The 43,169-nt window shown below is 50.0% G+C and carries 34 protein-coding genes and 5 pseudogenes; 12 read left to right on the forward strand and 27 right to left on the reverse strand.

The window, feature by feature from the left end; all coding sequences use genetic code 11:
- From FEK46_RS17055 to FEK46_RS17075, 4 genes and pseudogenes are all read left to right on the forward strand, one after another.
- Positions 1 to 415 (forward strand): annotated as a pseudogene (locus tag FEK46_RS17055) (type IV secretion protein Rhs); the annotation flags it as partial.
- On the forward strand, positions 412 to 897 hold the full coding sequence (locus FEK46_RS17060; RefSeq protein WP_135559586.1) for a hypothetical protein: 486 nt from the start codon (positions 412 to 414) through the stop codon (positions 895 to 897). The pseudogene FEK46_RS17055 and the gene FEK46_RS17060, both read left to right, overlap by 4 nt.
- 49 nt (positions 898 to 946) lie before the next feature.
- A pseudogene (locus tag FEK46_RS17065) lies at positions 947 to 1,141 on the forward strand (RHS repeat-associated core domain-containing protein); the annotation flags it as partial.
- A 321-nt stretch (positions 1,142 to 1,462) separates the two neighbouring features.
- On the forward strand, positions 1,463 to 1,816 hold the full coding sequence (locus FEK46_RS17075; protein WP_135559585.1) for a hypothetical protein: 354 nt from the start codon (positions 1,463 to 1,465) through the stop codon (positions 1,814 to 1,816).
- Between the two features lie 212 nt (positions 1,817 to 2,028).
- Here FEK46_RS17075 and FEK46_RS17080 read toward each other — a convergent pair whose 3' ends face one another.
- Together FEK46_RS17080 and FEK46_RS17085 are read right to left on the reverse strand one after the other, a co-directional pair.
- Positions 2,029 to 3,078: a GGDEF domain-containing protein gene (locus FEK46_RS17080; protein ID WP_135559591.1), complete on the reverse strand. Its 1,050-nt coding sequence runs from the start codon at positions 3,076 to 3,078 to the stop codon at positions 2,029 to 2,031.
- A 102-nt stretch (positions 3,079 to 3,180) separates the two neighbouring features.
- Positions 3,181 to 5,157, reverse strand: a complete 1,977-nt coding sequence (locus tag FEK46_RS17085) for an alkyl sulfatase dimerization domain-containing protein (protein ID WP_130210865.1) — start codon at positions 5,155 to 5,157, stop codon at positions 3,181 to 3,183.
- Between the two features lie 305 nt (positions 5,158 to 5,462).
- Here FEK46_RS17085 and pptA point away from each other — a divergent pair, with 305 nt between their 5' ends.
- Positions 5,463 to 5,690 carry a tautomerase PptA gene (gene pptA, locus FEK46_RS17090; RefSeq protein WP_130210863.1) on the forward strand — a complete coding sequence of 76 codons (228 nt, stop codon included), beginning with the start codon at positions 5,463 to 5,465 and terminating at the stop codon, positions 5,688 to 5,690.
- Positions 5,691 to 5,693: 3 nt separating this feature from the next.
- Here the strand turns inward: pptA and FEK46_RS17095 are convergent, their stop codons facing one another.
- Both FEK46_RS17095 and FEK46_RS17100 read right to left on the reverse strand, forming a co-directional pair.
- Positions 5,694 to 6,263: a flavin reductase family protein gene (locus FEK46_RS17095; protein ID WP_130210861.1), complete on the reverse strand. Its 570-nt coding sequence runs from the start codon at positions 6,261 to 6,263 to the stop codon at positions 5,694 to 5,696.
- A 184-nt stretch (positions 6,264 to 6,447) separates the two neighbouring features.
- Positions 6,448 to 7,418 (reverse strand): annotated as a pseudogene (locus FEK46_RS17100) (transposase).
- Positions 7,419 to 7,440: 22 nt separating this feature from the next.
- Between FEK46_RS17100 and tnpA the strand changes: the two are divergent.
- Both tnpA and nhoA read left to right on the forward strand, forming a co-directional pair.
- Positions 7,441 to 7,859: pseudogene (gene tnpA / locus FEK46_RS17105) on the forward strand (IS200/IS605 family transposase).
- Positions 7,860 to 7,941: 82 nt separating this feature from the next.
- On the forward strand, positions 7,942 to 8,787 hold the full coding sequence (gene nhoA / locus FEK46_RS17110; protein WP_130210519.1) for an N-hydroxyarylamine O-acetyltransferase: 846 nt from the start codon (positions 7,942 to 7,944) through the stop codon (positions 8,785 to 8,787).
- Between the two features lie 108 nt (positions 8,788 to 8,895).
- On the opposite strand, the gene FEK46_RS17115 is transcribed toward nhoA, so the two are convergent.
- The 7 genes from FEK46_RS17115 to yddG form a co-directional block, all read right to left on the reverse strand.
- Complete coding sequence (locus tag FEK46_RS17115) at positions 8,896 to 9,789, reverse strand: PhzF family isomerase (protein ID WP_135559584.1); 894 nt, start codon at positions 9,787 to 9,789, stop codon at positions 8,896 to 8,898.
- Positions 9,790 to 9,868: 79 nt separating this feature from the next.
- On the reverse strand, positions 9,869 to 10,549 hold the full coding sequence (narI, locus tag FEK46_RS17120; RefSeq protein WP_135559583.1) for a respiratory nitrate reductase subunit gamma: 681 nt from the start codon (positions 10,547 to 10,549) through the stop codon (positions 9,869 to 9,871).
- Complete coding sequence (narW, locus tag FEK46_RS17125; RefSeq protein ID WP_135559582.1) at positions 10,546 to 11,241, reverse strand: nitrate reductase molybdenum cofactor assembly chaperone; 696 nt, start codon at positions 11,239 to 11,241, stop codon at positions 10,546 to 10,548. The genes narI and narW overlap by 4 nt, the downstream gene beginning before the upstream one ends.
- Positions 11,241 to 12,785, reverse strand: coding sequence for a nitrate reductase subunit beta (gene narH / locus FEK46_RS17130; RefSeq protein ID WP_130210513.1), 1,545 nt, complete (start codon positions 12,783 to 12,785; stop codon positions 11,241 to 11,243). The genes narW and narH overlap by 1 nt, the downstream gene beginning before the upstream one ends.
- Entirely contained in the window at positions 12,782 to 16,522 is a 3,741-nt protein-coding gene (narZ, locus tag FEK46_RS17135) for a nitrate reductase Z subunit alpha (protein ID WP_135559581.1), read from the reverse strand. The genes narH and narZ overlap by 4 nt, the downstream gene beginning before the upstream one ends.
- Before the next feature lie 81 nt (positions 16,523 to 16,603).
- Positions 16,604 to 17,992, reverse strand: a complete 1,389-nt coding sequence (gene narU / locus FEK46_RS17140) for a nitrate/nitrite transporter NarU (protein ID WP_130210509.1) — start codon at positions 17,990 to 17,992, stop codon at positions 16,604 to 16,606.
- A gap of 278 nt (positions 17,993 to 18,270) precedes the next feature.
- Complete coding sequence (yddG, locus tag FEK46_RS17145; RefSeq protein WP_130210507.1) at positions 18,271 to 19,152, reverse strand: aromatic amino acid efflux DMT transporter YddG; 882 nt, start codon at positions 19,150 to 19,152, stop codon at positions 18,271 to 18,273.
- A gap of 231 nt (positions 19,153 to 19,383) precedes the next feature.
- On the opposite strand from yddG, the gene fdnG reads away from it, so the two are divergent.
- The 4 genes from fdnG to FEK46_RS17165 all read left to right on the forward strand — a co-directional run bounded on the left by fdnG (position 19,384) and on the right by FEK46_RS17165 (position 24,522).
- On the forward strand, positions 19,384 to 22,431 hold the full coding sequence (gene fdnG, locus FEK46_RS17150) for a formate dehydrogenase-N subunit alpha (protein WP_135559580.1): 3,048 nt from the start codon (positions 19,384 to 19,386) through the stop codon (positions 22,429 to 22,431).
- Between the two features lie 12 nt (positions 22,432 to 22,443).
- Entirely contained in the window at positions 22,444 to 23,328 is an 885-nt protein-coding gene (fdnH, locus tag FEK46_RS17155) for a formate dehydrogenase N subunit beta (protein ID WP_135559579.1), read from the forward strand.
- On the forward strand, positions 23,321 to 23,974 hold the full coding sequence (gene fdnI / locus FEK46_RS17160) for a formate dehydrogenase-N subunit gamma (protein ID WP_000045638.1): 654 nt from the start codon (positions 23,321 to 23,323) through the stop codon (positions 23,972 to 23,974). Before fdnH ends, fdnI begins: the two co-directional genes overlap by 8 nt.
- 71 nt (positions 23,975 to 24,045) lie before the next feature.
- Positions 24,046 to 24,522, forward strand: a complete 477-nt coding sequence (locus tag FEK46_RS17165) for an NUDIX domain-containing protein (RefSeq protein ID WP_135406586.1) — start codon at positions 24,046 to 24,048, stop codon at positions 24,520 to 24,522.
- A 4-nt stretch (positions 24,523 to 24,526) separates the two neighbouring features.
- Here FEK46_RS17165 and FEK46_RS17170 read toward each other — a convergent pair whose 3' ends face one another.
- The 5 genes from FEK46_RS17170 to bdm all read right to left on the reverse strand — a co-directional run bounded on the left by FEK46_RS17170 (position 24,527) and on the right by bdm (position 28,409).
- Complete coding sequence (locus FEK46_RS17170; protein WP_004975840.1) at positions 24,527 to 24,811, reverse strand: HigA family addiction module antitoxin; 285 nt, start codon at positions 24,809 to 24,811, stop codon at positions 24,527 to 24,529.
- A 145-nt stretch (positions 24,812 to 24,956) separates the two neighbouring features.
- Positions 24,957 to 25,967, reverse strand: a complete 1,011-nt coding sequence (gene adhP, locus FEK46_RS17175; protein WP_000642407.1) for an alcohol dehydrogenase AdhP — start codon at positions 25,965 to 25,967, stop codon at positions 24,957 to 24,959.
- Positions 25,968 to 26,100: 133 nt separating this feature from the next.
- Positions 26,101 to 27,798, reverse strand: coding sequence for a malate dehydrogenase (gene maeA / locus FEK46_RS17180; RefSeq protein ID WP_024166593.1), 1,698 nt, complete (start codon positions 27,796 to 27,798; stop codon positions 26,101 to 26,103).
- A 156-nt stretch (positions 27,799 to 27,954) separates the two neighbouring features.
- A complete protein-coding gene (gene sra / locus FEK46_RS17185) occupies positions 27,955 to 28,092 on the reverse strand; it encodes a stationary-phase-induced ribosome-associated protein (RefSeq protein ID WP_000841557.1) in 138 nt (45 codons plus the stop codon).
- 101 nt (positions 28,093 to 28,193) lie between these two features.
- The gene (bdm, locus tag FEK46_RS17190; RefSeq protein ID WP_130261363.1) at positions 28,194 to 28,409 is read right to left on the reverse strand and encodes a biofilm-dependent modulation protein; all 216 of its coding nucleotides are present in this window, start codon (positions 28,407 to 28,409) and stop codon (positions 28,194 to 28,196) included.
- Positions 28,410 to 28,753: 344 nt separating this feature from the next.
- Between bdm and osmC the strand changes: the two genes are divergently transcribed.
- The gene (osmC, locus tag FEK46_RS17195) at positions 28,754 to 29,185 is read left to right on the forward strand and encodes a peroxiredoxin OsmC (RefSeq protein ID WP_000152305.1); all 432 of its coding nucleotides are present in this window, start codon (positions 28,754 to 28,756) and stop codon (positions 29,183 to 29,185) included.
- Positions 29,186 to 29,240: 55 nt separating this feature from the next.
- Here osmC and FEK46_RS17200 read toward each other — a convergent pair whose 3' ends face one another.
- The 11 genes and pseudogenes from FEK46_RS17200 to FEK46_RS17250 form a co-directional block, all read right to left on the reverse strand.
- The gene (locus tag FEK46_RS17200; RefSeq protein WP_131162617.1) at positions 29,241 to 30,167 is read right to left on the reverse strand and encodes an ABC transporter ATP-binding protein; all 927 of its coding nucleotides are present in this window, start codon (positions 30,165 to 30,167) and stop codon (positions 29,241 to 29,243) included.
- A complete protein-coding gene (locus FEK46_RS17205; RefSeq protein ID WP_135559578.1) occupies positions 30,160 to 31,146 on the reverse strand; it encodes an ABC transporter ATP-binding protein in 987 nt (328 codons plus the stop codon). The genes FEK46_RS17200 and FEK46_RS17205 overlap by 8 nt, the downstream gene beginning before the upstream one ends.
- Complete coding sequence (ddpC, locus tag FEK46_RS17210) at positions 31,143 to 32,039, reverse strand: D,D-dipeptide ABC transporter permease (RefSeq protein ID WP_130210485.1); 897 nt, start codon at positions 32,037 to 32,039, stop codon at positions 31,143 to 31,145. Before ddpC ends, FEK46_RS17205 begins: the two co-directional genes overlap by 4 nt.
- Positions 32,036 to 33,058: an ABC transporter permease gene (locus FEK46_RS17215; protein WP_131162619.1), complete on the reverse strand. Its 1,023-nt coding sequence runs from the start codon at positions 33,056 to 33,058 to the stop codon at positions 32,036 to 32,038. Before FEK46_RS17215 ends, ddpC begins: the two co-directional genes overlap by 4 nt.
- A 1-nt stretch (position 33,059) precedes the next feature.
- Positions 33,060 to 34,611, reverse strand: a pseudogene (locus FEK46_RS17220) (ABC transporter substrate-binding protein).
- Between the two features lie 13 nt (positions 34,612 to 34,624).
- Positions 34,625 to 35,206 carry a D-alanyl-D-alanine dipeptidase gene (ddpX, locus tag FEK46_RS17225; RefSeq protein WP_130210479.1) on the reverse strand — a complete coding sequence of 194 codons (582 nt, stop codon included), beginning with the start codon at positions 35,204 to 35,206 and terminating at the stop codon, positions 34,625 to 34,627.
- A 257-nt stretch (positions 35,207 to 35,463) separates the two neighbouring features.
- Positions 35,464 to 37,863: an oxygen-sensing cyclic-di-GMP phosphodiesterase DosP gene (dosP, locus tag FEK46_RS17230; protein ID WP_138194709.1), complete on the reverse strand. Its 2,400-nt coding sequence runs from the start codon at positions 37,861 to 37,863 to the stop codon at positions 35,464 to 35,466.
- Between the two features lie 24 nt (positions 37,864 to 37,887).
- Positions 37,888 to 39,270 (reverse strand): diguanylate cyclase DosC, encoded by a 1,383-nt coding sequence (gene dosC, locus FEK46_RS17235; protein WP_130217557.1) that lies wholly within the window; start codon positions 39,268 to 39,270, stop codon positions 37,888 to 37,890.
- Between the two features lie 349 nt (positions 39,271 to 39,619).
- Positions 39,620 to 40,939, reverse strand: a complete 1,320-nt coding sequence (locus FEK46_RS17240; protein WP_135409973.1) for a glycoside hydrolase family 10 protein — start codon at positions 40,937 to 40,939, stop codon at positions 39,620 to 39,622.
- 130 nt (positions 40,940 to 41,069) lie between these two features.
- Positions 41,070 to 42,605, reverse strand: a complete 1,536-nt coding sequence (gene gadC, locus FEK46_RS17245; RefSeq protein ID WP_135559576.1) for an acid resistance gamma-aminobutyrate antiporter GadC — start codon at positions 42,603 to 42,605, stop codon at positions 41,070 to 41,072.
- A 155-nt stretch (positions 42,606 to 42,760) separates the two neighbouring features.
- Positions 42,761 to 43,169, reverse strand: a 409-nt coding sequence (locus tag FEK46_RS17250; RefSeq protein ID WP_240731127.1) for a pyridoxal-dependent decarboxylase, incomplete at its 5' end; no start/stop codon positions are given.

Below are 43,169 nucleotides of genomic sequence, written 5' to 3' on the forward strand. Positions count from 1 at the left end.
AGGGCTGGCGGGGGGAATAAACCTCTATGCTTATGCGCCTAATCCATTAAGCTGGATCGATCCTCTTGGCTTAGAAAAAAATTGTTTTAAGCCCAATCATAAAGCAGGTATGAGTCGGAATAAATATGGTCATGCCCGCGATCGACATGGTTCTCAACGTAGTGTTCAGTCTATGAAAGATCGTGCCAGATCAAGAAATAAACCGCAGGGACATTTTAGTGATAATAGATTAATTGAAGAGGCATTTGAAAAAGCACCATCCACTCCTGGTGTTCATGATGTAACTGTCTCTCGACCTTCCAGGGTTCATTATCCGGATGGTACAGATAAATCTACGGATGTTGTAAGGGTTGTTATTGGTGCCGATGGTGAACCTACTACCGCATTTCCTTATATTCTTGGGGATCAGCCATGAAGATAGAATTGTTCATAAATGAAAAAGAACCGGAAATAGATGTAGATTTAAATGAGCAAGAGATGGAGTGTTCTCCGTTCAGTTTTGCGTTAGAACAGCTTTCTCAGTATGTAAATGGGGAGATAATTATATATTTTGATGACTTACATAAAATTAACATCGATTTGTTTTACGATTTTTCAGTATGTCTTGATGACATACTGAAATCAATAAGAAATGTAAGGGATAATCTACCTGTAGATGAAAGCATTTGGTTTTGCGAGCAAGGTTCTGATTTTTACATCGATTATAAAAATAAGAATGAATTTGTCGAGGTTTATTATAGAAAAGGTTTCGACACAGGTTTTCCGAATAGTGAGATTGAGGATTTTAGTGCAATTATTCAGGCGTCTGAATATGTTTCTGAATGGTCTTCTTTGATTGATAAAATAAATGAGGAGATTTTTAAATATACACTTAACGATATATCCAATGTGATTTAAGAGCGCAGTGGGGGGGAGTGCGTGGCGAGCGTGTGGATGATATGTAAGGATACAACAGAACCTGCGTTTTCAGGGGCAATGCCTTGACCGTGAGACGGGACTGCATTATAAGCGTTTCAGATACTACGATCCGGACTGCAGGCGGTTTACGCAGCCAGATCCGATAGGGCTGGCGGGGGGGATAAACCTTTATGCTTATGCGCCGAATCCGCTGTCCTATACAGACCCATTAGGTCTACGAAGAACGTGGTGTGGACGTCCTCAAAATAAATCAACTCGCCATTCCACAAGAAAAAGAGCGAGAGAAGCAGCGGCTCATGCACATAACGGGAGAAAACGGCCTCAACCACCTAAAAATCCGCCACCAAATGCAACTCCAGAACAGTTGAAAAAGTGGAGAGAAAAATGGAGTCGGTACAATCAACAACAAAAATATAGTCATCCTGAATCTCATCCAGACTCATCGCATCCAGAGCCTCATTATCATGAAGGTCAAAAGCCTGATATTTCACGTCAGGGTGATGGGCGAGATATAAATAATCATCATACATTTTAGGATAAGGTAATGAAAAATCTAATTTTTTTTATTAAATATTTTATTGTAAAGAACAGGCAAGCGCATTGGATATCATTAACATCTGGCAAATGGGATAAGTTTTCTTCTAAAATTGACAAAATAGAAAAGCATCTTAATGAACGATGCGTATTAATAGAGAAGAATATAAGCGAGGAGTTTTCTCATTTGATTGATAAAAAAAATATAAGACATGGATTCTATTTTGATCGATATTTATGCAATGAAAGACTCTCACCAGTTACATTTGAACAAATTCATGATGATAGTATTCTTGTATGTCCTGATGAAAAAGTTGCTTTTTATTTCCATCACGATGGATGGATGTGGTATTGCTGTGTTTGATTAATGTAAATAATAAATATTTAGGTAATCAATCCTCTTAGTTTTTCGACGTATAGATATAAATTATGATTATGGCACTACCATTTTTATGATTTATAGAGGAAATGGGTGGTACGATTATACGGGATACTTACAATAGCTCTAGACAAATATTACCACCCGTCAGCCCTTGTTGAGAGCGGAGAGACGTATTCTGGCCAGTCCCCTAATGCTTATAAAGCCCATCGATTTCGCCCACTTTCTTTCGCCCGGTATAAAGCGCTGTCGGCATCCGAAATAATTTGTTCAGCCGTTTTTGTGGGAGCAGAACAGGCAATCCCCTGACTAACCGTAACAAATGCATTAACAGCAGATGCCTGATGCAGGATAGCTGCCAGTTTCAGTTCTTGCTTCACTCTGGCTGCTACCGTCTCAGCTTCCGGCAATGTCGCATTAAAAAGTAGGATAGCAAACTCTTCGCCACCATAACGAGCGACTATATCTTCAGGTTGGCGAATTGCGCGTTGCAGGGCGTCGGCAACTTGTATCAAACATTTATCGCCCGCTGGGTGCCCGTAGGTGTCGTTGTAGCGTTTAAAAAAATCGACATCCAACATAATGAGAGCAAATGACCCGCCGTTATCTATCGCGTCGTGTAAGATACTGTTCATTGCACGTCGGTTTGCTATCCCAGTTAAAGGATCACGATGTGCTAATGCATCAAGGCGATTAATTAACTGGTTGTTGTACTTGTTTTGTTGCCATGCTTCTTCAAACCAACGTAATAAAATAAGTCGCCCACCATATAGCGCCAGTGAAAAAAGGCCCCAGATGACAGCGAAATGAACATTCACATGCTGATTGAGAACAAGACTGGCTAACGGGATGCTAAACCATAATGGAGTGATAAATGCGAGTAATGATGGCGTGTGAAAATACAGCGCAACAACGGCACTAAGCATTAATAATACACACAGAGGGTAAGCAAAAGGTAACGTCCAGTGTGCAATGAAATAAAAGCAACACCATGACCATAACAGGCTTAGAATGACCAATAGTTGCTGAATATACAGCACTTTTTTTCGGGAGATGAGCAATAAAAGGCCACTAATCAGCAGAATGCCGAAAGATGAAATATCAATAGTATGTACAAGGTTTTTCTCATTAAGCCCTGAAGTCATGTCCTCATTAAACAAAATACCACGCAGCAAAATCATCGATGAAAAACAGATGTTAATCAAGGCAAACCACGGCAGGCTAATCGACATTCCGCGAATAACCATATCCCGGCGATTTTTCCACGAATAATGAGCGTTTTTTCTTTTATCAGGAACCATTTTTTATAACCAGAAAAGGGCAGGAAACCTGCCCAATTTATACTGAATTTAAGGTGTCACTATATTGAACCAAAATTCAAAATTATCCATATAACCTAACAGCTCGTTGAGTTTTTCCGCATTGCCGGTAATTTTAACGTCTCCTTTGTCCGTGGCTTCTTTCAGCGTCTCTTCTTTCAGTACTATTTTGTTCAATACATCACGAGACAGAGTGATAGTGGCATCCGCATTCGAAGCCTCTACACCAGCGGTATGATTGAGAACACCATTTTCAAGCTCCACTTTATAGGTGCCGCCATCTTCACCAAAATCGAAATTCAACACGGCTTTGGCATCTGCCGCTTTCTCACCATTAATATGGACGGCAAGATAATCAAAGAACATCTCTGGCGTCATTGCACGCACAGTGTCAGGGCTGGCAGTATTTGGTGTTGGTAATTTTTGTACGCCGTTACGCAATTCCTGTGCGCCAGTGAGATAGAAATTACGCCACGGCCCAGATTCAGCCTGATAGCCTAACTGCTCAAGCGCATCAGCTTCCAGATTTCTCGCTGCCTGGTTGTTTGGATCCGCAAATACCACCTTACTGACAACCTGAGCAACCCAGCGGAAATTACCCTGGTCATAATCCTGTTTGGCTTTTTGTAAAATGGCATCAGCACCGCCCATATACTCGACAAATTTCTTTGCGCCTTCTTCTGGCGGCAGTTCATCAAGCGTTGCGGGGTTACCATCAAACCAGCCGAGATAAAGCACGTAAGTTGCTTTTACGTCATGACTTACCGAACCATAATAACCGCGATTCGCCCAGGTGTTAGCCAGTGAAGAGGGCAGTTTAAAGTTTGCGGCAATTTCATCACGGGTCATCCCCTGATTTGCCATACGCAGAGTTTGATCATTGATGTAACGATACAAGTCACGCTGGCTTTTAAGCAGTTTGACCACGTTATCATTGCCCCAGGTTGGCCAGTGATGTTGAGCGAGAATAATCTCGGCTTTATCACCCCATAAATTGAGCGCTTCGTTAATATATTTTGACCACGGCAGCGGTTGGCGAATTTTAGCCCCGCGCAGCGAATAGGTGTTATGAAGGGTGTGCGTGACATCTTCTGCTGTTTCGATCAGTTTCTTTTCTTCAATAAACCACAGCATTTCAGAAGGCGCTTCGGAACCTGGCGCCATCAGAAAATCATAGGTCAACCCGTCAATAGTTTCTTTTTGCCCGGTTTTGGTGATGTAGTTAGTAGGAGCAATCAACGTGACCGTTCCTGCTGAAGTGGTTGTTCCCAGTCCCGCGCCGACCTGGCCTTTAACATCAGGTTTCAATAAGTTGCCATACATATAACTGGCTCGTCGGCTCATCACATTGCCAGCCATAATATTTTCGGAAACGGCCTCCTCCAAAAATCCGGCTGGCGCATAGATTTTAACTTTGCCTGATTTAACGTCAGCTTCATCAATTACGCCGCGAACACCACCGTAGTGATCGACATGACTGTGTGTGTAGATAACCGCCACTACCGGTTTTTGGCCGCGATTTTTGTAATAGAGATCCATCCCAACTTTGGCTGTTTCTGCTGAAACAAGTGGATCAACGACGGTAATACCCTCTTTGCCTTCAATGATGGTCATATTTGATAGATCGAGGTTACGAATCTGATAGACACCTTCAGTCACTTCAAATAATCCGCTGATATTTATCAGTTGCGCCTGACGCCATAAACTTGGATTCACCGTATCAGGGGCTTTATCGCCTTCTTTGATAAAAGCGTATTGTTGTGGATCCCAGATAACATTTCCTTGTTCGCCCTTAATCACGTCCTGAGGAATAGGGGCAATAAAACCTTTATGGGCATCAGTAAAGTCAGTGTTATCGGAAAACGGCAACTGGTTATAGAGTAAATTGTTTGCTTGCTGCGTGGCTGCGGTGGCGTTTTTAGGGGCTTCCGCCGCGAGGAGAGGTAAGGAACTGGTGGTGAATAATCCCGTTATTAGCAGACTTTTAACAATATGATTAAGCTGCATCTTAAGTGTCTCCAGAATGGATTTTTATTGAGGGTAATTACGGATGAAAATTTTTAGTGAGGGCAAGAATAACTATAATGGGCGTTAACAAATTGGCAAGCCGGGAACTTGGTGTTTTCTTAATGGCATGTTGGCGAAGAATATATTCTGCAAGTTAACGTTTTCGTTGGCGCTTTATTTAAAAGGGTGTAGTACAAATATGTACAATTTCAAGTAGGCATTATTACCGTAAAAACGCATTACCGGACACACGACATTCACAACGTGTGTTAATTTTACTGACATCTTTCAAAAGGAGCACAATCATGCCGCACATAGACATTAAATGTTTTCCGCGTGAACTGGACGAACAACAAAAAGCAGCGCTTGCTGCAGATATTACCGACGTTATTATTCGCCATCTGAACAGTAAAGACAGTTCGATAAGCATTGCGCTACAGCAGATTCAACCAGAATCATGGCAAGCTATCTGGGACGCCGAAATTGCGCCCCAAATGGATGCCTTGATAAAGAAACCTGGTTACAGCATGTAATGCTTAACCAGCCGTAACACGCTTGCCGCTGGTAACAAACGTGCCAGCGCCTAAATGATGCAACGTATTGAGCTTATCATCATCAAACTGCCAGCGGCCTTCGACAAATACCTGTGCGTCTGCCGCTGCTGATACCACTTCGCCAAACAGCGTGTCGTATTTCTCTTGCGCGGAAGTCGCTGGTAGCAATCGGCACTCCATCCACGCCAGACATTTCTCTTCAACAAGTGGCAAACCAAGCACCGGACCTTTCACCACCGGAATGCCATAGCAATTAAATTTATCTTCTTCACGCCCAGATACACTTCCCACTGCCCACGTCCAGTTAGTCGCTGCAACGCCCGGGATAACGATGCCAAATTTACCGTTACGTTCAATCAACTCCCTCGTCCATGTCGATTTATCTACCACAATTGCCACGCGTGGAGGTTCAAACTCCACCGGCATTGACCAGGCTGCCGCCATAATGTTACGCCGCTGGGATTGCTCATCTAAACTGGTGATCAGGACAGTAGGGCCATGATTTAACAGACGGCTGGCATGGTGTAATTCTACGGGGATGAATCGGCTCACGGTATCGCCTCGCTAAGAAGGTTGTTTTAAAAGCGTAGCTCGTAACGCAATAAGCAACGAAATTAACGGGATCGGCGATTTGCGAACGTGATGCATGTCCGCGATCGCACAAAATAGCCTGTGCGGCGTCTATTCCAGGTTTTGACATCCTCCACGCCCTGAATGACGAGGATCCCTGCTACGTTCAGGCTGTCGCCTGAATCATTTCGGTGGGTTCCTGCTTCAACGGGCGGCCTGACTGCACCATCCCTCCACAGGCAAGAACGGCGTGTCCCGCAGCTAAAATGTTACGAGCGCCGTTTACATCGGCGTTCACTGTATATCCACATACCTGGCATCTGAATTTACTTTGTGACAGGCGGTTTTCTTTCGCTGTATGACCACAGCACGCGCAACGCTGGCTTGTGTACACTGGCGGAACAGCAAGCACCTGACCGCCACGCCAGAGCTGCTTGTACTCAAGCTGGCGGCGCATTTCATACCAGCCCTGATCCAGTATCGAACGGTTTAAACCTGATTTTGCCCGGACATTGCGCCCCGGCTGGCTGACCGTACCCGCTGCTGACTTTGACATATTGCTGACCTTCAAATTTTCAATGACTATCATTGCGTGGTTTTTGCTGACGGTCGTTGTGACTTTGTGAAGGTAGTCCCTGCGGATATTTACGATACGGTGTACCACTTACCGCAGGACTGGCTGACTGTGACATTTTTTACAACACCCGTGACCTGACGACTGTTCCGGTAGCGCATCCAGCCAAGTTTCGGCAGAAAAATACGGCTGTTTTCCTGATCGAGCTTAACGCCCTGCGGGTAGCGGAATGCGTCATTCTGTCCCCGCTTTTAGAATCGGGGAAAAGCCGCACGCTTCTGGAAGAAATTTTTGTAGGCTCGCTCAAGGTCTTTCAGTGACTGTTGCAATGGCTGTGATGGGGCATCTTTAATCCATTGTGTTTCAGTGGCATTTTTCCACTCAACCAACCAGGAAGCCATTTTCGCGTAAGGGATGTATTTATTACCGGCCTCATTATTCTCATTCTGAAGCGCCAGAGCACGATTGAAAACGAAACGACATGCGCCTGCGAAGCACCTCATTTCACGCTCCTGTTGACCACCGGGTCTTAACTGGAATTTAAATGCTTGTAGTCGCTTCACAGGGCAAAATATACTTTGGTCTATGAAAAAAGAAACCGATATCCGACGCGGAAGGCACTGTGTTTTCCTGATGCATGTTCACCTGGTCTTTGTCTAACCAAATACAGACGCCAGATTTTTGACCATGACGCGACAGAAAAACTACGCACTTACTTTTCAAATGTATGTGCTGATTTTGAGGCTGAATCGGTTGAAATGGATGGTGAACAAGATCATGTCCATTTGTTAATTAACTATCCACCCAAACTGGCGATATCCAGTCTGGTAAACAGCCTCAAAAGCGTATCGAGTAGATTGCTGCGACGAGATCGACCAGATATTGCAGTCAGGTATTACCACAAATGCGTTTTGTGGAGTCCCGGCTATTTTGCCAGTAGCTGCGGAGGTGCGCCAATATCCGTCATCCGCCAATACATTGAACAACAGCAAACACCTGGTTAGGTGGAAAACCGCGCCTTATATTCCCACCCTGAAGGACGGGGTTTTATGGCGCACTGGATAAAACCACTAACGGAAACGCCTGATGACGCCCATTCTGAATCATTATTTTGCCCGCATTAACTGGTCGGGAGCTGCTGCGGTCAATATCGATACGCTTCGTGCATTACACCTGAAACACAATTGCACCATTCCATTTGAAAATCTTGATGTTCTGCTGCCGAGGGAAATGCAGCTTGATGATCAATCTCTGGAAGAGAAATTGGTGTTTGCCCGGCGTGGCGGTTATTGCTTTGAACAGAATGGCGTGTTTGAACGGGTTTTACGCGAGCTGGGTTTTCATGTACGTAGTCTGTTAGGGCGCGTAGTGTTATCTAATCCGCCATCATTACCGCCGCGCACGCATCGTTTGCTGTTGGTAGAACTGGAAGGTGAACAATGGATTGCCGACGTTGGTTTTGGTGGTCAGACGCTGACCGCGCCAATCCGTTTAGTGCCGGATATCGCACAAACAACGCCACATGGCGAATATCGGCTGTTACAGGAAGGGGGCGACTGGGTGTTGCAGTTTAATCATCATCAGCACTGGCAGTCGATGTACCGTTTTGATCTCTGCGAGCAGCAACAAAGCGATTATGTGATGGGTAATTTCTGGTCGGCGCACTGGCCGCAATCGCATTTTCGCCATCATTTGTTAATGTGCCGCCATTTGCCGGACGGTGGCAAGCTGACGTTGACCAATTTTCATTTCACCCATTATGAAAATGGTCACGTAGCAGAGCAGCAGAATTTGCCAGATGCGGCGTCGTTGTATGCCGTGATGCAGGAGCAGTTTGGACTGGGCGTGGATGATGCGAAACATGGGTTTACTGTGGATGAGCTGGCGCAGGTGATGGCAGCGTTTGATACGCATCCGGAAGCGGGGAAATAGTTGGTGCCAGAGTGCCGGATGCGGCGTAAACGCCTAATCCGGCGGTTGTAGGCCTGATAAGCGAAGCGCATCAGGCAATTTGTTTTTCTGCCGTATATGGCAACGGTTTTAAAGATCAATTGCCCACTCGGCATGAAATAAAATCACCGCCGTACCAGAAATAGTCACTTTCTCCGGTTGGTTATCCCGAATTGTCACCGTCACATCAATTACACCATCACGCCCCAATGCGCGCCCCTGATGGCCTTTAACACGCAACACGCTGCCATCGTGGGGCAATACGTTGTGATGCACCAACCATGCACCCATAGGGCCATTGGCATTGCCAGTCACCGGATCTTCCACAATACCAATCGCAGGCGAGAACATGCGACCATCGGTTTCGTTTTTGCCAGGGCGGATCTGAAACGGGAAGAAACCATTGCAGCCAATCTGTTTGCTGATAGCGCTCAGCGCAGCAAGATCAGGCGAAAGGGCGTCGATATCCACTTCTGGTTTCAACGGGATCATCACTTTTGAGTGTCCTGTTGTTGCCACCTGAATTGGCAAGCCTGGCAGAATATCGTCTTCAGTGAGATGAAGCGCGTTGATAATCGCCGCACGTGTTTCACCTTCCAGCGGTGGCTCAAAGCCAGGAGAACCTTGTTCCAACGAAATACGATAATCATCGTTGTGCTTTTCGATAGTCACGCGGTGTTTTCCTGCCAGCGACGTTTGCCAGACCGTGCAATTTCCCAAACCTAATACCTTCGAACGTACATAATGTGCTGCCACGGTCGCGTGACCGCAAATCGGCACTTCAACCGTTGGCGTAAAGTAGCGAATGCGCACATCGCTGTCGTCACTGTGCAGCAGAAACGCAGTTTCCGAATGGCCTAACTCGCGGGCGATAAGTTGCATTTGCGCTTCACTGAGATTATCGGCAGGGAAAACAACACCGGCAGAATTGCCGCGAAACGGTTGAGAGGTAAAAGCATCGACGTGGTAAACCTGCGGTTTCATTAATGTTCTCCTGTGGCTGGAGAACTATCATAGCCTGCAACTGGCCGGAGAGCGAAGGGCTATCCGGCCAGGGTGATGATTAACGCCGCGAACGCACAATCTGATAGCGACGAGTAAAGTACTCAAACGGCGCGCTCCACACATGCACCAGTCGGGTGAACGGGAAGAGCAGGAAGATGGTCATCCCCAACACCAGATGAACGCGAAAGATATAAGCTACGCCATCAAGATGCGTCGATGCGCCGCCCTGGAAAGTAACGATGCTTTGCGCCCAGCCCACCAGCTTCATCATTTCACTGCCGTCCGGATGTTGTGCTGAAAAGGGAATGGTGGTTAACCCAAGAATGCACTGAATTAACAAAATGGCGAGGATCAGGATATCCGCACTAGAAGACGTCGCCCGGATGCGCGGATTTGTTAAACGACGCACCAGCAGCCCCGCACCGCCAATCAACGTTAATACACCGCAAATACCACCGAGCACCATCGCCATCTGTTGTTTTACCGCCACCGGCAGAAACCACGCGTACATCCAGTGCGGCGTTAACATGCCAAACAGATGACCGAAGAAGATCCCCAGAATGCCGATATGGAACAAGTTCGACCACAGCACCATCCCGCGTTTATCCAGCATCTGGCTAGAGGCGGCGCGCCAGCTATACTGCCCGTAATCGTAGCGCAGCCAGCTTCCAAGGATAAAAACCGTGCCACACAAGTACGGGTAGATATCGTAAAAAAAGACGTTCAGATACTGAATCATTTCCCACCTCCCGCACTGATGTCGACATACTGCGGTGCGACATCATGGCTAAAGCGTCGCTGATATTGATTAAGCGGCGAGCTGTCACACGCCGTGGCGTTATCTTCAATAAACTTCACCTGTTCCTCTTCCCACACCGCATCCAGCGCCTGGCGGGTGTCATCGCGCTCTTCACTGCGAATTTGTTTAGTGACACTGTCACTTGAAAGTGTACTACCCGCCAGATGCAGTAGGGCGTCAAACAACGAATACCACGGTGCCTCGCGTTGTTTTAAGCGTCCGCCAAGCAGAGCGAGGATCGGCGCAACGTTGAGTAACCCTTCTTTCGCCTGATCGTCCGGCAGTACGCTTAAATACTCCAGATACAGCGGCAGATAATCAGGCAGTTCCCGACAATCCAGTTGCAGACCGACCTTTTCATACTCCGCCAGCAGGTTCACCATTGCCTGGCCTCGATCGCGGGACTCGGCATGAACATGTTCGAACAGCAGCAGCGATGTGGTACGTCCACGGTCAAACACTTCGCACCATTCGGCCTGTTTATCCAGCAGCGGCGCGTTAAGCAGGTTGTTGGTGAAATCCGTAAGCATCGGCGCGTCGCGGCGGATCAACGCCAGCGCATCCTCCTTGCTTTCCCATAACAGCTCGTCCGGATATTCCATCAACAGGCCGATCACTTTGAGGATCTGCATTATTCGCCCTCCGCTTTATTGCGTACTTCGGTAATGTCGATGGCATCAATTCGGCTACTATTGAACAGGTTGAATTTGCTGTCCGAGCCGTGGCAACCGTCGCCAAAAGTAAAGCCGCAGCCGTTACGTTCTGCGAAAGCGTCGCCCGCCATTTCACGATGACTGGTCGGAATGACAAAACGATCTTCATAGTTGGCGATAGCGAGATAGCGATACATATCTTCGACCTGAGCGACGCTCAAACCCACTTCGTCGATGGCGCGGGTATCCGTTACGCCTTCTACGGTTTGTGAACGCATATAGTGGCGCATCGCCATCATCCTTTTTAGCGCCCGCAGTACCGGGCCGGTATCGCCGGCACTCAACATATTGGCGAGATATTGCACCGGAATACGCAGGCTTTCGATGGCGGGGAGCACGCCTTCGCTTTTCGGCAAACCGCCCGCATCAGCGTAGGACTGAATCGGCGACAACGGAGGAACGTACCAGACCATCGGCAGGGTGCGATATTCAGGGTGCAACGGTAGCGCCAGTTTCCAGTCCATCGCCATTTTGTAGACAGGTGAACGCTGGGCAGCTTCAATCACATTTTGTGGAATACCTTGTTTCAGGGCTTCCTCGATCACTGAGGGATCGTGCGGATCGAGGAACACTTCGCACTGGCGTTCATAGAGATCAACCTCGCGCTCGGTGCTCGCCGCTTCCTCAATGCGGTCGGCGTCGTAAAGCAGCACGCCCAGATACCGGATGCGCCCCACGCAGGTTTCTGAGCACACGGTGGGTTGACCTGACTCAATTCGCGGGTAACAGAAGATACATTTTTCTGACTTGCCGCTTTTCCAGTTGAAGTAGATTTTTTTGTACGGACAACCGCTAATGCACAAACGCCAGCCACGGCATTTATCCTGATCGATCAGCACAATGCCATCTTCTTCGCGTTTGTAGATAGCGCCGCTGGGGCAGGTCGCCACGCAGCTGGGGTTGAGGCAGTGTTCGCACAGACGCGGCAGATACATCATGAAGGTGTTTTCAAACTGCCCGTACATCTCCTTTTGCATGGCTTCGAAGTTGCGGTCGCGGGCGCGTTTTTCGAACTCGCCGCCCAGCAGTTCTTCCCAGTTTGGCCCCCAGATCACTTTGTCCATCCGCTTACCGTCAATCAGCGAACGCGGGCGGGCGGTGGGAATATGTTTACCTTCTGGCGCGCTATGCAAATGTTCGTAGTCGAAGGTGAAAGGTTCGTAGTAATCGTCAATCTGCGGCACCACCGGGTTGGCGAAGATTTTGGTTATTACCCCCATCTTGCTGCCCAGACGCGGACGGATCTTACCGTTGACATCGCGGACCCAGCCGCCTTGCCACTCTTCCTGATCTTCCCAGTTTTTCGGATAACCAATGCCCGGTTTGGTTTCGACGTTGTTAAACCATGCGTACTCCATGCCTTCGCGACCGGTCCAGACGTTTTTGCAGGTCACCGAACAGGTATGGCAGCCGATACATTTGTCGAGGTTAAGCACCATGCCGACTTGCGAACGGATTTTCATTTTTTCGCCTCCTGTACCTGATCGCGACCTTCATCATCCAGCCAGTTAACGTTCTTCATCTTGCGGATCATGATAAATTCGTCGCGGTTCGAGCCGACGGTGCCGTAGTAGTTGAAGCCCCAGGCCAGCTGCGCGTAACCGCCAATCATATGCGTCGGTTTCGGGCAAACGCGGGTGACCGAGTTATGAATGCCGCCGCGCATGCCGGTTACTTCCGAGCCGGGGATATTCATAATGCGTTCCTGGGCGTGATACATCATGGTCATGCCCGGCGGTACGCGCTGACTAACAACCGCACGAGCTGTCAGCGCGCCGTTGGCGTTAAACACTTCCACCCAGTCGTTATCGACAATGGTCAGTTCGCGGGCATCGGTTTCGCTGATCCAGACAATCGGTCCACCGCGAGAAAGCGTCAGCATCAGCAGGTTTTCACTGTAGGTGGAGTGAATGCCCCATTTCTGGTGCGGCGTCAGGAAGTTAAGTGCTTTTTCCGGGAAGCCGTTTGGCGGGATCTGGCGCATTTCACTGACGCTGCGGGTGTCGATAGGCGGGCGATAAGCCACCAGGCTTTCACCAAAAGCACGCATCCACGGATGATCCTGATACAGCTGCTGACGGCCCGACAGCGTGCGCCACGGAATTAACTCATGAACGTTGGTGTATCCGGCGTTGTAGGAGACGAGATCGCTTTCGAGACCGGACCATGTGGGGCTGGAGATAATTTTACGTGGCTGCGCCTGAATATCGCGAAAGCGAATCTTCTCGTCCTCTTTGTGCAGCGCCAGATGGGTATGTTCGCGTCCGGTGATTTCGCCCAGCGCCTGCCACGCTTTGACCGCCACATGGCCGTTGGTTTCCGGTGCCAGCGCCAGAATCACTTCTGACGCATCAATGGCGGTGTCAATCAACGGACGCCCCTGTGCCGGGCCATCACGCTTGGTGTAATTGAGTTTACCGAGGAAATCGATTTCATCCTGGGTATTCCACGAAATCCCTTTACCGCCGTTGCCAAGTTTGTCCATCAGTGGCCCGAGCGAGGTAAAGCGTTCATAGGTAGCAGGGTAGTCGCGTTCCACCGCCACAATATTGGGGGCAGTTTTGCCAGGGATCAGATCGCATTCGCCTTTGCGCCAGTCGAGCACTTCACACGGCTGGGAGAGCTCTGCCGGAGAGTCGTGTAACAACGGTTGCAGCACAACATCCGTTTCTTTGCCGAGATGTCCCACGCACACTTGCGAAAAGGCTTTGGCGATACCTTTGTAGATTTCCCAGTCGCTGCGTGATTCCCAGGCCGGATCGACCGCCGCAGAAAGTGGATGAATAAACGGATGCATATCCGAAGTATTCATATCGTCTTTTTCGTACCAGGTGGCGGTAGGCAGAACAATATCGGAGAAAAGACAGGTGCTGGACATACGGAAGTCGAGCGTCACCAGCAGGTCGAGCTTGCCTTCAATCGCTGCAGTTTGCCACTCAACTTCTTCCGGTTGGATTCCCTCCGTCGGTCCAAGTTCTTGCCCCTGAATGCCACTTTCCGTACCCAGCAGATACTTCTGCATATACTCGTGGCCCTTGCCGGACGAGCCAAGCAGGTTTGAACGCCAGACAAACAGGTTACGCGGATGGTTGCTGCCGTTGTCCGGCTGTTCGCAGGCCATGCGTAACTCGCCTGACTTCAGTGCCTGGGCGGTAAATTCGGCGGGTGATAATCCGGCCTTGTCGGCTTCGGCTTTCAGGGATAGCGGGTTACGCCCCAGTTGCGGCGCAGAAGGTAGCCAGCCCATGCGCTCGGCGCGAACGTTGAAATCAATCAGATGACCGCTGTATTTACTGGCGTCGGCCAGCGGTGAGAGCAATTCCTGCGCGGTGACTTTTTCATAGCGCCACTGGCTGGAGTGATTGTAGAAAAACGAGGTGCTGTTCATCTGGCGTGGTGGACGGTTCCAGTCGAGCGCAAAGGCCAGCGGCAACCAGCCGGTTTGCGGGCGCAGTTTTTCCTGACCGACATAGTGCGCCCAGCCGCCGCCGCTTTGCCCGACACAACCGCAGAAGATCAGCATATTGATCATCCCGCGGTAGTTCATGTCCATGTGATACCAGTGGTTGACGCCTGCGCCGAGGATAATCATCGAGCGCCCATGCGTTTTATGGGCGGTATCGGCAAATTCGCGGGCGATGGTTTCAATATACTGGCGCGGTACGCCGGTAATTTGCTCACCCCAGGCTGGGGTGTACGGTTTGATTTCAGCGTAATCTTTTGCGCTGCTTTCATCTTCCAGCCCGCGATCGAGGCCGTAATTCGCCAGTACCAGATCATAAACGCTGACGACCGGACAGGTGCTGCCATCGGCTAATGTCAGGTTTTTAACGGGTAATTGACGCACCAGTACAGGATCGTGTTTTACGCTGCGAAAGTGCGGATTTTCAATGCCGCCAAAGTAGGGGAAGGCCACGCCTGCAACGATGTCGTGTTGACCGAGCAGGGTTAACGACAATTCGGTTTCCGTACCGGCGGCAATGGATTCCAGATTCCATTTGCCTTTTTCTCCCCAGCGGAAACCAATCGAACCGTTCGGCACCACCAGTTCACCTGCGGTATTAACCGCCACGGTTTTCCACTGCGGATTGTTGCTTTCGCCCAGTCCATTCACCAGGTCAAACGCGCGGATCATGCGCCCGGGAACGTAGCTGCCATCTTCACGTGGTTCCAGCATTACCAGCATCGGCATGTCGCTGTAGCGGCGGCAGTAGTTGATAAAGTAGTCGCTGGGATTATCGAGATGAAACTCTTTTAAAATCACATGGCCCATCGCCATTGCCAGCGCGCTATCAGTGCCTTGCTTTGGCGCCAGCCACTGGTCGCACAGTTTTGCTACTTCCGAGTAGTCAGGGGTAATGGCGATAGTTTTGGTGCCTTTGTAACGCACTTCGGTAAAGAAGTGAGCGTCTGGCGTGCGCGTCTGCGGTACGTTAGATCCCCAGGCGATGATGTAACTGGAGTTATACCAGTCGGCAGATTCTGGCACGTCGGTTTGCTCGCCCCAGGTCATTGGCGAGGCGGGCGGCAGGTCGCAATACCAGTCGTAGAAACTTAAACAGGTGCCGCCAAGCAGCGACAGATAACGCGTTCCGGCGGCGTAAGATACCATCGACATCGCTGGAATCGGTGAGAATCCGGCAACGCGATCCGGGCCGTAAGTTTTGATGGTCCAGACGTTAGCGGCGGCAATCAGCTGGTTTAGTTCCTGCCAGTTGGAGCGGATAAAGCCGCCGCGCCCACGTACCTGCTTGTAGCTCAGGCACTTTTGCGGATCGTTCATAATCGATGCCCACGCCAGTACTGGATCGTTGTGCTGTTTAAGGGCTTCGCGCCACAGTTCAATCAGTCGTTTACGAATTAGCGGGTATTTCAGGCGGTTAGCGCTGTAAAGATACCAGGAGTAACTTGCGCCACGCGGGCAGCCGCGGGGTTCATGATTGGGCAGATCAGGGCGAGTGCGCGGGTAGTCGGTCTGCTGGATTTCCCAGGTCACCAGGCCATTTTTAACGTAGATTTTCCAGCTACAGGAGCCAGTGCAGTTAACGCCGTGGGTGGAACGCACGATTTTGTCGAATTGCCAACGCTGGCGATAGCTATCTTCCCAGTCGCGGTTGCTATGCATCACCTGTCCGTGACCATCGGCAAAGGTTTCGCCCTTTTGTTTGAAGTAGCGAAAGCGATCCAAAAGTTTACTCATGACTTGACTCCTGCTCCAGGAATGATTTGGGATCTGATGCCTTGTCGGATGCGACACGGTTGTACACCTGGCATCGATCTCTTATTTTTGGCTGAACTTCCGCCGACCATAAACCAGCCAGGTCAGCAGCACACAGATGATGTAAAAGATTAAAAACACTTTCATCGCGCCCACTGGCGATCCGGTCATATTCAGCGACATGCCAAATGCTTGTGGAATAAAGAAGCCGCCCACCGCGCCGATGGCCGAAATAAAGCCCAGCGCCGCCGCCGTTTCAGTGATTGCTTCTCGCTGGGCCTGTTCATCGCTGCCGCCTTTCATCTTGACGCGATAAACCGTTATCTGGCGAAAGATGACAGCGATCATCTGGAAAGTAGAACCACTTCCCAAACCAGCGGTAAGGAATAACCCCATAAACACAGCGTAAAATGCGATGAAATTGCCGGAACCCGTGCCAGGTAGGGTAAGGAACAGCAGGGCGCTGAAAATCGCCATAAAAATGAAGTTGATCAACGTCACCCGCACGCCGCCGAATTTATCGGAAATAGCACCACCCACCGACCGCGCGATGGCACCGATAAACGGGCCAAAGAACGCCAGGCGCAGAATATTCACATCCGGGAACTGTGTTTTTGCCAGCATGGCAAATCCGGCGGAAAAACCGATAAACGAGCCAAAGGTAGCGAGATAGAGCAGACTCAGCAGCCACAGATGCAACCGTTGCAAAACGGGCAACTGGTCAGCAATTGACGCACGTGAACTGGCAATATCATTCATCCCTGACCAGGCGGCGATAGTGGCAATCGCCAGTAGCGGTACCCAAATCCATGCGGCGTTCGCCAGCGACATCACCGAACCATCGGCCTGCGGTACGCCATTGACGCCAAGAAAAGCAAATACCGGTACAAAAATCACCAGCGGCGCAACCAGTTGCATCACGCTGACGCCTAAATTCCCCAACCCGCCATTAATCCCTAATGCACTGCCTTGTTTGGCTTTCGGGAAGAAAAAACTGATATTTCCCATACTCGAAGCAAAGTTCGCGCCAGCAAAACCACAGAGCAAAGCAATAACAATAAATATCCCAAAAGGGGTATTCGGATTTTGCACAGCAATACCGAGCCAGACGCAAGGAATAATCAGAATCGCGGTACTAAAAACTGTCCAACGGCGTCCGCCGAATATAGGCACCATAAAGGAGTAGGGAACACGCAATAATGCACCGGAAACGGAAGGTAAGGCGGTTAATAAAAAAAGCTGATCAGTAGTGAAATTAAAGCCGATTTTATTGAGATTAACGGCAACTGCGCTAAATAACATCCAGACACAGAAGGCAAGGAGTAAACAACTTACTGATATCCAGAGGTTTCTTCGGGCAATGTGTTTTCCTTTATTTTCCCAGAATGCCGGATTTTCTGGCTTCCAGTCGCGTAAAAGGTAACGATTATTTTTCTCATTTTGTAGTGCCATATTCTTCCTCACATGCACACATTGTTAATGAAAAAAAGACAAGGCAGGACATTGGACGCAATGGTCCGTTATTAGAATTAAGAGTAAATAGAGTGAAGTGCTGATTGAAAGAATAGATAACAAAGCGAATCTGCGGGGGGAGAAAGCTGATTATCTGAATGGATATGTGTTACTGAATGTAACAGTGATGCATCATATTTTTTACTTATTTTTAAACTAACATACGGCAAACGTATTTGTTGCCGTATGAATCGTGGCTTTATTGTCGTAGCCTTTGCTTATCGTTGACGCGTTGCCAGCCAGCAGAGCAGGGAACCGCCGCAGACCATCAATGCGCCTTGCCAGAAAGAGAACGATAGCGGAGCACTAAGCAGTACCGCAGCAAGCGCCGACGAAAGCACGGGCGTAAAATACGAACCTACCGCCATAATGGTGACATTGCCATGTAAAATGCCGACGTTCCACGCCGCGTAAGCAAATCCTAAAGTAAATGCCGCTGAGATAAGTTTTATAATGACGGGCGTGCTAAATACCATCTCCGGTTGCGGCGTTAAAAAATAGTAAACCCACAAACTTGCTCCCGTCAGCAGGACGAAAACGGTAATACCGTTAAATCCACGGGCATATTTATTGGTGACCGTGCAATAAGCTGCCCAGATAAAAGCACCAATAAAAGCCAGGCAATAACTCAACGGGCTGGTAGTGATATTGTTGATAATTTCATCCGGCTTGAGGCCATTTTCACCCCCTAATACCCAGCAGACGCCACCAAGGGCTAATAATAACCCTGGTACAATCAGCCAGTTGGTTTTCTGGCCATTAAACAGAATGGCAAAAAGTATCGTCAGACTGGGCCATAAATAGTTCACCATGCCCACTTCAATTGCCTGATGGCGGGTTGCTGCATACCCTAAGGAAAGTGCCAGACAGATTTCATAGCTGACGAATAAGAAACTCCCCGCAAGTAAATAACCTTTCGGGATCTGCCGAATGCGCGGAAAGCCAACCGTGAAAATTAACAGCAGCCCGCTTAATGAATAGATAGCAGCTGCGCCACCGACCGGGCCGAGCCCCTCACTGACGCCGCGAATCAATCCTACCATCGTGCTCCACAGGACGATCGCTATTAGCCCTATGAGCGTTGCTTTTTGTCGTGTCATGCTCGCTGTTTAGTCTCTCTTGCCGTTAAAAATTAAGCTGAAATTTATAGCATTTTTTTAACCAGGCTGTCAGGCAGTGGTGTGTTTTTCTACCGCCATTGAGGTAGGTCAATTTGCGCAGGCGGATTATTTTGTGGCAAACAGGTGTTCTTTTTGATTTCGCGCAAAAAGATTCAGAATTTTACTGTTAGTTTCCTCGCGCAGTAATACCCCTGAAAAAAGAGGAAAGCAATGGACGTCAGTCGCAGACAATTTTTTAAAATCTGCGCGGGCGGTATGGCGGGAACAACAGTAGCAGCATTGGGCTTTGCCCCGAAGCAAGCACTGGCTCAGGCGCGAAACTACAAATTATTACGCGCTAAAGAGATCCGTAACACCTGCACATACTGTTCCGTAGGTTGCGGGCTATTGATGTATAGCCTGGGTGATGGCGCGAAAAACGCCAGAGAAGCGATTTATCACATTGAAGGTGACCCGGATCATCCGGTAAGCCGTGGTGCGCTGTGCCCGAAAGGGGCCGGTTTGCTGGATTACGTCAACAGCGAAAACCGTCTGCGCTACCCGGAATATCGTGCGCCAGGTTCTGACAAATGGCAGCGCATTAGCTGGGATGAAGCATTCTCCCGTATTGCGAAGCTGATGAAAGCTGACCGTGACGCTAACTTTATTGAAAAGAACGAGCAGGGCGTAACGGTAAACCGTTGGCTTTCTACCGGTATGCTGTGTGCCTCCGGTGCCAGCAACGAAACCGGGATGCTGACCCAGAAATTTGCCCGCTCCCTCGGGATGCTGGCGGTAGACAACCAGGCGCGCGTCTGACACGGACCAACGGTAGCAAGTCTTGCTCCAACATTTGGTCGCGGTGCGATGACCAACCACTGGGTGGATATCAAAAACGCTAACGTCGTAATGGTGATGGGCGGTAACGCTGCTGAAGCACATCCCGTCGGTTTCCGCTGGGCGATGGAAGCGAAAAACAACAACGATGCAACCTTGATCGTTGTCGATCCCCGTTTTACGCGTACCGCTTCTGTAGCGGATATTTACGCACCTATTCGTTCCGGTACGGACATTACGTTCCTGTCTGGCGTTTTGCGCTACCTGATCGAAAATAACAAAATCAACGCCGAATACGTTAAGCATTACACCAACGCCAGCCTGCTGGTGCGTGATGATTTTGCTTTCGAAGATGGCCTGTTCAGCGGCTATGACGCTGAAAAACGCCAATACGATAAGTCGTCCTGGAACTATCAGTTCGATGAAAACGGCTATGCGAAACGCGATGAAACACTGACTCATCCGCGCTGTGTGTGGAACCTGCTGAAAGAGCACGTTTCCCGCTACACGCCGGACGTTGTTGAAAACATCTGCGGTACGCCAAAAGCCGACTTCCTGAAAGTGTGTGAAGTGCTGGCCTCCACCAGCGCGCCGGATCGCACAACCACCTTCCTGTACGCGCTGGGCTGGACGCAGCATACCGTGGGTGCGCAGAACATCCGTACCATGGCGATGATCCAGTTGCTGCTCGGTAACATGGGTATGGCCGGTGGCGGCGTGAACGCACTGCGTGGTCACTCCAACATTCAGGGCCTGACCGACTTAGGCCTGCTCTCTACCAGCCTGCCGGGTTATCTGACGCTGCCGTCAGAAAAACAGGTTGATTTGCAGTCGTATCTGGAAGCGAACACGCCGAAAGCGACGCTGGCCGATCAGGTGAACTACTGGAGCAACTATCCGAAGTTCTTCGTTAGCCTGATGAAATCTTTCTACGGCGATGCCGCGCAGAAAGAGAATAACTGGGGCTACGACTGGCTGCCGAAGTGGGATCAGACCTACGACGTCATCAAGTATTTCAACATGATGGACGAAGGCAAAGTCACCGGTTATTTCTGCCAGGGCTTTAACCCGGTTGCGTCCTTCCCGGACAAAAACAAAGTGGTTAGCTGCCTGAGCAAGCTGAAGTACATGGTGGTTATCGATCCGCTGGTGACTGAAACCTCTACCTTCTGGCAGAACCACGGCGAGTCGAACGATGTCGATCCGGCGTCTATTCAGACTGAAGTATTCCGTCTGCCTTCGACCTGCTTTGCTGAAGAAGATGGTTCTATCGCTAACTCCGGTCGCTGGTTGCAGTGGCACTGGAAAGGTCAGGACGCACCGGGCGAAGCGCGTAACGACGGCGAAATTCTGGCGGGCATCTACCATCATCTGCGCGAGCTGTACAAAGCCGAAGGTGGTAAAGGCGTAGAACCGCTGATGAAGATGAGCTGGAACTACAAGCAGCCGCACGAGCCGCAGTCTGACGAAGTGGCAAAAGAGAACAACGGCTATGCGCTGGAAGATCTCTATGACGCTAATGGGGTGCTGATTGCGAAGAAAGGTCAGTTGCTGAGTAGCTTTGCGCATCTGCGTGATGACGGTACGACCGCATCTTCTTGCTGGATCTATACCGGTAGCTGGACAGAGCAGGGCAACCAGATGGCTAACCGCGATAACTCCGACCCGTCCGGACTGGGGAATACGCTGGGATGGGCCTGGGCGTGGCCGCTCAACCGTCGCGTACTCTACAACCGTGCTTCGGCGGATATCAACGGTAAACCGTGGGATCCGAAACGGATGCTGATCCAGTGGAACGGCAGCAAGTGGACGGGTAACGATATTCCGGACTTCGGCAATGCCGCACCGGGTACGCCAACCGGGCCGTTTATCATGCAGCCGGAAGGGATGGGACGTCTGTTTGCCATTAACAAAATGGCGGAAGGCCCGTTCCCGGAACACTACGAGCCAATTGAAACGCCGCTGGGTACTAACCCGCTGCATCCGAACGTGGTGTCTAACCCGGTCGTTCGTCTGTATGAACAAGACGCGCTGCGGATGGGTAAAAAAGAGCAGTTCCCGTACGTGGGTACGACCTATCGTCTGACCGAGCACTTCCACACCTGGACCAAGCACGCATTGCTCAACGCAATTGCTCAGCCGGAACAGTTTGTGGAAATCAGCGAAACGCTGGCGGCGGCGAAAGGCATTGCCAATGGCGATCGTGTCACTGTCTCCAGCAAGCGTGGTTTTATCCGCGCGGTGGCTGTGGTAACGCGCCGTCTGAAACCGCTGAATGTAAACGGTCAGCAGGTTGAAACGGTGGGTATTCCAATCCACTGGGGCTTTGAGGGTGTCGCGCGTAAAGGTTATATCGCTAACACTCTGACGCCGAATGTCGGTGATGCAAACTCGCAAACGCCGGAATATAAAGCGTTCTTAGTAAACATCGAGAAGGCGTAAGGGGGCGAACAGATGGCTATGGAAACGCAGGACATTATCAAAAGGTCCGCAACTAACTCCATCACGCCGCCTTCGCAGGTGCGTGATTACAAAGCAGAAGTCGCGAAACTTATCGACGTTTCTACCTGTATCGGCTGTAAAGCCTGTCAGGTGGCGTGTTCGGAGTGGAACGACATCCGTGATGAAGTGGGGCACTGCGTCGGGGTTTACGATAACCCCGCCGATCTGAGCGCCAAGTCCTGGACGGTGATGCGCTTTAGCGAAACCGAACAGAACGGCAAGCTGGAGTGGCTGATCCGTAAAGACGGCTGTATGCACTGTGAAGATCCGGGCTGCCTGAAGGCGTGCCCGTCTGCTGGTGCAATCATTCAGTACGCTAACGGGATTGTCGATTTCCAGTCGGAAAACTGCATCGGCTGTGGTTACTGCATTGCCGGGTGTCCGTTTAATATTCCGCGCCTCAACAAAGAGGATAACCGGGTATATAAATGCACACTCTGCGTCGATCGCGTCAGCGTCGGCCAGGAACCAGCTTGTGTGAAAACCTGTCCGACCGGGGCTATCCACTTTGGCACCAAGAAGGAGATGCTGGAGCTGGCGGAACAGCGCGTGGCGAAACTGAAAGCGCGTGGTTACGAACATGCTGGCGTCTACAACCCGGAAGGTGTCGGTGGTACGCACGTCATGTACGTGCTGCATCACGCCGATCAGCCGGAGCTGTATCACGGTCTGCCGAAAGAACCGAAGATCGACACCTCGGTAAACCTGTGGAAAGGCGCGTTGAAACCGCTGGCAGCGGCTGGCTTTATCGCCACTTTTGCTGGGTTGATTTTCCACTACATCGGTATTGGCCCGAATAAGGAAGTGGACGATGACGAGGAGGAGCATCATGAGTAAGTCGAAAATGATTGTGCGCACCAAGTTTATTGATCGCGCCTGTCACTGGACCGTGGTGATTTGCTTCTTCCTGGTGGCGCTGTCCGGGATTTCGTTCTTCTTCCCGACGCTGCAATGGCTGACACAAACCTTCGGTACGCCGCAGATGGGGCGCATTTTGCACCCGTTCTTCGGCATTGCGATTTTCGTCGCGCTGATGTTTATGTTCTTCCGCTTTGTGCATCACAACATCCCGGATAAGAAAGATATTCCGTGGCTGTTGAACATTGTTGAAGTATTGAAAGGCAATGAGCACAAAGTGGCGGATGTTGGTAAGTACAACGCCGGACAGAAGATGATGTTCTGGTCGATCATGAGCATGATTTTTGTGCTGCTGGTGACCGGGGTGATTATCTGGCGTCCGTACTTTGCGCAGTACTTCCCGATGCAGGTTGTTCGCTACAGCCTGCTGATCCACGCGGCTGCGGGTATCATCCTGATCCACGCCATCCTGATCCATATGTATATGGCATTCTGGGTGAAAGGGTCGATTAAAGGGATGATCGAAGGGAAGGTGAGCCGTCGCTGGGCGAAGAAACACCATCCGCGCTGGTATCGTGAAATCGAGAAGGCAGAAGCGAAAAAAGAGAGTGAAGAAGGGATATAATCTCTTTTGAACTTTAAGCTGAAAATGGCGCTGTAAAAGGCGCCATTTTTTTATCTGACATGGAGGTTATTATGCGTAAACGCCCTGCAGCAAGATTATTTGTTCTCAGCGCCGATAATCGGGTGCTGTTATTTCGTTTTCAGCATACTGATGATGCCCTTACCGGAAGACAATACTGGGCTACGCCTGGTGGTGGGTTGGAACATAACGAGTCTTTCGAAGAGGCTGCGTTAAGGGAGTTGCAGGAAGAAACAGGCATTTCCCGCCAGTCAGCCGGACCACAAATAGCCAGCCAAAGATTCACCATGATGTTACCGAGCGGAGAAAGCGTTATCGCCGATGAGCGTTTCTTTATGATCCGCGTAGCGCAAAAAGAGACTGAATTTTCTGGCTGGAGTCATCATGAAAAGCTCGTTATAGGCGATCACCGCTGGTGGTCACTGGAGGAATTGCGCCAGACAAAAGATACTGTATTTCCGCTGGAGTTGCTTGTCGATTTCCTTTCGAAACAGGTGTCGCAGAGAAATCCAGCGGTCGGAAATGAGTAAATATTTACTGCGCAGCCAGACGGCGCAGTCGCGACACATCGACCGTTTTTTCTGCCTCTGCCAGACTCCAGGCGTTTTGCAGATTCAGCCACATTTGCGGCGAACTGCCGATCACCACGGAAAGTTTAATTGCCATTTCTGGCGTCAAAGCTGCTTTTCCGGTCAGCAATCGGCTTGCCGTTGAGGGCGCAATTTCCATTGCTCTGGCAAACTCGCGCAGGCTGACATTAAGTTCGTCCAGTGATTCCTGAATAATGTCCCCCGGGCGGGGATGATTGGCCATTTTCATCAGTGTCTTTACTCTCAGTAGTGTTCCTTCACTGGGAACACTATCATTATTGTTCCTTCCTACGCAACAATAATCCATTTAGCCATTTCATGTTGGAGAGTGTGCGATGCTGCGACCCGAACATGGCAGTCGCAGCAAAGGCCTCTTAGCGGCGGAAATCAATCACCATACGGCCACGGATTTTGCCTTCTTCCATCTCGGTAAAGATGGTGTTGATGTCCGCTAACGGACGCAGGGCGACTTTCGGCACCACTTTGCCTTCGGCGGCAAACTGGAAGGCTTCGGTTAGATCCTGGCGCGTGCCGACCAGCGAACCGACCACTTCAATGCCATCCAGCACAAGGCGTGGGATATCCAGGCTCATAGACTCCGGCGGCAGACCGACAGCCACAACACGACCGCCTGCTCGTACAGCATCAACCGCCGAGTTAAACGCAGCTTTAGCCACCGCTGTCACCACAGCGGCGTGAGCGCCACCGGTTTTTTCCTGCACAATTTTGGCGGCGTCTTCAGTGCGTGAGTTAATCGCTAAATCAGCGCCCATTTCGGTTGCCAGTTTTAACTGCTCATCATTGACATCAATGGCGATCACTTTGGCGTTAAAGACATTCTTCGCGTATTGCAGGGCGAGGTTACCCAGACCGCCAAGACCGTAGATAGCAATCCACTGCCCTGGACGAATTTTTGACAGCTTAACGGCTTTGTAGGTGGTGACCCCCGCACAGGTAATGCTGCTGGCCGCCGCCGAGTCCAGACCATCTGGCACTTTTACCGCGTAATCGGCGACCACGATGCACTCTTCCGCCATCCCGCCATCAACGCTGTATCCGGCATTTTTAACTGAACGGCAGAGGGTTTCGTTACCACTATTACAGTATTCGCAATGACCGCATCCTTCGTAAAACCACGCCACGCTGGCACGATCGCCTGGTTTTAATGAGGTGACACCTGGGCCAACTTCTGCCACCACACCAATACCTTCATGACCCAAAATCACACCGGTCTTATCACCAAAATCGCCATTCTTAACATGAAGATCGGTATGACATACACCACAACACTCCATTTTCAGCAGGGCTTCGCCATGTTTCAGTGAGCGCAGTGTTTTATCCGTAACGTCAACATGATGATCCTTCGTAACAACCGCAGCCTTCATAGTTCCTCCTTTTCGGATGATGTTCTGCATAGCAGGTGAGGCAAATGAGATTTATTCGCCACTACCCAGTATGGATGAGATCTAAAAAAGGGAGAGAAAAATTGCCCGGTAGCCTTCACTACCGGGCTCAGGCTTAGATGGAGGTACGGCGGTAGTCGCGGTATTCGGCTTGCCAGAAATTATCGTCAATGGCTTGTTGCAAAGCTTCGGCAGACGTTTTCACCGCCACGCCTTGCTGCTGCGCCATTTTGCCAACCGCAAACGCAATTGCGCGGGAGACTTTCTGAATATCTTTCAGTTCCGGTAGTACCAGACCTTCGCCGTTCAGCACCAGCGGCGAATACTGAGCAAGCGTTTCACTTGCCGACATCAGCATCTCATCGGTGATACGTGACGCGCCGGAAGCAATAACGCCCAGCCCGATGCCCGGGAAAATAAAGGCGTTGTTACACTGGGCGATAGGGTAGATTTTATCTTTCCATACCACTGGGTTAAACGGACTGCCAGTGGCGACCAGCGCGTTACCTTCGGTCCAGGCGATAATGTCCTGCGGTGTGGCTTCCACGCGTGAGGTCGGGTTAGACAGCGGCATCACGATCGGACGCGGACAGTGTTTGTGCATCTCACGGATGATTTCTTCGGTGAAAAGCCCGGCCTGTCCGGAGACACCAATCAGAATATCCGGTTTGACATTGCGCACCACATCCAGCAGTGACAGCACATCGCTGTCGGTATCCCAGTCACTGAGGTTTTCGCGCTTCTGCACCAGTTTGGTCTGGAAAGGCAGCAAGTTCGGCATCTTGTCGGTCAGCAGGCCAAAGCGATCGACCATAAAGACTTTCTGCCGCGCCGCTTCCTCGCTTAATCCTTCGCGCTGGGTCTGGGCGATGATCATTTCGGCAATGCCGCATCCCGCTGAACCTGCACCGAGGAAGACGATTTTTTTCTCGCTTAACTGACCGCCTGCCGCGCGACTGGCTGCGATCAGTGTGCCTACCGTTACCGCCGCGGTTCCCTGAATATCATCATTAAAGGAACAAATTTCATTGCGATAGCGGTTAAGCAGTGGCATCGCATTTTTTTGCGCGAAGTCTTCAAACTGTAACAGCACGTCCGGCCAGCGTTGTTTCACAGCCTGGATAAATTCGTCAACAAATTCATAGTATTCGTCGTCTGTAATACGCGGGTTACGCCAGCCCATATACAGCGGATCGTTAAGCAGTTGCTGGTTATTAGTGCCGACATCCAGCACCACCGGCAGCGTATACGCCGGGCTGATACCGCCACAGGCGGTATAGAGCGACAGTTTACCAATTGGAATGCCCATCCCGCCGATGCCCTGGTCACCAAGCCCCAGAATACGTTCGCCGTCGGTCACCACAATCACTTTGATATTATGGTTCGGCACGTTTTGCAGAATATCGTCCATATTGTGGCGGTTCTGGTAAGAGATAAATACGCCGCGTGAACGACGGTAGATCTCAGAAAAACGCTCACAGGCTGCGCCGACGGTTGGGGTATAAATAACAGGCATCATCTCATCAAGATGATTGTTTACCAGACGGTAGAAGAGGGTTTCGTTGGTGTCCTGGATATTACGTAGGTAGATGTGCTTGTCGATTTCGGTTTTGAATCCCTGGTACTGGATCCACGCACGTTCCGCTTGTTCTTCGATGGTTTCGACCACTTCCGGCAGTAACCCCAGCAGGTTGAAGTTACGGCGTTCTTCCATGCTGAAGGCGCTGCCTTTATTCAACAACGGAAATTCCAGCAGTACAGGGCCAGCGTAAGGAATATAAAGCGAACGCTGTTTTTTTGTTTTTGGTTCCATGTCACTCACTCTTTTTTGAATATCCATCCCTGGGGTGCTTTTATCTTCTTTGCTTTACCGCCAGGGCGTCGGCCCCAAGTATAAAGCAGATAAAAACAAAAACACCATTGCGCAGGCAATGGTGTTTAATCGTCATTGAGGACTGATGGTTATGAATTACTTTTCAGCGGGGCGTTTTCTGCCGGTTGGGGTATTTACTACGCTGGATTTGTCACCTTCGGTAACTATTTTGCGCTGGTTAGAAATTTTATGATCCAGTCCAAGAATATGACGTGCCTGACGGTTCGATTTCATTTGTACTCCTCAATCCTGTAGCTAGTTTTAAGGACAACATCGCCGTAGCGAAGAAACACGCGCTAAACCCCTAAATTAGGTTGCCGATCAAGCATAGCAGCTTAAAGCGCAGGGTGCTGGCCACTGATCACATAATTTATCGTTTGCTGGTAGATGTCACTGAGGATGTCGTTATCAGAGGCTTCGACCCATTTGGTCAACTCCATGAGAATGTCATCTTCAGTGACAACACCGTGCTCTGCCCGAAGGCCTTGCTCAATGGCATTAACCAGAGCGGGTTCTGCTGTTGAATTTTCTGCCTGATAATAAGTAAACATAGTGATTCTCCGTGTCTGTGTATTTATGGTGTCTGCTACGGATCGCAGATTTATAAAGCACATTCAGCATGACAAATATTTACCGCTTCGTTGTTAAGATTAGTCCTGATTGATGATTTTTATATTTTAACTGCATGATATTGATGGGGATTGTTATTGTAATGAGTTGATTTATATTGAGGTAATATCTCTTGGGTTATATATTTCCGGTTATCTATTGTGGGCGTTTAATTTAAGTGAAGGAGAAATATTTTCGCCTGATTTTATTCGGAATATCCTGCTTATCCTCGTGCTGATTCTCACGTAGTCTATAATTTCCTTTTTAAGCCCACAGGAGAGCAAGAATGACAATCCATAAGAAAGGTCAGGCACACTGGGAAGGCGATATTAAACGCGGGAAGGGGACAGTATCCACCGAGAGCGGCGTGCTGAACCAACAGCCGTATGGGTTTAACACGCGTTTTGAAGGCGAAAAAGGAACTAACCCTGAAGAACTGATTGGCGCAGCGCATGCCGCATGTTTCTCAATGGCGCTTTCGCTGATGCTGGGGGAAGCGGGATTCACGCCAACATCGATTGATACCACCGCCGATGTGTCGCTGGATAAAGTGGATGCTGGTTTTGCGATTACTAAAATCGCACTGAAGAGCGAAGTTGCCGTGCCGGGTATTGATGCGTCCACTTTTGACGGCATTATCCAGAAAGCAAAAGCAGGATGCCCGGTTTCACAGGTACTGAAAGCGGAAATTACGTTGGATTATCAGTTGAAATCATAAAGCGTTGCCGGATGACGCGTCAGGCGCGTGATTGCCTGATGCGTTGTTAGCATCTCTACAGCGCCCGCCAGCACCTGATCTCACGTCCGTCAGCCCGCGTCGTTAATGATTGCTGGACTTCACATCCACTGGTTGCCAGAGGGCAGCGTTCGCGGAAAAAACAGCCCTGTGGCAGCGTGCGGTTTCCTGGTAGTTCTGTTTTACGCAATGCCCATTCTTCCTCCAGCGGCTTATCAATGGCGGGGAGGGAATCCAGCAATAATCGGGTGTACGGATGTGCCGGAGTAGAGAGCACCTGCTGAGCGTCGCCCAGTTCCACAATCTGCCCGAGATACATCACCGCCACCCGATCGCTCATATGACGAATCACTGAGACATTGTGTGAAATCAGCACATAGGTCAGCCCGCGATTTTCCTGTAGCGCTACCAGCAAATTGAGGATCTGCGCCTGCACGGAGATATCCAGCGCCGAGGTGGGTTCATCAAGCACCATCACATCCGGTTGCGAAGAGAGTGCTCTGGCAATGGCGATGCGTTGTCGCTGCCCGCCGGAGAACGCATGAGGCAGGCGGTCGAGATACTCCGGTCGAATCCCCACCTGTACAGCCAGCTCCTCTGCCAGTGCCCGCCGCTGTAGCTCACTACCGCGGTTTGCAATCCATACCGGTTCCGTGATGATGCGCCACACCGGTAAGCGAGGATTGAGAGAAGAGAGCGGGTCCTGAAATACCATCTGCATTTTGCGCTGTGATCCTGAACGAGTGCACTGCCCGTGACTCGGTTGCAGCATACCCATCAGCAACTGCGCAAGGGTACTTTTGCCACAGCCGGATTCTCCGACGATCCCTAAGGTTTCACCACGGCGGATCTGCAAGTCTATGCCATTAATGGCATGAACAAACTCGGTAGTTCTGCCAAGCCAGTTTTTGCGGGCAGGGAAATCGATATGGACGTCGCGTAACGTTAATAACGTGTCAGACACTGATGACCTCCTGCTGCGGATACCAACAGGCGCAGCGGTGGTTGTTGTCACCACACGCTGTCAGCGCCGGGACGTTTTCACACATTGCTCCTGCCGCATAGCAACGATCGCGAAAAGCACAGCCGTCAGGCAAACGGGTGAGATTTGGCACTGTCCCTGGGATGGCGGGTAAGGGCTGACGCGGTATTCCATGTTCCGGTGCGCATTGCAGCAAACCAATGGCGTACGGATGCCGGGGAAGATGGATAACGTCTGCCGTCACGCCGCTTTCAATTACGCTTCCGGCATACATCACATAGACGCTATCGCACAGTTGCGACACCACGGCCATATCATGGCTAATGAACAGCACCGCAGTTCCGCTGGCGCGGGCTTTATGTTTAAGCAGGCGCAATACCTGCAACTGTACAGTGACGTCCAGCGCCGTGGTCGGTTCGTCGGCAATAATCAATTGCGGCTCGCAGGAGAATGCCAGCGCAATCATTACCCGCTGGCGCATACCACCTGAAAGTTCAAACGGATAGCGCGACATCACTTCTGCCGCATCCGGGATTTGCATCTCTTCCAGCAAAGCAATCGCTTTAGTTCTGGCTTCCCGACGACTTAATGGTTGATGATGACGGATCACGTCCATCATCTGAAGACCTATTCGACGTGTCGGATTGAGGGCGGTCATCGGTTCCTGAAAAATCATCGCTACCCGAGAACCACGCCACTGACGAAGCTGTTTTTCCCCAGCGTTAAGAACATCTTCTCCCAGCAGTAAAATCTGGCCTTGATGCACGCGATAACTGCCTACCGGCAGTAGTCGCATAATCAACATTGCGGTGACTGATTTACCTGAGCCGGATTCTCCCACCAGACCGACAATCTCCCCGCGGTTGATTTGCAATGACACATTGTTGAGCGCGTGAACGTCGCCGTTAAAACCGGGGAAACTCAGATGCAGTTGTTGAATATCCAGAACGGGTTGGGTCATGACTGCTTTCCTCCTGCTTTCGGGTCAAGCAGATCGCGAATACCATCGCCAAAGAGATTAAACCCGACGGCAGTAATCAAAATCGCTGCCCCCGGAAATGCACAATACCACCACTGATCGAGTACATAGTTGCGACCATTCGCCACCATCGCGCCCCATTCAGCACTCGGTTGTTGAGCACCCAGACCAATAAATCCCAACGTGGCGGCCATTAAAATCGCGCTACCAATATCCAGCGATGCCTGCACAATCAGCGGCGGCAGGGAGTTACGTAAAATATGCCAGTTGATCAGATGCCAGCGTGACGCGCCAAAGGTTTTCGCCGCCTGAACGTAAGTGTACTGGCGGACAACTAATGTTTGCCCCCGCGCCAGGCGTACATAAAACGGGATACGCACAATAGCAATCGCCAGCATGGCGTTAAACAAACTCGGCCCGAGAGCGGCAGCCAGCGCCATCGTCAGTACCAGCGAAGGAATCGACAGCATAATGTCCATAATGCGCATGATGATGGCGTCTGCGCGCCCGCCCAGTACGCCTGAAAGACAGCCGAGCAGCGAACCAATAATGCCAGCAATAGCGACCACCACTAATCCGGCGAGAACAGATTGCTGGCTACCGACCAGTACGCGGCTAAACAGATCGCGTCCCACTTCATCGGTGCCGAACCAGTGCGCCGCAGAAGGCGGCAAAAGGCGGGTAGTTAAATCAATGGCGTTGGGATCATGCGTCGCCAGCCATGGTGATAAAACCATCATCAGTAACACTAATACAATGATGACTGCGCCGGTCACGGTAAGCGGACTGCCTTTCAGCATCCATAACAGTTTTGCAAGGTTAAATCTCGTTCGTTTTTGCGGACGTACTACGGGTGTTTCCTCGCTTAGCATCATTCATCACCTCCGCGTCCGATACGCGGATCAATCCACAAATAGAGCAAATCCACCACCAGGTTCACCAGCACATAAGCAAACGAAACCACGACCGCAAAGCCCATCACTGCCGGGAAATCGAGCGCCTGTATTGATGTCACTACCCAGGCGCCCATTCCGGGCCAGGCAAAAACGGTTTCGGTGAGCACGGCGCCATACAGCAAATCACCCAGCGCCAGCCCCAAAACGGTAATCGAGGGGATCAACGCATTGGGTAGCGCATAACATAAAACGATATACCAGCCGGGCAAGCCGCTGGCCCGGGCGGTACGAATGTAGTCTTCACTCAATTGTTCCAGCATCGCCGAGCGAATTTGTCGGGCGACAATTCCCAGGTGAACGAACGCCAGGGTTAACGCCGGTAAGATGAGATGTTGCAGCGCATTGAAGAAGACTTCACCGTTTCCTTCAAGCAGCGCATCGAGCAGATAAAAGCCGGTTACATGTGTTGGCGGATCCAGCCAGTCATCAAGCCTTCCGCCACCTGGAAGAATTTGCAGATGACCATAAAACAGCACAATGACGCCCAGCCCAAGCCAGAACGCAGGTGTGGAGATTCCGGTAATAGCCATTAGTCGCACCAGATGATCCAACCAGCGATTTCGCCAGACGGCAGAGAGTATGCCCAGCGGGATGCCAATCAGGAGTGCCAGCAGCAGGGCGCAAACTGCCAGTTCCAGCGTCGCCGGGAAAAATATCCGCAACTCTTCCAGCACCGGACGCCCGGTACGAATGGATGTTCCCAGGTCACCATGAAACAGATCGCTGACGTAGTGGTAAAACTGCACGTATAGCGGCTGGTCGAGCCCCAGTTGTTGGCGAATATTTTCCACGATAGCATCGCTGGCCCGGTCGCCTGCCAGCAACCGCGCCGGATCGCCGGGGATCAGGTGCGAGATAATAAACGTAATCACGCAGACGCCCGCCACCACGAGCACCAGCCCCCAGCAGCGTTGGCGTAAAATACTCCAGAAGGTCACGTTATTTACTCATGGTATTGATATTGAAGACCTGTTCCAGCATGGGATTAAACACGAAGCCTTTCACTTCTTTGTTCATCGCCAGTTGGTAGTTTTTCTGGAACAGATACACATAAGCAGCGTCATCAATGACGATTTTCTGTGCCTGCTGGTAGTCCCGGGTACGCTGCATCTGGTCGGTGGTCGCGAGTGCATTGCGCAGTAACTTATCGACCTCGCTGTTTTCATAGAACGAGCGGTTACCCGGCAGACCTTTTTTGTCTGACTCAAACCAGTAATTCATAAACATATACGGGTCGGCAAAATCCGGACTCCAGTTGCCAATCGCAATGTCGTAATCACCTTTACCCACTCTGTCGCGCATGGTGGCGTTTGCCAATTTTTCCAGCTTCACATTGATGCCCAGCTTGTTGAGACTGGATTGTGTCGCCAGGGCGATCGGTTCCCAGTTCGGGTCGTTATCGGAATAGAGAAACGTCAGGCTGGTGGGTTTGCTCGCTACTTTATCCCATTCGGCTTTGGCTTTCGTTTCGTCATGGCTATATTGCATTGCCGTCGCATCGTATCCCCACATGCCTTCGGGAATCGGGCCGCGCATTTGTTTCCCGTTACCACTAAGAATGCCGTTAACCATGCCCTGATAATCGGTAGACCAGGAAATGGCCCGACGCAGATCCGCCTGGTTAAGTGGCGCTTTGCTGTTATTCAGATACAGATAGGTGACGCGCAGTGACGGATATTCCGCCACGTTGACTTTATTTTCCAGCTTCAGTGCGTTGAGGTTGATCCACGGGCAGCGCATCGGCGATGTCAATATCGCCACGGGAGAGCTGCAGGCGGCGGGAGGCACTTTCACCAATAATTTTTACCGATACCCGTTTGAAGTTCGGTTTATTGCCGGGGTAATGCGGATTTGGCACCAGAACTAATTGCTGACCTTTTTGCCAGCTTTTCAGCATAAACGGTCCGGAACCGGCGGTGTTTTGCGCGAGGAAACCGCGGGCATCATCCGCAGCGTGTTCCTTCAAGACGGCCGGATTGATAATGGATGCACCGTCATTCGCCAGGGTGTACAGGAACGGTGCGAATGGTTGGCTAAGGGTAAACTTCACCGTATGTTCGTCAGGAGCGTCAATTTTTAAATCTTTGGGAAATGCTTCCGCTGGCCCCTGGCCGATTTTCAGCAACCGCTCAAAAGAGAGTTTTACAGCTTCGGCAGTGACCGGCGTGCCATCGGCAAATTTTGCGTTGTCCTTCAGGGTGAACGTCCACTCTTTTTGAGAGTCAGACGCTTTCCAGCTGCTTGCCAGATCGCCTTCAACGTCGGTTGAGCCTTTATCACCGTCCGTTTTGTACTGTATCAGTCGCTGATAAGATGGGTAGGTTACGGTCCAGTCGTTATTATCAATCGTCACCGCCGGGTCGAGGGTTTGTGGGTCGGCGGCCTTACCAATCACCAGCATATCTTTTGGTACGGCGGCGTGAGCAACCGGCAGTGTGGCGGCAAGGACGATTGCGATCAGTGTAGGGCGAAATGATATCGATCTTTTCATGACAGTTTCCTGATTAACTAGCGTGCTGTGTAGTAGGAGATGCAAAACAGGCGAACTGGTCAGCGAGCAGCGGGTAACTTGCAGCCTGCGGTAATTCGAAGTGCCACCATTCGCTGGAGATACCAATAAAGCCACCGCCAGTCATAATCGCATTCAGCAACAGGCGATTACGCTGGGCTGCGGGCGGTACGGAAGGGTGCCAGGCATGGGAGCGCTCGTGCATTTCATCGAATCCGGCCCCCATATCCAGAATGAAACCATGCTCATCACGAAGCGTCAGGTCAATTGCCGTGCCACGGCTGTGATTGGAGCCTACGGCCACATCAACGACATATTGCGGGTCAGGGCAGGCTTGCCACAACATTGCCTGTGCTTGTTGTGGGCGATACGCGTCGTAAATCACCAGTTGTAAGCCTGACAGTTGGGCGATACTGATGCTTTTCGCCAGCGCGGTAATCGCATCCTTGTGTAACAGGCAACGCGCTTGCTGATAAATCGGCTTGCCTGTGATGTTATCGCTACAGGCGTATTTCAAATCGATCTCCAGCTCAGGGAAGATAACGGCTAAATCAACCAGCTCGGTGGTATCCGACATAAACGGTTCCTGTATAAGACAAAAATTGCTGCGCTTTCCGCTTATGCAGATCTCATGCCATGCCGGGATAAGCGCCATAATGCTGGCTTAAAGTTATACTTTTTAACTTTTGATCAACATTTGTGCAGCGTAGTGCAGTTTTGGTGCAAGAGGGGGACTTAAAGGAGGAATCTCCAGGAATCGTAGCGGAAATCACAGTATTTAAGTGACAGTGTCACGTCAAATTAAACCCCGCGAGTGCGGGCGAGAGAAAATTGTCAGATTTTCAGCGGTAACACGCTGCTCATCCAGCCTGGAATTTCTTCGGCGGGCAGGGGGCGGGAAAAGAAATATCCCTGAATAACGCGACAGTGGATCTTGCGTAGCATCTCAAATTGTTCTTTGGTTTCGACGCCTTCCGCCACGACGGTTAAATTGAGGCTTTGCCCAATGCTGGTAATGGCTTCAAGTAAGGCTCGGATGCGTTTTTCGGTCAAACAACGATCGACAAAGCTTTTGTCAATTTTGATTTCCGTTACCGGAAGACTGACTAAACGGGATAAACCAGAAAAGCCAGTGCCGAAATCATCGACAGATAAACCTACGCCCATATCGCGCAGGATCTGTATGCGCTTAAAGATTTCGGTATCGTGTTCCATCATCATGCTTTCCGTGATTTCCACCGTCAGCTGGTGGCCGTCAATACCCCAGGCTTGCATTGCATCAGACACCTGATTGGGTAGCTGATTGCTGCGAAAGTGCAGCGCAGACAAGTTAACGGATAAAGCCGGGATATGAATATTCTGGCTACGCCATTCTGCTAGCTGGCGGCAGGCTTCAGCAATAACCCAGCGACCAATGTTTTCGATTTCACCAATCTCTTCAGCAAGGGGGATAAATCGTGAAGGAGGAACATGACCATGCTGTGGGTCATACCAGCGAGCGAGGGCTTCGATACCATACAGCTCACCGGTTTCCGCAAAGATCTGCGGCTGATAAACCAGTTTTAGTTTGTTGTTGCTGATAGCTTCTTTCAGCGCCGCACCGAGAATCAGACGCTCTTTCACCATTTCGTTCATTATCGGGCTAAAGAATTGCCAGCCGTTACCGCCGTTTTTGCGAATAAAATCCATCGCATTGTGGGCAGTCGAAAGCAGGTAGTCCCGGTTTTTACCAATGTCGTAACTGATACCAATGCTTAAAGTTAGCGGGAATGGTTTATCGTCAATCATGACCGGTTTATTGACGACGTTACGAAGTTCATCAGCTATTTGGGTAATGATACTGACGTCGTTTTCCGGGCTGATGAGGACAAACTGTGTACCTTCAATACGACAGAGATACTGGTCAGGTTTGACCTTTTCGCGAAAGCGATTGACCACTTCCAGCAATGCCTGATCGGCCCACGCATAGCCCAGACTGTCGATGACATCCTGAATATGGTCAATGCCAATAAGATACACCACCGGAGAGACGGCATTTTCTACCAGGCCATCGAGATAATTGTGCAGGTTATTGCGGTTTGGCAAACCGGTCATCGGATCAAACTGAATGAGCTGCTCGATATGCTGGCGACTTTTTTCCTGTTCCAGCGCCAGGGCGGCCATATGCTGGCTGATATCCGCCACTCGTTCGATAAACGCGCTGGTTACCGCCCCGGACGCTGTTTTGATTTTCAGAATCCCGGCAGGTGCGCCATCGCGCTGGCGAATGGTGACTGACCAGCTTTGCGCATTCTTTACTTCCGTCCCATGAGAGGACGACGCCCAATGCACCGGCATACCATTACGCAATGCATACAACGACACATGGGATTCATGAAGAATGGATTCAATATTCCGGCAGATGATTTCGCCCATTTCATGAAATGGCGGGCTGCTACACATCGCGGCGAGGATATTGCCTTCAAGCTCACGAATTTGTCGTTCTTCGGTGATATCGGAGAAGGTCATCACCAGGTTTTGCAGATTAGCCAGCACATCATAAACTGGGCTAATAGAGGCTTTAATCCAGATTTTTTCCCCCGTGCGCGTTAACAACAGAAATTCATCCTGATCACGTGCTGTTTTCCATAGCAGTTGCTGTAAGCGAATACGATTATCTGCCGGGTATTCAGGGATGTTAAGCAAAGTATCGGGCTGCATACCGCTGGCTTCGCTGATGCAGTAACCAAACATTTCAGTAAACGCGCGATTGCACTGCACGATATGGCGTTCCGGGTCCAGCACAATGACCGGGCGGTCGAGATGGTCAACGGCAATAATTAACTGCCGGGTCTGTTCTTTCTGTGCCATTTCTACGCTGGCATCACGTACCAGCGCCAGGTAATAAATTTTCCCTTCGGCAGTGACTTTGGATAGCGCGAAACGGGTCCAGATTTTACTGCCGTCTTTTTTCTCCAGCTGCAATTCCCGGCTCATACCTTCGACCCGCGCTTTACCGCCTTCGCGGTTATGGCGAATATATTCTGGATGCGCAGGGCGCAAATTATGGGGAATCAGCATATCAATGTTATTGCCTATCACCTCTTCGCGTTTAAACCCCCAGAGCTTCTCCGCCGCAGGATTAAAAAACATTACTTCGTCATTTTCGTTAATTAACACCGCGCCCATCATATTTTGCTCAAGGGCGGGAAAAAAAATGCCGTCGGCGGCATTTTCTGCATCGGTTAGCTTCATGATTACCTCTGCATCCGGGAGCATCTAAAGACTGGCTTTCCAGAGTTCAACACGGTTTCTACCTCGTCTTTTCGCGATATACAGAGCTTCATCGGCTATTTGAATTAAGCGTTCATAATCAGGATGCCCATTAAACATGGCAGCGCCAATGGACAAAGAAAGGGTTATGTCTTCGCCATTTGCGGCTTTCAGTTTGGTTTTTTCCACCCGGCTGCGGATCCGCTCTGCGGTACGCAAAGTGTCATTTTCTGAAGCTTCAGTCAGCACTATGATAAATTCATCGCCACCGTAGCGAAAAACATAGTCACTGCTACGTACGTTGTCGTAAAACGCCTGTGAGACTTTACGTAAAATCTCATCGCCTGTGTTATGTCCCCATGTATCGTTGATCTCTTTGAATTTATCTACATCGATGATCAGAACAGACAATGGTGTACCGGCCCGATTGGCATGGGCAATTTCACGTTTGAAGATAGTCGGCAAGAAACGGCGGTTAAGTAATTTCGTCAGTACATCCATACCTACTTCATGACGCGAGACTTCTTCAAAGAGTTCACGCAGTAAGGTGATAATTTGCGATACGGTATTTCGTATCTGTAATAAAAACTTCACGCGCAGACTTTTGTTACTCAAATTTTTGGCATTGAGCATTGCCTGATGAAAAATCCCGTCGAAATCCTGAATAAGGCGAGAGATATGACCAACTTCAGCAATGCCACTAAAATAATGGCGACCTTTATGGTTAAACCACAGGCCAAAATCAGCCTGACTTAACGGTAAGCTGCTGCCTAAATCAGAATCCAACAGGACTTTATAAATAATATCTATTTCCCATGAAAGTAATGAGGCTATTTGTCGTTCTTTTTCTTCTTCGGCGTTTTCCAGTAATGAGAAGATACGATAGTTCTCGTCTTCTTTAGCCGCGCTACTGTCGCTAAAGGTAAATGCTCTGGTCATCACTTCCATAGCTATGTCGATACTGTTAATCGAAAAGTGATAAACCTGAAGTTTTTCAGAAGGTGAATAATCAGAGGAAAATATTACCGGGTAGAGGATTTTTTTCAGCACGCGAAAACCCATCTCGACAATTTCTACCGGAATGCCAATACGAGCATGGACTTCGGCTACGGTATGTTGGATTTGTATAAGTCTTTCAACATCGTCCGTTTGCGCAGAGAGCACATTGATAATCCACGTTTCCATCGCACTTTTAAGTTGCCTTTCGACCTGTTCGTTACTCAAAAACTCTTCGGCATGCGGGTCAGTGCGTACAATTCGATAAAACTCAACACTTAAGTAATGAGCATGCGTTACGGCAATTTCTGCCGCTTTGTTACGAATGAGGGGGTCGACCTGGGCAACTAATCCGGTCCACTCATCTTTCATTCTTTTAAAATACATCTCCATAATTCATACCCTTATACGGCTGGAAAGGCAGACGGAATTGAAAAACGAAACGCAACTCGTTTGGACAGGTTTATGGCACCATATTCTCCTGAAATATGAAGATATACTGAAACGAAATAAGTGACTTATGACAGTTTTAATCTACGCTACTGGTCTTCTGAAGAGTATAGCCTATCGTAATTATTTTTCGGTGATGGTTAATATCGTATGGTTTTTCATATTCATACGTTTTTATCAGGGGAATTATAACAATTCGACTTAAGTTGATTTGATTATTAGTTGAGTGTGTTTTGTTGATGACAAGCCGGTGTTTAAAGCACCGGCAGTGTCACAAAGTAAGAAAGGGCGTTTAGCTTCCCCAACGGCTTTGCAGATAGCTAACTGCCTGTTGAGTTTGCGGTTTGTTCAGATAGTCTTCGCGGAACAAAATCGTGCCGCTAATTTCTGGCACGGCGTCGTTAAGATCGAGCTGCTTTTTCAGTTCTGGCACGCCGCCGTTAACCATCCAGTCTGGCTCTATCTTTGAAGGTTCGCCGACTTTATAGAAGGCGATACCAATATAAAGACGGGTTTTGGTTGGTTTGACGACATCTGCCCACCATTTTGCCAGTACGTCATAACGTGCTGCGCTACGCGAGAACGGCCAGTAAATTTGCGGGGCTATATAATCCAGTAAGCCTTGTTCGACCCAACGACGAGTGTCTGCGTAGGATTCATCATAAGCTGCGGCCCCGCGCGTATCAGAACCGAGCGGATCGTGTGAGCGATTGCGCCAGACGCCCGCAGGGCTTACACCAAATTCGACTTCCGGCTTAATACTTTTAATGGTGTGCGACACCTTAGCAATTAACTGCTGGGTATTGTTGCGCCGCCAGTCAGCTTTTGACGCAAATGCACCACCGTATTTGCGGTATGTCTCGTTATCGTTAAGCCGTGAATCCGGCGATTCAGTATAAAAATAGTCGTCAAACTGCACGCCATCTACCGGATAACGAGAAACCACTTCAGCAACTATCGATGTGATCCAGTCCTGAACTTCAGGGATCCCTGGGTCGAGAACAAAACGGTCACCTGACGTCCTGATCCAGTCGCGATGTTGAACATAGACACTGGCCGGTTGTTGAGACAGGGTGCTATTCAGTTCCCTGATAGTTCCGGGCTTCGTATTAACCGACACGCGGTAGGGATTAAACCAGGCATGTACTTTCATCCCACGCTTATGGGCTTCGTCGAGAATAAATTGCAGCGGATCGTAACCAGGATATTCACCAATTTTGCCGGTCATTAGATCAGACCATGGCAAAATCTTCGACGGCCAAAGGGCAGTGCCGTCGGGCTTCACCTGGAAAAAGACCGTGTTAATTCCAAGTCGTTGCAAGTTTTCCAGTTTGTCGATCATCGCCTGCTGTTGCACGCGAACCCGGCTGGTGGGGTTGCTGATGTTAACCGAGGAGACGGGAGGCCAGTCGAGGCGGGACACCGTGGCCAACCAGATGCCGCGCATAGGTTGCGACGATTGTTGTGTGGTCGCTGGTGGTTTTGAGCCTGCTGGTGGTGTCGTCATTGAATCTGGAGGCGTGCTTTTACAACTACACAGTAAAAGAGCCAGTGCAACCAGTGCCGCTGGCCTTTTAATCGCGGATTTCACAGTTCGGGAGCAGATATCCATATATGCTTATTTCCGGTAAACAGATGTGCGCTTATTCTCGTACTTATCTGGGGCAAGTCAATACGGCAATAAGTACGCAAAAGGGAGCGATTAATTTTCGCTCCCTTGTGTTATTACCACTCAGACACGGTTAGTGTTTCTTATCGTTCATCACAATATAGTGCGGTGAACGAACACGTGGATGCAGGAAGAAGTGACCTTTCGGCGCGTTCTGGCTGTTAATTGGCTCCAGTGTAACACCTGTATTCGCTTTGCCTTTACGGTCATGAATGGCATAGAGAATAAAGGGCAGGGCAAGAACCACCAGGAAACTAACGACCAGTAATTCGACATACATATCGGTAGAGTCACCCTGGATGTTATCCGGCGGCAGGAAGGAAACAATAAACGCCATAATTGAAGTCAGCAGACCGACAATAGCCACGACCAGTTTCACCCCTTTACCACCAGGGATATTAAATGTGCGTTTTAAGTCAGGATGTTTAAGAACCAACACAATGTAGCCAATAAACAACATGAAATAAGCACACAAATAAATCACCACCGTCAGCGCCAGTGCGATCAGGAAGGACATGTTGTTACCACCACCGGTGTTGGTGAGGATGATCAACGCGATAGAGGTAATCACCAGCTGGGAAATTACCAGAGTTACCGGCACACCATTTTTGTTCATTTTAGCGAACGCGGCGGGCAGTAGATTTTTCTGCGCGGTGACATACATCCCACGAGAAGGGCCAACAATCCATGAGGCGATTTCCGCCAGAACACCCAGCAGCAGCAGGGCAGAGATAACGCGAACCGTCCACTCAATTTCCGGTGCCACATGAGACATCAGCACGGTGAATGTTTGCATTACACCTGCGGAGAGGTTGATTTCATTACCCGGAATCACCATCGCAATGGACAAACCGCCTACTGAACTTAAGCAAATCGCTGCCACCATCAGTAGTAACATTGCCAGTGGATAGTCGCGCCCGGGGTTGCTCATTTCATTGACGTGGGTCGCGGAAGCTTCTACCCCCATATAACTCAAAATGAAGGCGACAAACACAACCAAAGTGCCAACTTTCGAGAAATCAGGGAAGAATGTTTTGGCATCCATTTCGATAGCAACCGGTGCTCCGGAGTGCAAATAAATCGCTGCTAATGCAATCAAAATAAATGCAGGCAGTAGAATACCCGCGAAGAAACCCACTTTCGCAATTCGCGCAGTATATTTAGTACCGCCAAACTGAGTTAATGCCAGCGCCCAAAGAATAATCAGCGCCGCGATAGTTTTCGTTACCGGCTCTTCATTCAGTGCTGGCCATTTCAGAATGTAGGACAGCGCCCCTAACACGAAATAGAGCATTGGAATAAAGCCAATAGCGATTTGCAGATAGCCAAATGAGATTGCAGCGAATCCCCATTTCGGCCCCAGGGTATTTGATACCCAGGCGAACACGCCACCTTCTTCCCAGCCGTCCACGGTAGCCATTTCCGCAGCACAAAGACCAACGGGAATAAACCATAAAATCCCGCCTAAGAGCAGGAAGAAGACCAATGAAAAGCCAGATGTTGCGAAGGTAGGGTATTCATAAACAGCCATTACCATCGACGCCGTGATGGCGAAGAACCCGAGTAATGTTAGCTGCTTAGCTTTACCTGTCTGTACGGATGTAGCCATATTATCCCCCTAAAACGGTTGTCCTGTGGAACCGCACCTGTTTTGCTCTGAAGTGCTTTCAGAACAATTTTTTCCGTTGCTAATGCCAGTGAACAGACTTCGGAAATTGTCCCGAAACGGGTTCGTTTCGGGACACCGTTACCGCTTAAACGTTATCAGGTATGTTTAAAGCTGTTCTGCTGGGCAATACCCTGCAGTTTCGGGTGATCGCTGAGGTATTTCAGGGAGGCTTTGTAGTCTTCCAGCAACAGTTCAGCAAAGTCCATTTCGAAGCCACGGCGGCACATAATGCGCATCACCACGATGTCAGTGGCTTCACCGCCGAGGGTAAATGCCGGAACCTGCCAGCCGCGCAGACGCAGACGTTCAGAGAGGTCATACAGGGTATATCCTGGATTTTCCCCGTCTTTCAGTTTGAAGCACACCGCCGGGATACCTTCATCCGGGCGACCCGTACAGATGAACTCATACGGCCCCAGTTTGGCGATTTCATCCGCCAGGTAAGCAGCAACCTGGTAAGAGGCGTTCTGTACTTTGGTATAACCTTCACGACCGAGGCGCAGG

The organism is Escherichia sp. E4736 (assembly GCF_005781225.1).
GTDB lineage: Bacteria > Pseudomonadota > Gammaproteobacteria > Enterobacterales > Enterobacteriaceae > Escherichia.

Bases quoted from the DNA above. Each gene is read 5' to 3' on its own strand.
- FEK46_RS17060 (WP_135559586.1), top strand. From the start codon at position 412: ATGAAGATAGAATTGTTCATAAATGAAAAAGAACCGGAAATAGATGTA.
- FEK46_RS17075 (WP_135559585.1), top strand. From the start codon at position 1,463: ATGAAAAATCTAATTTTTTTTATTAAATATTTTATTGTAAAGAACAGG.
- FEK46_RS17080 (WP_135559591.1), bottom strand. From the start codon at position 3,078: ATGGTTATTCGCGGAATGTCGATTAGCCTGCCGTGGTTTGCCTTGATT.
- FEK46_RS17085 (WP_130210865.1), bottom strand. From the start codon at position 5,157: ATGCAGCTTAATCATATTGTTAAAAGTCTGCTAATAACGGGATTATTC.
- pptA (WP_130210863.1), top strand. From the start codon at position 5,463: ATGCCGCACATAGACATTAAATGTTTTCCGCGTGAACTGGACGAACAA.
- nhoA (WP_130210519.1), top strand. From the start codon at position 7,942: ATGACGCCCATTCTGAATCATTATTTTGCCCGCATTAACTGGTCGGGA.
- FEK46_RS17115 (WP_135559584.1), bottom strand. From the start codon at position 9,789: ATGAAACCGCAGGTTTACCACGTCGATGCTTTTACCTCTCAACCGTTT.
- narI (WP_135559583.1), bottom strand. From the start codon at position 10,549: ATGATTCAGTATCTGAACGTCTTTTTTTACGATATCTACCCGTACTTG.
- narW (WP_135559582.1), bottom strand. From the start codon at position 11,241: ATGCAGATCCTCAAAGTGATCGGCCTGTTGATGGAATATCCGGACGAG.
- narH (WP_130210513.1), bottom strand. From the start codon at position 12,785: ATGAAAATCCGTTCGCAAGTCGGCATGGTGCTTAACCTCGACAAATGT.
- narZ (WP_135559581.1), bottom strand. From the start codon at position 16,522: ATGAGTAAACTTTTGGATCGCTTTCGCTACTTCAAACAAAAGGGCGAA.
- narU (WP_130210509.1), bottom strand. From the start codon at position 17,992: ATGGCACTACAAAATGAGAAAAATAATCGTTACCTTTTACGCGACTGG.
- yddG (WP_130210507.1), bottom strand. From the start codon at position 19,152: ATGACACGACAAAAAGCAACGCTCATAGGGCTAATAGCGATCGTCCTG.
- fdnH (WP_135559579.1), top strand. From the start codon at position 22,444: ATGGCTATGGAAACGCAGGACATTATCAAAAGGTCCGCAACTAACTCC.
- fdnI (WP_000045638.1), top strand. From the start codon at position 23,321: ATGAGTAAGTCGAAAATGATTGTGCGCACCAAGTTTATTGATCGCGCC.
- FEK46_RS17165 (WP_135406586.1), top strand. From the start codon at position 24,046: ATGCGTAAACGCCCTGCAGCAAGATTATTTGTTCTCAGCGCCGATAAT.
- FEK46_RS17170 (WP_004975840.1), bottom strand. From the start codon at position 24,811: ATGAAAATGGCCAATCATCCCCGCCCGGGGGACATTATTCAGGAATCA.
- adhP (WP_000642407.1), bottom strand. From the start codon at position 25,967: ATGAAGGCTGCGGTTGTTACGAAGGATCATCATGTTGACGTTACGGAT.
- maeA (WP_024166593.1), bottom strand. From the start codon at position 27,798: ATGGAACCAAAAACAAAAAAACAGCGTTCGCTTTATATTCCTTACGCT.
- sra (WP_000841557.1), bottom strand. From the start codon at position 28,092: ATGAAATCGAACCGTCAGGCACGTCATATTCTTGGACTGGATCATAAA.
- bdm (WP_130261363.1), bottom strand. From the start codon at position 28,409: ATGTTTACTTATTATCAGGCAGAAAATTCAACAGCAGAACCCGCTCTG.
- osmC (WP_000152305.1), top strand. From the start codon at position 28,754: ATGACAATCCATAAGAAAGGTCAGGCACACTGGGAAGGCGATATTAAA.
- FEK46_RS17205 (WP_135559578.1), bottom strand. From the start codon at position 31,146: ATGACCCAACCCGTTCTGGATATTCAACAACTGCATCTGAGTTTCCCC.
- ddpC (WP_130210485.1), bottom strand. From the start codon at position 32,039: ATGATGCTAAGCGAGGAAACACCCGTAGTACGTCCGCAAAAACGAACG.
- ddpX (WP_130210479.1), bottom strand. From the start codon at position 35,206: ATGTCGGATACCACCGAGCTGGTTGATTTAGCCGTTATCTTCCCTGAG.
- dosP (WP_138194709.1), bottom strand. From the start codon at position 37,863: ATGAAGCTAACCGATGCAGAAAATGCCGCCGACGGCATTTTTTTTCCC.
- dosC (WP_130217557.1), bottom strand. From the start codon at position 39,270: ATGGAGATGTATTTTAAAAGAATGAAAGATGAGTGGACCGGATTAGTT.
- FEK46_RS17240 (WP_135409973.1), bottom strand. From the start codon at position 40,939: ATGGATATCTGCTCCCGAACTGTGAAATCCGCGATTAAAAGGCCAGCG.
- gadC (WP_135559576.1), bottom strand. From the start codon at position 42,605: ATGGCTACATCCGTACAGACAGGTAAAGCTAAGCAGCTAACATTACTC.